Below are 55768 nucleotides of genomic sequence, written 5' to 3' on the forward strand. Positions count from 1 at the left end.
AGCACCGGCTTCGCCCGCGGCGTCCGCACCGCGAAGGAGGAGTCCAGCAGCGACGTCAGCAGCGGGTCGCGGGCCGTCAGCATGCCCCCGCCCAGCACCACCTCGGTCGGCGTCTCCAGCAGGCCGAGGCGGCGCAGGCACACCTCCGCCATCGCCGTCACCTCCTCCGCCTGCCGCTCCACCAGCGACCTGGCCACCGCGTCCCCGTCCCCGGCCGCCGCGAGCACGCCCGGCGACAGCTCGTGCAGGAGTTCCTCGCTCACGCGGCCGAAGTGCACCTCCAGCACGAGCTCCTCGACCGTCGCCGTGCCGAAGTGGGACGTGATCAGCCGGGTCAGCGTGGTCGGCACGCCGCGCCCGTCCTCGGCGCGGATCGCGTGCCACAGCGCCTCCTCCGCCAGGCCCTGGCCGCCGCCCCAGTCGCCGCTGATCCGCCCGAGGGCGGGGAAACGGGCCACCGCGCCCGTGGGGGAGACGCCGACCGCGTTGATGCCGGCCCCGCACACCACCGCCACCCCCCACGCGGCCGACGCCCCGGCCCGCAGGAGCGCGAACGTGTCGTTGCGCACCACCACGTCCCGGCCGAACCCCCTGGCCGCGAACTCCCGCGCCAGCGCCTCCTCCTCCACCGGCAGGTCCGCCCCCGCCAGGCAGGCCGACACGTGGTCGAACCCGCCCTCGGGCACCGCGTCCGGCTCCAGGGCGTCCAGCGCCCGCCGCACCACGGCCACCGCCGCCGCCACTCCGTCGCGCTGCGGCGCGAACGGCCCCGAGCGGCCCGTGGCGAGCACCTCGCCGTGCTCGGAGATCACCGCCACGTCCGTCTTGCTGTTGCCGCCGTCCACCGCCAGCACGAGCCGCGGGCGCCCCACTAGCCCACCGCCCATGTCAGGTGCGCGCGGTTCGCCTCGAGGAGCAGGCCCGTCAGCTCCTCGGCGATCTCGTCCTGCCCGACCAGCGGATGGGCGAGCAGGGCGTCCCGCACCCGGTCCGCGCCGCCGTGCAGCGCCGCGTCCAGGGCCAGGCTCTCGTACGCGGACACGTGCGCGATCAGCCCGGCGTACAGCGGCTCGACCGGCGGCACCGGCAGCGGCGCCGCGCCCCCGGCGCCGACGGCCGCGGGCACCTCGATCACCGCCGCGTCGTCGAGGAACGGCAGCGTGCCGCCGTTGCGCACGTTCACCACCTGGACGTCACCCCGGTCCCCGAGCAGCGACGCGATCAGCGCCACCGCCGCCTCCGAGTAGAACGCCCCGCCGCGCTCCGACAGCAGCTCCGGCTTGGTGACCACGGCCGGGTCGGCGTACATCTCCAGCAGCCGCCGCTCCAGCGCCGCCACCTCGGCCGCCCGCGACGGCTTGGCGCGCTGCTCGCGCACCACGGCGTCGTGGGCGTAGAAGTAGCGCAGGTAGTAGGAGGGGACCGAGCGCAGCCGCTCCAGCAGCCCGAGCCGCAGCCCGAGGCTGTCGGCGATCTCCTGCCCGTGCGAGCGCAGGAGGGCCGGCAGGACGTCCTCGCCGTCCAGGTGGACGGAGCGCTCCCAGGTCAGGTGGTTCAGCCCGACGTGGCCGAGCGAGATCCGCGCGGGATCCACCCCCAGCCATCCGGCGAAGGTTCGCTGGAAGCCGATCGCCACGTTGCACAGCCCGATCGCCCGGTGCCCGGCGTCCAGGAGGGCGCGGGTGACGATGCCGACGGGGTTGGTGAAGTCCACGATCCACGCCTCCGGGGCCAGCGCGCGCACCACCGAGGCGATCTCCAGCACGACCGGCACCGTGCGCAGCGCCTTGGCCAGCCCGCCGGCGCCCGTCGTCTCCTGCCCCACACACCCGCAGCGCAGCGGCAGCGTCTCGTCCACCTCCCGCGCCGCCTGCCCGCCCACCCTGAGCTGGAAGAGCACCACCTGCGCCCCCGCGACCCCCTCCTCCACCGAGGAGGTGGCCAGCACGCGCGCCGGGTGGCCCGCGTGCGCCAGCATCCGCCGCGACACGCCCGCCACCAGCTCCAGGCGCGCGGCATCGGGATCGATCAGGGCGATCTCCGTCACCGGCAGCTCGTCGCGCAACCGCGCGAAGCCGTCGACCAGCTCAGGCGTGTACGTCGAGCCGCCCCCGACCACGGCCAGTTTCAACCCTTCACTCCCGTCAAAGTCACGCCCTCGATGAACACTCGCTGGGCGAAGAAGAACACGATGATCACCGGTGCGGTCACCAGCAGCGTGGCGGCCATGGTGAGGTTCCACTGCACGCTGTGGAACGCCTTGAACGTGGCCAGGCCGAGCGACAGCGTCAGGTGGTCCTGCTCGACGCCGGCGTACAGCAGCGGCCCGTAGTAGTCGTTCCAGCAGTAGAAGAACTGGAACAGGGCGACCGCCGCGATGGCCGGGCGGGCCATCGGCAGGATCACCCTGACGAGGGTGGTGAAGTCGGAGCAGCCGTCCACCTTGGCCGCGTCGGTGTAGTCGCGCGGGATCGTGATCAGGAACTGCCGCAGCAGGAAGATCGAGAACGCGTCCCCGAACAGCATCGGCAGGATCAGCGGCCACAGGCTGTCGGTCAGCCCCAGCCGCGCCCACACCAGGTAGATCGGCACCGCGATGACCTGCGGCGGCAGCATCATCGCGGTGATCACCAGCAGGAACGCCAGCCGCCGCCCGCGAAAGCGGAACTTGGCCAGCGCGTACGCCACCGGCACCGACGACACCACCGTGAACACCGTCCCGAGCACCGCGTACAGGAGCGTGTTGGCCGCCCACCGCAGCAGCATCGACTTCTCGAACACCACGGCGAAGTTGTCCCAGTTCCAGCTGTGCGGCCACAGGTCGCTAGTCAGCGCCTGCTGGTCGGTCATCAGCGCGGTCAGCCCGATGAACACCACCGGCGCCAGGAACATCAGCGCCAGCGCCACGGCCAGGGCGTGCGTGGCGATCCACACCAGCACCCGCCGCCTGCGGGCCCGGACGCCGTCGCGCCGGGCGTGCGCGGCCGGCGGGCGGGGCGGCGCGGTGCCCGGGTCGACGATCGTGGCACTCATGACGCCTCCTCGGCCCTGCGGAACTGCCGCAGCAGGATCAGCGTGAAGATCATCGAGGTGGCGAACAGGAGCAGCGCGAGCACGCACGCGTACCCCATGGAGTAGTCGCGGAAGCCCACCTGGAACAGCCACTGCGGCAGCGTCAGCAGCGACTCGTCCGGGTAGCCCGGCGAGAACGAGCTGCCCGGCGAGTCGGTCTCGCCCGAGGCCACCCGGGAGGCGATCATCGCCTGGGTGAAGTACTGCAGGGCGTAGATGACGTTCGTGACCAGGGAGAACATCAGCACCGGCGCGATCGCGGGCAGCGTCACGCTGCGGAACTGCCGCCACGGGCCCGCCCCGTCGATGGCCGCGGCCTCGTACAGGTGCCTGGGCACGTCCAGCAGCGCCGCCATGAAGATCACGACGAGCTGGCCGCAGCTCCACAGCGACAGCAGCGTCAGGCTCGGCTTCGACCAGGCCGGATCGCCGAACCAGTCGGGCCCCCGGACGCCGAACAGGGCCAGGAACTGGTTCCACGGCCCGGTCGCCGGGTTCATCAGGAAGACGAACGTGATCGTGCCGGCCGCCAGCGGCACCAGCGACGGCAGGTAGAAGATCGTGCGGAACAGCCCCACGCCGGCCTTGAGCCGCACCACGAGCTGCGCCAGCGCCAGCGAGCACAGCACGGTCGCCGGCACCATGATGAGCACCAGCCACAGCGTGTTCTTCGCCGAGGTCAGCACCCTGGGGTCCTCGAACAGGTAGCGGTAGTTGTCCAGGCCGGCGAACTCGAGGGTGTACATGTCGTAGCGGTGGAAGGAGAAGTACACCGTGGACAGCAGCGGGTAGACGAAGAAGATCGACACCCCGGCGATCCACGGCGACAGCCACACGAGGGCCCGCAGGCCCTCGCGGCGCCGCCACACGTCAGCGAGCGCGGCCACCTCAGCCCCCGGACAGCTTCAGCTTGTCGTCGATCTGCTTGTCGACGCCCTTCAGCCCGGCGTCCAGATCGGGTACGCCGCCCTTCTCCCACTTGGTCATGAACGTGCCCATGACCTCCTGGTTGAAGACGCTGTTCACGCTGGCGGGGATGGTCGAGGTCTTCGGATGGGCGAAGATGTTGAGGAACGTCGTGAAATTGGCGTCCTTGGCCAGCTCTGGCGACTCCATCGCCGCCTTCGTCGTGGGCACGTTGCGCAGCGCGTTCGACAGCGTCACCAGCGAGGCGGTGTCGGTGGTGAGGTGCTTGACCAGCTCCCACGCCTGCTGCGGATGCTTGGCGCCCTTCGGCACGCCGATCACGGTGCCCGCGGTGAAGCCGCTGCCGTACAGGTCGGGCCGGTCGTCGGCGACGGGCAGGGGAGCGGTGCCGTAGTCGAGGTCCTTCGCCTCGTTGGCGATCATGGCGTTGCGCCACTCGCCGTCCAGGACCATGGCCACCTTGCCCTGGTAGAACGGGTGCTTGGCGCTCCACTCGTCGCCCAGGCTCTTGCGGAACTTCTCCAGGTTGGCGTAGCCGTACCAGTCGACGAGCTCCTTCTGCCAGGTCAGCAGCCGCTTCCAGGCCGGGTCGGCGCCGATGGCCGAGGTGCCGTCGTCGTTGTACCACTTGGCCCCCACCATGGGGGCCAGGTGGGAGGGGCTGTTCTCGTAGTACTGGACGCTCGGGATGAACCCGGCCACCTTGATCGTGCCGTCGGCGTCGCGCACGGTGAGCTTCTTGGCCAGCGCGGTCAGCTCGCTCAGCGTCCTGGGCGGCTGGCTGCCCTTCATCAGCGCCTTGTTGTAGTACAGCCCGTACGCGTCCGCCAGCAGCGGCAGCGTGCACTGTCTGCCCTCGAAGCCCGAGTACGAGCGCGCCACCTCGGGCAGCACCGACAGGTCGATCCCGTCCTGTTTGATCACCGGGGTGAGATCCTGGAACGCTCCCGACTTGCACCATTGGGCCACGCTGTCGGTGGTGAACGAGGCCGCCACGTCGGGCGCGTTCCCGCCCCGGATGGCCTGCGTGATCTGGTCATCCTGCACGTTCTTGACGGCCTTGACGGTGATCTGCGGGAACTTCTTGTTGAAGCCCGCGATGGCCTCCTCGAACGCCTTGACCTCGGCGTCCGTGTTGAACCCGTGCCACAGCTCCAGCGTGGCCGCCGGGAGCGCCTGCGAGGCCGGGCCCGAGGGCCTGGGCTGGGCGCCGAGCGACGGCCCTGCCTGTTTGTTCGCGGTGCACCCGGTCAGGGTGCAGGCGGTCAGCGCGAGAGCCGCGGCGACCGACAGAGGGACGAAGCGCACGGGGGGTGCCTCCTGCCGTGGTGGATCATGTCGGAACGGTTGAGCTGAAGACCTCTTCGCGTACGGTGGCAAGAGCCAGATCCAGGGCGCCGGCGAGGACGGGGTTGCCCTCGACGCTCGACAGCCGGACCCGGGGCTGCGGGATGGTGAGCGCGTGCAGCTCGTGTTCGACCAGCTCGCGCAGGGTCTCGCCGCCCGACAGCACGACGCCGCCGGTCAGCACGATCAGCCCGGGGTCCACGACGGACGTGATCGCGGCCAGGCCCACGGCCAACCGGGCGGCGATGTCGCGCAGCCCCGCCCTGGCGTCGTCGGCCTTCTGACCCTTCCCCTCGGCCGCCCGCACCGCGTTGGCGACCGCGTGCTGGAAGTCGCCGCCGCGCACGCCGTACGAGCGCAGCAGCTTCAGCACCGCCGGGCCGCCGGTGAGCGCCTGGTAGCCGTGGTTGGCGTAACGCCCCGCCTCGCGGGCGGTCTGCGCGCCCGGGGTCGGCATGTAGCCCACCTCGCCCGCGCCGCCCGTGGCGCCCCTGTGCATCTGTCCGCCCAGCACGATGGCCGAGCCGATGCCCTCGTCGGCCCACAGCAGCACGAAGTCCTGATGTCCCTGGGCCGCCCCGTGCGCCTGCTCGGCCACCGCGACCAGGTTGACGTTGTTCTCCACGTCCACCGGCACGCCCAGGCCCGCCGCGAGCGTCGGCACCAGGTCGGGGATCTGCCAGCCCGGCACGTCCTTGGCGGCCGCGTACCCGAGCCTGCCGGTGGACGGGTCGATCGCGGCCTGCACCCCGATCACGACCCGGCGCAGCTTGTCCGGCGGGCTCGCGCCCTCCAGGGCCGCGTTCAGGCGGTCCACCAGCTCGCCGGCGGGCCTGCGCGGCGTCGGGAGCGTGTGCTCGCCGACGATCGCGCCGGTGATGTCGGCCACCTTGGCCTCGATCCGGTCGGGCGTGACGTCCAGCGCGGCCACGTACGCCGCCGCCGGGTTGATCCGGTAGACCTCCGCCGTACGGCCCGGCAGGCCCTCCCTGATGCCGTCGAGCACGACCAGCCCGGCCTCCTGCAGCCGGGCGAGGAGCTGGGACGCCGTCGGTTTGGACAGCCCGGTGAGGGTGCCGATCTCGGGGCGGGTCAGCGGCCCGCGTTCGAGGAGTGCCTGCAGGGCGGCGCGATCATTGATGGCACGTAGCAGACTGGGGGTCCCCGGTACCGGACCACTCACGGATGGGCTCCTTGCGAGTTAGGAAACTTTCCTAACTCGGAACATAGGGAGTCCGGCCCCGTGGGTCAAGAGCCGGGTGCAGGTGAAACCAAGCCGTAACAAGGAAAGAGATCGGGGGAGAAAGCAGGTGGGAGTGCCTCAACAGGCGTGCTAATGTCGTCGTTTGTCGTAACAACAAGCAGAATGGCCCGGAGTGTCCCATTAACCACAATAACGGTCAGGCGGCAACTCGTCAAACAGAGCTCGCCAGGGAGCAGGCGTACGTCACCCGACTCTACGACCGCCTCGACGAGCTGCGCGAGCGTACCCAGCGGCAGCTCAAGGAGGTGCTGGCCACGGGTGCCGTCGGCACGATGCAGAACCGGTCGGAACGCGACACGTTCGCCGAGATGTACGCCTCCAGGCTCGCCCGGCTCTGGGCGGTCGAGCGCGGCCTGGTTTTCGGTCGCCTCGATCACGTCGACGAGGGCCGGCTGTACATCGGCAAGCTCGGCATGACCGACGACGAGCAGCTGCGCCTGCTCATCGACTGGCGCGCGCCGGTCGCGCAGCCGTTCTACCGCGCCACCCCGGCCGCTCCGATGGGCGTGACCAGGCGGCGCCACCTGCAGACCAAGGGCCGCGCCGTGATCGGCGTCGACGACGACCTGCTCGACCTCGACTCGCTCACCGACGACGACCGCGCCACGCTCAACGGCGAGGCGGCCCTGCTGGCCGCGCTCGACGAGCGGCGCACCGGCCGCATGCGCGACATCGTGGCGACCATCCAGGGCGAGCAGGACCGCGTCATCCGCAGCGACCTGAACGGCGTGCTGGTCGTGCAGGGCGGGCCCGGCACCGGCAAGACGGTCGTCGCGCTGCACCGCGCCGCGTACCTGCTCTACACCCACCGCGAACGGCTCGAGCGGCGCGGCGTGCTCATCCTCGGGCCCAACCTCACCTTCCTGCGCTACATCGAGCAGGTGCTGCCCTCGCTCGGCGAGACCGACGTGCTGCTGTCCACGGTCGGGGAGCTGTACCCGGGCGTGACCGCCACCGCCAGGGAGCGGCCCGAGGTGGCCGCGCTCAAGGGCGACGCGCGCATGGCCGAGGTGATCGCCAAGGCCGTGCGCGACCGGCAGCGGGTGCCGCGCAAGCCCGTCGAGCTCACCATCGGGCGTATCACGCTCACCATCGACCGTTCCATGCTCGACGCGGCGCGCAACAAGGCCACCCGCTCGCGCCGGCCGCACAACCAGGCGCGCGCCGTGTTCGTCCGGTCGCTGCTGAACGCCCTGGCCAGGCAGCAGGCCCGCAAGATCGGCAAGGGGCTCATCGACGACGACGAGCTGGCCGACCTGCGTGAGGAGCTGCGTACCGAGCCGGTGGTCAAGTCCGCGCTCAACCGGCTGTGGCCGTACCTGACGCCGCAGCGGCTGCTGCTCGGCCTGTACGGCTCGCCGGAGCGCCTCGGCTACGCCGCCTCCGAGCTGAGCCCGCAGGAACGCGCCCTGCTGCGGCGCGACGGCGGGGAGTGGACCGAGTCGGACGTGCCGCTGCTGGACGAGGCCGCCGAGCTGCTCGGCGAGATCGACGAGCAGGTGCTGCGGGCCAGCGCGATGCAGGCCGAGGAGGAACTGGCCGCCGCCAGGCAGGCCGAGGAGAGCGAGCGCGAGGCCGAGCTCGCCTACGCGCGCGAGGTGCTGGAGCTGACCGGGCTGTCCGACGTCATGGAGGCCGAGCGGCTGGCCGAGCGCCAGCGCGGCGACGGGCCCTACCTCACCACCGCCGAGCGCGCGGCGGCCGACCGCACCTGGGCCTACGGGCACGTGATCGTGGACGAGGCGCAGGAGCTGTCGCACATGGCGTGGCGGGCGGTCATGCGGCGGTGCCCGACGCGGTCGATGACGATCGTCGGGGACATCGCGCAGACCGGGTCGGCGGCGGGGGCGCGGTCGTGGGAGGAGGTCCTCGACCCGTACGTGGCCGGGCGGTGGCGGCAGGAGCGGCTCACCGTCAACTACCGCACGCCGGTGGAGCTGATGGCGGTGGCCGCCCGGGTGCTCGCCACCATCGACCCCGCCCTCCAAGCGCCCACGTCGGTGCGCGAGCTCGGCGTGGAGCCGTGGTCGGCGCCGCTGCCGGCGCTGGCGGAGCTGGTCAAGGCCGAGGTGGGGGAGGGCGGCAAGGTCGCCGTGGTGGTGCCGGACGCGCTGCTGGAGTCGCTGGGCGCGGAGGTGGCCGCCACGGTCACGGGCGCGGTGGTGGTGACGCCCGGCTCGGGCCGCGCCGGGAACCCGGGAGCCGGCTCCGGCCGGACTGGGAACCCGGGATCCGGGGCGGGACGTGCCGGGAACCCGGGATCCGGGGCGGGACGTGCGACGGCCCGGCCTGGCACGGACCCGGCCGGAGCCTCGGCGACGGGCGTGGGGCGGGCGGGGGCGGCGGCGGCTCTCGACGCGCCGGTGGCCGTGATGGGGGTGGCCGACGCGAAGGGGCTGGAGTTCGACTCGGTGATCGTGGCCGAGCCGGACCTCATCGCCGCCCAGTCGCCACGAGGCCCGAGCGACCTGTATGTTGCTCTCACCCGCGCCACGCAACGGCTCGGAGTGGTGCACGAGCGGCCGCTGTCGCAGGCTCTGAGGGGCTTGCCGAGCCGCTCCCCGGCGTCCGCAAATGACCTTTGACCCGGCTTACGCCCCATGTCCTACCTGCGAAAACTTGATGTTTCTGCTGATCGGGACACGGTTGACATCTGAGGTGGAGTCGGTAGTTTGCTGCGCAGTCCAGCACGGGACTTGGCCGGTTGGCCGTCTCTGACATCGTCGGATCCTGCGTCCGTGACGGAGTGTGACTCCGTCCACACAGCCAGGTGCAGGGCCGTCGGTCCGTCGAGTCGGGGCACCCCAACCGGGCGGGGGGTTGGACCCGGGACGGGTCCGGGAGCCCAGTAGACAACGGAATTCCGAGCTCGCCGCCGACGAGACGGGTCCGGTCCGAAGGGTTTCCGGGCCCTCTTCCCGCTCTCGTGCGCAGGACCGACGTGTGCGCCGGGTGGTCCCGTAGGTCGCGGGATCACCCTGTCGCCTTCCGGCGTGAAACGCCGATTCTTTCGATCTTCCGGTGCTGCGCTGGCTTCGAGCGCCCCTGCGGGGCGGTAGCGTTTTCGCAAGCAGGCGTGCGATTCGGCGGAGGAGACCCCGGAGTGGTTCAGGAGAGAACGAGCCTACCGCCCACCCCCGGGCGTGAGCCGGCTCGCGCCGACGCCCCGGACGCGGCCCTCGCCGACGCGGCACCTGCCGACGGACCCGAGCCCACGCCGCCGCCCACCGCCGCCGCCCCTGCCCGCGAAGGCACACCCTCGCCCAAAGGCGCACCCTCGCCTGAAACCGCATCGCCCGCTGACACCGCATCGCCCGCTGACACCGCCTCCACGACCGAGCCTGCATCGCCCACCGACGCCGCCTCCGCGACCGAGTCCGCTGGGCCGTCCGCCGCCTCTGCGGTTGAGCCCGCTGGGCCGTCCGCCGCCTCTGCGGTTGAGCCCGCTGGGCCGTCCGCCGCCTCTGCGGTTGAGCCCGCTGGGCCGTCCGCCGCCGCTGCCGTCGAGCCCGCCACCGCTCCCGTGACCGGGCCCGCTGGGCCGTCCGACGCCGCGCCTGAGCTCGACGCTGCACTTGCGTCCGAAGGGGCGTCCGTGTCCGACGCCACGCTTGCGTCCGGCCTTGCGCCTGCGGCTGAGGGGGCGCCCACGCCCCACGCGGCGTCGTCCACCCCCGCCGCGCCGGTGCCGGCGACCGGTCCCGCTTCGCCGGCTACCCCCGCTGCGCCTACTCCCGGCGTCGCGTCTGTGTCCCATGCCACGTCGCCCGCCGCCGGCCCTGTGGCGCCGAGCGCGCCCGACGCCGCGCCCGCGTCCGATGTGGCGTCGCCCGCCGCCGCCGGCCCCGTGCCGCCACTCGCGTCCCCTGCCGCCCCTGCCTCCCATGCTGCACCGGCGTCCGACGTTGCGCCGGCGTCCGACGTTGCGCCGGCGTCCGACGTTGCGCCGGCGTCCGACGTCGGGCCCGCGTCCGAGGGGGCCGCTGTGCCCGTTGCGGCTGCGGCCGAGACGGCGGGTCCGGGTGGCGTGGAGCGGGAGCCGGGGCGGGTGCTGTGGGCCCGGGTCGTGGCGGGTGTGGCCGGCGGGGTGGCGTTGTACACCGCGTTCCCGTCGCTCAACTGGTGGCCGGCCGCCCCGATCGGCGTCGGCCTGATCGTCGCGGCCCTCTACGGCACCCGGCCCAGGAGGGCCGCCTGGCTCGGCTATCTGATCGCCCTGGTGTTCCTGCTGCCCTCCCTCGCCTGGGTGCGCCCCATCGGCGACGACGTCTGGCTGATGCTGGTCGCCACGGAGAGCGTGTTCTACGCCGTCATGGCCGCCCTGGCCGCGCTGGTGTTCCGGCTGCGGGCGTGGCCGTTGTGGTTCGGCGGGCTGTGGGTGGCCATGGAATGGGCGCGCAGCCAGGTGCCCATCGGCGGGTTCCCGTGGGCTCGGCTGGCGTTCAGCCAGAGCGAGTCCCTGTTCACCCAGTACGCCGCGCTGGGCGGCGCGCCGCTGGTGTCGTTCGCCGTGGCCGTGTGCGGCGCCCTGCTGGCCTACGCGGCCCTGACCGGGCCCAAGGCCGAAGGTGTGTGGCGCAGGGCCGTGCCGGCCGTTCTGGCGCTCGCCGTGCCGGTGCTGACGCTGGTGCTCCCCAGGCCGGGCGACGAGGGGCGGACGGTCAACGTCGGCATCGTCCAGGGGAACGTCCCGGGAAGGGGCATGGGCTTCCTGGGGGACGAGCCCGCCGTTGTCCTGAAAAATCATGCCAATGAGACGAAGCGCCTGGCCCAGGCCGTACGCGAGGGAAAACTCCCCAAACCCGACGCGGTCGTCCTCCCCGAGAACTCCACCGACATCGACCCCTACCGAGACCCGTACGCCCGCGAGATCATCCAGGACTCGGTCCGCGACGTCGGCGTCCCCACGCTGATCGGGGCCGTGGTCGCCATCGGCGAGGAGTCCCGCGCCACCCGCAGCCTCGTCTGGGACCCGGTGACCGGCCCCGGCGCCTACTACGACAAGCAGCACCTGGTGCCGTTCGGGGAGTACACGCCGTTCAAGGAGATCGTCCTGGCCCTGTGGGAGCGGGCGAGCCTGGTCGGGCGGCAGTCGATCCCGGGGGACAGGCCGGGCGACCTGAAGCTGGGCCCGATCACGATCGGCGCGGTCAACTGCTACGAGGTGGCCTACGACGACACCGTGCGCGGCACCGTGCGCGCCGGAGGCACGGTCCTGGCGATGCAGGCCAACAACGCCTCGTACGCGCTGTCGAACCTGCCGACGCAGCAACTGGCCATGTACAAGCTGCGCGCCGTCGAGCACAACAGGGCGGTCGTGGCCGCCGCCACCACGGGGATCTCCGCCTACATCCGACCTGACGGTAAGGTCTCCTGGCAGACCCGCGAACTGGTCGCGGACATGAACGTGGTCAAGGTGCCCGTACGCACCCAGGAAACGATCGCCACTGCGGTGGGCGCCGTTCCTGAGTGGGCATTGATGGTGATGGGAGCGGCGGCGGCAGGAGCCGCCGCGTGGCGGGGCAGGCGGCGAGGCGATCGGATGAGGAACGACTGATGGTGGAGACTCTCGGCCGGGTGCTCGTCGTCGTACCGACCTACAACGAGCGCGACAACCTGCCCATGATCGTGGAGCGGATCCGGACGGCGCTGCCGGAGGTCCACGTGCTCGTGGCCGACGACAGCAGCCCCGACGGCACCGGCGAGGTGGCCGACGGGCTGGCCGACGGCGACGACCACGTCCACGTCCTGCACCGGGAGGCCAAGCAGGGCCTCGGCGCGGCCTACATCGCCGGGTTCCGCTGGGGGTTGCGGGAGGGCTACGACGTCCTGGTCGAGATGGACGCCGACGGCTCCCACCAGCCCGAGGAGCTGCCCAAGCTGCTCGAGGCGCTGGCCGACGGCGCCGACCTGGCGATCGGGTCGCGCTACGTGCCCGGCGGCAAGGTCGTCAACTGGCCGCACCGGCGCGAGCTGCTGTCCAAGGGCGCCAACCTCTACACCCGGGTGATGCTCGGCCTGCCCGTGCGCGACGCGACCGCCGGGTTCCGCGCCTACCGCGCCGCGACCCTGGAGAAGGTGGGCCTGTCCGGCGTGGAGTCGCAGGGCTACTGCTTCCAGGTCGACCTCACGCTGCGCACGTCCAGGAACGGGCTGCGGGTGGTGGAGGTGCCCATCACGTTCGTGGAGCGTACGGTGGGCAAGAGCAAGATGAGCGGCAAGGTCATGTCCGAGGCGCTGTGGCGCATCGGCCTGTGGGGCGTCACGGGCCTGCCCAAGCGGTTGCGCGGCGGTCACCACCACTAGCGGGGCGGAACGCTTTGCGGCCGTCGGTCGTTGTCCCTGGTGTAACGCGCTGGTGCGGAATCGAGGAAACGATGCGGCTGCTGCTCTTCCTGGCCTTCCTGGTCGTCCCCGTCCTGGAGATCTGGCTGCTCATCCAGGTGGGTTCGGTGATCGGCGGGCCCGCCACCGTGGCCCTGCTCATCGCCGACAGCCTGCTCGGCGCCTGGCTGGTACGCCGCGAGGGCCGCAGGGCCTGGCGGGCGCTCCAGGAGGCGATCGGGTCCGGCCGGATGCCCGAGCGCGAGCTGGCCGACGGCGGCCTGGTCCTGGTGGGCGGCGCGCTGCTGCTGACGCCGGGCTTCTTCACCGACATCTTCGGGTTCCTGTGCATCCTGCCGTTCACGCGGCCGCTGATGCGCCGCCTGGGCGCCTGGTTCTTCGACCGCCGGGTCAAGCGGATGGCCGCGCGTTCCCCGTACGCCAACCTCTTCCCGTCCCCTCAGGACGTGCGGGTGCCGGACGGCGGCCGCGTGGTGCACGGCGAGGTCATCCGCGAGGAGCGCGACTGATCCTGCTGGTACGGGGCATGCGTCCGGGATCCTACGACCCCCGGGAGGACGCATGCCGTACGTGGACAGGATCGCCGAGCCATGGGGGACGCGGACGCCGTACGGGCCGGGAGAGCCCTGGCCGGTCCGCGTCGACTCCTTTCTCGAGAGCGGGCTGCGCGCGCAGGACGTGGAGCGCTGGGTGCAGAGCGCGACGATCCTGCACAGCAACGGCGACGGCCTGGACATCGCGGTCAAGGACGGACGTGTCGTCGGGGTGCGCGGGCGCGCCCAGGACCGCGTCAACCACGGCCGCCTCGGTCCGAAGGACCTGTACGGCTGGCAGGCCGCCAACGCGCCCGACCGGCTCGTACGCCCCCTCGTCCGCGAGAACGGGCGGCTGGTCGAGACCGACTGGGACACCGCGATGGAGCGCGTGGCCGGCCGCGCCCGGCGGCTCCTCGACGAGCAGGGCCCCAGCGCGATCGGCTTCTACACCACCGGCCAGCTGTTCCTGGAGGAGTACTACACGCTCGCGCTGATCGCGCACGGGGGCGTCGGCACCAACCACCTGGACGGCAACACCCGGCTGTGCACGGCGACGGCGGCGGCCGCGCTCAAGGAGTCGTTCGGCTGCGACGGGCAGCCCGGCTCCTACACCGACGTCGACCACGCCGACGTCATCGCCCTTTACGGGCACAACGTCGCCGAGACGCAGACCGTCCTGTGGTCGCGGATCCTCGACCGGCTCGCCGGCCCCAACCCGCCCGCCCTCGTCTGCGTGGACCCGCGCGAGACCCCGGTGAGCCGGGCCGCCGCCGTGCACCTGGCCAACCGCCCCGGCACCAACGTCGCCCTGATGAACGGCCTGCTCCACGAGATCCTGGCCAACGGCTGGATCGACGAGCGGTACGTGCGCGATCACGTGGTCGGCTTCGAGGAACTGGAGAAGCGGGTGCGCGACTTCCCGGTGGAGAAGGCCGCGAGGATCTGCGACGTGCCCGTGGACGCGCTGCGCGAGGCCGCCCGCCTGATCGGCACGGCGCGGCGGCTGCTGTCCACCGTCCTGCAGGGCTTCTACCAGGCGCACCAGGCGACCGCCGCCGCCGTCCAGGTGAACAACGTCCATCTCGTACGCGGCATGCTCGGCCGGCCCGGCTGCGGCGTGCTGCAGATGAACGGCCAGCCCACCGCCCAGAACACCCGCGAATGCGGCGCCGACGGCGATCTGCCGGGTTTCCGAAACTGGTCGAACGACGCCCACGTGCGCGACCTCGCCCGCGTCTGGAACGTCGACCCCATGGACATCCCGCACTACGCGCCGCCGACCCACGCCATGCAGATGCTTCGTTACGCGGAGGAGGGCTCGATCCGCTTCCTGTACGTGACGGGGACGAACCCGGCGGTGTCGCTGCCCGAACTGGTGCGGATCCGGTCGATCCTCGGGCAGGAGCGGCTGTTCCTCGTCGTCCAGGACATCTTCCTGACCGAGACCGCGCAACTGGCCGACGTGGTGCTGCCCGCCGCGACCTGGGCGGAGAAGACCGGCACGTTCACGAACGCCGACCGCACCGTGCACCTGTCGGAAAAGGCGGTCGAACCGCCCGGCGAGGCCCGGCCCGACCTGGACATCTTCCTCGATTTCGCGCGCCGGCTGGACCTTCGCGACAAGGACGGCGCGCCGCTGGTGAAGTGGGGCGACGCCGAGGGGGCGTTCGAGGCCTGGAAGGAGTGCTCGCGCGGCCGTCCGTGCGACTACAGCGGCCTGTCCTACGCGCGGCTGCGGGGGAGCGGCGGCGTCCAGTGGCCGTGTGACGACGAGCATCCGGACGGGACCGAGCGCCTGTACGCCGACGGCCGGTTCTGGAGCGACCCCGGCCACTGCGAGGACTACGGACGCGATCTGGTCACGGGGGCGCCGCTGTCGGACATCGAGTACAAGGCGCTCAACCCCGACGGCAAGGCGATCATCAAGGCCGCCGAGTACGTGCCGCCGCACGAGGAGCCGGACGGCGACTTCCCGTTCTGGCTGACGACCGGGCGCACCATCTACCACTTCCACACCAGGACGAAGACCGCGCGGGCGCCCCAGCTCCAGCGGGCGGCCCCGGAGCCGTGGGTGGAGATGTCCCCGGCGGACGCCGCGCGCCTGGGCTTCACCGAGGGCGACCTCTTGGAGGTGGCCACGGCCAGGGGCGCGGTGCGGGCGCGGCTGCGGGTCACCTCGATGCGCGACGGGGTGATCTTCCTGCCGTTCCACTACGGCTACTGGGACCGCCCGGACGGGGCCGGGCCCGGGGAGTCGCCCGGGCGGGCCGCCAACGAGCTGACGATCACGCAGTGGGATCCGGCCTCCAAGCAGCCCGTCTTCAAGACCGCGGCGGCCCGGGTCTCGCTGGTGACGGCCTCCTCCGGCGCCCCGTCCCAGGCGCCGACCACCGCGGCCTCCCGCCCGGTCTCCGCCGACGTCCCCGCGACGGCCGGAGGCGCCGACGCGCAGGCCGAGGAGGTCATGCGATGAAGCTCGACCTGGTGATCCGCGAGTTGCACCGCTCGGAGGGCGAGCTGGCCCACCTGCTGCTGCGGATGTCGGAACGGCACAAGGGCGACCACGAGACGTACCACGTCGCCCGCGACCTGGCCGGGTGGTGCCACGACCACGTCCGCGAGCTGGCCGAGGCGGGCAAGGAGCACGGCCTGGACCTGGACCCCTCCCATGACGTCTCCGTGGCGGAACGCCTGCGCGAGAAGGCCGCGGAGCGGCTCGGCCGCCGCTCCGAGCCCGGCCTGCTCCTGCTGGCCGACCTGCGTCAGCTGTACCTGGCGGCGTCGGAGGTGTCCCTGGACTGGGAGATGCTGGCGCAGGCCGCCCAGGCGGCGAAACAGCGGGACCTGCTCGCGCTCACGCAACGCTGCCATCCCCAGACCCTCCGGCAACTACGGTGGGCGAACGCCCGCCTCAAGGAGTCGGCCCCCCAGGCGCTGCTGTCCTGACCCGGCACGCGGCGCGGGCATGAAGAAACCCCCGGGCGGGTAGCCCGGGGGTTTCACCGTGAGAGGAGGTCAGGCGCTCTTTCGACGCTGGGCCCGCAGAACCGCGAGCCGCTCGTTGAGCACCTCCTCAAGATCTTCGATCGACCGCCGCTCCAGGAGCATGTCCCAGTGTGTCCGCGGGGGCTTGACCTTCTTCGACTCCGGCTGCTCGCCGTCCACCCGCACCGCGGTCGCGCCGCACATGCGGCACTCCCAGGTCGCGGGGATCTCAGCCTCGGCTGCAAGCGGAACCTCGAAGCGATGGCCCTTAGGACAGGTGTAGGACACCTCCTGGCGCGGGGCCAGATCCGTGTTACGGTCGTTCTCGTAGCTGGTTGCCCCGAGCCGGGTGCCACGAAGCGCGCGCTCGCCCATGTCTAAATGCCTCCTACAGGGCCCCCTTGCGTGGGGGGGTCTGTCTCCCACGGTGTCTAACGCTTGGTACCGTGATGGGATTCCCACCCGCGGGGTGATCCAATCGCGCTTGTGGGCCTCGGTTCTTCACACAGTCGCCGATCGGGCCCGCGCCCCGCCCCTGACCAGGGCCGCCGCCAGCCAGAGCCCGCCAATCATGATCAGCGCGCCGTGCGCGATCCGCAGCGGGTACGGGCCGAAGAACTGCGGGATGAACAGCGCGAACCCCATCGCCAGGGCCGTCCCGCTCCACTTGGGCAGCGTTCCTGACCGCCAGACGGCGATCGCCGCCATCACCGCGCCGACGGCCAGGACGAGGAGCCCCACGGCGAACATCGTCATCGCGACAGGCCCGTACCTGAACTCCTCGGCCAGTTCCATCAGCGCGGGCGCCTGGTCGTGGAGGGAGCGCCGGGCGATCACGTTCAGCCCGAAGTCCTCGGCGCCGTAGTACGGGAGCGTCAGCCCCGCACCCACCCAGGTCACGGCGGCGGCGCGCAGGGAGAGGCGGTCGCCGAGCACCTGGTGCAGCCCGAGCACGGCCAGGCCGAGCAGCACGAAACCCAGCATGGCGGCCGCGTGCCCGGCGACCCACGCCGTGGAGGCCATGGCGGCGGCGTCGTCGCCGGAAGGGCGGATCGCGGGATAGACGAGGAAGAGGATGCCGGCGGCGGCGAAGGCCAGGGAGGTGAGCCTGGGGGCCATCAATGCTCCTTGAAGAGGGCGTTGCTCTTTAGTGAGAGCAATGCTCTCGCTTTGGGACGGTGATGTCAAGAGCAGTGCTCTCTCTTTGGATCGGTGAACCTCCAGAGTTGGTGGCGACGTCGGCTCTCGTGCGGCTTGGCGTGCTTCCCGGGGCGGGCGGGCCTCTCGTCCTTCTGGCCCTCCGCGCACGTCTCCGCCGCCGGTGGCGCGGGCGCGGTGGGGTCTCGCGGGAAGGGCGCCCGTGGGGCCCTGGCGCCGCTCTTGTGAGGCTCTAGCGGGGATGCCTGCGGGGGGTCAGGAGCGGGACCAGGGTCCTGTCGCCGAAGCGCGTCATCGCCGCCAGCGGCTTGACGGCGGCGGCGACGAGCCAGGGGAGGCCCGGCTTGCCGGTGGCGCGCGCCAGGCCGGGGCCGAGCGCGGCCATCATCGCCGTCAGTCCCGGCAGGGGCCGGATCCACATGGTGATCTCCTTGATCAGCCCGTCCTCGCCCACCTCGACCAGCGCCGCCTCGTGGATCTCCTGGCGTCCCAGCCGGGCGGTCGCGGTCAGGGCTCGCGTACGTTCGTCGCCGACGTCCTTGTGGTAGCGCAGGTCCGACAGCGCGCCGAACACGACCGAGAACAGCTCCCGTACCTGCTCCTTGCCGTGAAAGGCGGCATTGGCGGTGAGCGGCGAGCGGAAGACCACGTCGTCGGCGAGCGTGGCGACGAGGGCGTCGACGTCGTGTGCCTCGCCGGCCCGGCGGTAGGCCGCCGCAGGTGAGTCCTGAATGTGAACTGTCATGGGTTCACTTTATCAACCCACTATCCTGGGTCCATGAACAGGTTCGGTGAGATGCACTGCTCCATCGCCCAGGCCGTCGGCGTGGTCGCCGAACCGTGGACACCGCTGATCCTGCGCGACCTGTTCCTGGGCCTGCGCAGGTTCGACGACCTGGCGGAGGACCTGGGCATCTCGCGCAACCTCCTGACCCGCCGCCTGGAGCATCTGGTGGCGGCCGGCGTGGTGGAGAAACGGCCGTACCAGGAGCGTCCGGTGCGCCACGAGTACGTCCTCACCGAGGCGGGCCGCGACATCGTGCCGGCCCTGCTGACGTTGATGGCTTGGGGCGACCGCTGGTCCACGCCGCCGGGCGGCCCGCCCGCGCTCCTGGTGCACTCCTGCGGCGAGCGCTTCACCCCGGTCGTCACCTGCCCGCACTGCGGCGGCGAGGCCACCGCGGACACGGTCTCAGCCGTACGCGGCCCAGGCGCGGCCCAGGGCCCCGGCACCATGCTCCTCGCGGCACCGTCATGATCAGGCACGGTTGAAGTGATCAGAGCGACCGGGATCGGGTCGTCCTCCTGTAGATGAGAGCCCTCTCATCCGCCGCTAACGAAGGCGCCATCGTAGGCCCGCAGGCTGAGAACCGGCAGCGTACGGGACCACCGACGGGAGGCGCCGATGAGACGGGGACCCCGATGGCTCCTGCCGGCCGTCGCCGTCGTGCTCGTCCTGGGCGCCACGGCGGCGCTACCAGGGCGGCGGGAGGTCCGTGCGGCGACGCCACTCGGCACGGTCCAGGTCGCCGCCGCCTCCGCGGATGACGACCGGGGCGATGAGGATGACGGGGAGGGCGACGATGGGGACGGCAAGGCGGCGCGCACGGGTCCGGCGGGGGACCGCCCAGGCGTCGGATCAGGCGAGGGCTCGCAGCCTTCCTCCGGCAACGGGCGATCAAAGGGCGGCGCGGGGGTGCGGCCGCCCCCCTTCAACGGTTCGGGGGGCGGCGAGGGGCAGGGTGCCTCGCATGGCCCCGGTGATGGGACACGCACCTCCCGTGGCGCGGCGGGTCCGCCTGCACCGCGTACCGGAGACCCACAGGCACGCGACGGACGCTCAACGGCGCGAGGCGGGCCCGATTCACACCCCCGAGGCGGACCGGATTCGCAGGCATCGGACGGCGCCGCTTCACCACCCCGGAAAGGCGAAAGCGGACACGCCCTACACGGCGCCGGAGGCTCCCAGGCGCCGCACAATGGGATTCCGCTCGCCGGCGTGGACTCGCCGTCCCGAGACGCCGCCATGCTCCCCCAAGGGCCCCATTCCGACAGCTCGACAGCCCGGCCCGGCACAGCCCCGCCGCCTGCCGCCGCAGGCCGGTCACCGGGTGGCGCTGGTTCGCCGCCTGGCGGCGTGGGCCAGTCGCATGGTGGCACCGGTCCGCCGCCTGGGGGCGTGGGGCAGTCGCCTGGCGCTGCCGGTTCGCCGCCGGGCGCCGCAGGTCGGCCGCCCGAGGGGTCGAGCCCGCCGCCTGGTGCCGCAGGCTCGTTGCCTGGCAGCGTGGGTCGGTCGCCTGACGGCGGGAGCTGGTCGTCGGACGCTGGGGGCTGGGGGCCGCTTGAGGGCCATGGAAGCTGGTCGTCCCCCGATGGCGCCGCGGGTTGGCCGCCCTCGCACGACGTCGACGGCGCGGCGGCTCGACCCGGCGATGGTGGCTGGTCCGTTCTGCCTGATATCGGCGGCTCGCCAACCTCCCCTGGCGATGGTGGCTCGCCGACCCCGGGCGAGTCACCGCCGCTCGGCACGGGCGTGCCTGGTGGCACAGATATGCCAGGTGGTATAGGCGTGTCCGGCAGGCCCGGCAAGCCGGGTGCGCCCGGCGGACCCGGTGTGCCGGGTCCCGATGCCGGGCGTACAACCGGCGACTCGTACGGGAATGACCATCGGGGATGGTGGGTGCTGTTCGCCATCGTGGGCACGGCCGCCCTCGCGGGGATGGCGTTCTGGATCGCCCACAAGCTCGGCCCGCGCCCCGACGCTCCGGCCGACTCGAGTTCTGAACCCCTGCCTGACACGAGCCCCGATCCACCGCATGGCCCGAGCGACTGAAGCCTCCCGCCCGGCCGCCCGCCGGAAGCCGCCGAACGCGGGGTCAGATGCGGTCCGGGACCTCGTTGCCGGCCTGGCGGATCGCCTTGGGAAGGTTGGTCAGGGCCAGGAGGACGAAGCCGACGACGAAGAAGATGATCATCGACATGATGGCGATCCGGTAGCTGTTGGTCTGCTGGAGTGCGAACGTGACCGTCAGGGAGCCGATGAACGCCGAGCCCTTGTCGCTGATCTGCAGCAGGCCGAAATACTCGGCCTCCCGCCCCCTCGGGATCACCTGCGAGAACAGCGAGCGCGACAGCGCCTGCGTGCCCCCCAGCACGATCGCGATCGCGAACGCCATCAGGTAGAACTGCAGCGCCTGCCCCTCCTCCACGAACAGCGCCGCCGCCACGATCGCCGTCCACAGCACCAGGCTGGCCAGCACCGTGCGCTTGGTGCCGAAGCCGCGGGCCAGCCGGCCCAGCAGCAGCGCGCCGAAGAACGCCACGAACTGCACCATCAGGATGGCTGTGATCTGCACCGTCTTGTCCAGCTTGAGGGCCTCGGAGGCGAAGGCCGCGCTGTTGCCGATCACCGTCTGCACGCCGTCGTTGTAGACCAGGTACGCCACCAGGAACAGCAGCGTCAGCGGATAGCGGCGCAGCTCGGCCAGGGTGCGGCCGAGCTGGCGGAAGCTGCCGCCGACCGAGCGCAGCGCCGTGGTCTCGTGGACGGGCACGGGACGGTTGCGCAGCCGCAGCAGCGGGATGATCGTGAAGATCGCCCACCACAGACCGGCCGACATCATGCTGATGCGCACCGCCATGCCCTCGGCGACCCCGAGGCTCTCATGCTGCGTGTAGAGGACGAGGTTGAGGGCCAGCAGCAGGCCGCCGCCCAGGTAGCCGATGGCCCAGCCGCGCGAGGACACCTTGTCGCGCTCGGCGGCGGTGGAGATCTGCGGCAGGAACGAGTCGTAGACCACGACCGAGGAGCCGTAGGCCAGGTTGGCCAGGATGAACAGCACCCCGCCGAGCATGTAGCGGTCGCCCTCGACGAAGTACAGGGCCATCGTGGCCAGCGCCCCGACGTAGGCGAAGCCGCCGAGCATCTCCCGCTTGCGCCCGGTGTGGTCGGCCAGCGCGCCCACCACGGGCAGCACCACGATCTGCAGGAACACCGCGATCGTCAGCGTCAGCCCGAAGAACGCGGCCGGCCTGATGTCGGCGCCGAGCACGTCGACGAACCCCAGGCCCTTGTTGGTCTCGACCAGCCTGTCGAAGTCGGCCACGCACGTGTCGGAGGCGATGCTCGGGAAGTCCTTGGCGCAGGCCGCGGTCTTGGCGACCGGGATGAGGTACGGGCCGAGGAAGACCGAGATGATCGTGGTGTAGAAGGCGGAGTTGGCCCAGTCGTAGAAGTACCAGCCGCGCTGCTCGCGCTTGCGCGCGGCGGGGGAGTCGTCGAGGGCCGCGGGGGGTGCGGGTACGGGCATGGTGTCGAGTCGCTCCTATGCGGCCGGGCGGCCCGGCCTGCAGGCTTATGGGGCTTTCTTGGCTTCTTGAGGCTGGTACGCCGTGCGCTCGATGCTCGCTCGTGCCGCGGAGCCCAGCCGGTATGGCCGGGTTACGCGGCCAGACTGCCGGGATGCCATTGGCCGCGGCGCTCCAGGACGGTGCGCAGGCCGGAGACGTTGTCGGTCATGAGGCCGTCCACGCCGAGGTCGAGCAGGTGTTCCATGCGTACGGGGTCGTTGACGGTCCACACGTGCACCTGCATGCCGATGGCGTGCGCCGTACGTACGAGACTCCGGGTGGTCACCCGCAGCCCGCGGAAGCCCACCGGCACCTGCGCGCACGGGACGCCGGCGCGCGACAGGCGGGCCAGCAGGCGGCCGTAGCCGGAGGTGGACGCGGCGGCGCGCAGCGCGGCGACGCCGCGCGGGCCGAGCGCCGAGCACACCTCCCTGCCCATCGCCGCCCTGGCCAGCGTCAGCCGCTCGTCGGAGAAGGAGGTCAGGCAGATGCGGTCATAGGAGTTGGTACGCCGGATCGCCTCGGCCAGCGGCGCGATGGCGGCGGCCTCCTTGACGTCGATGTTGAAGCGGATCTCGGACCAGGTGCCCAGCAGCTCCTCCAGCAGCGGGATCTCGTGAACCCCGCCGATGCGGGCCTGCCTGACCGCCCGGTAGGGCAGCTCCGAGATGCGGCCCCGCTGGTCGGTCACCCGGTCGAGCGTGTGATCGTGGAAGGCGAGCAGCACGCCGTCGGAGGTGGCGTGCGCGTCGGTCTCCAGGTAGGTGTAGCCGAGCCCGACCGCCCGCTCGAAGGCCGCGACGGAGTTTTCCGCGCCCTCGGCGGCGCCTCCGCGATGCGCGAAGGCCAGCGGGCCCGGATGGTCGAGAAAGGCGAATCGACGGCTCAGCACGTCCTGAGTATGCCTTCCGTGGGTGAACGGTTCGGTTACGGTTCGAGGAGATTCTCCCACTCCTGGCGGCGGGCCTCGGACAGCGCGATGGCGGCGGCCACCGCCACGTTGAACGACCCGACCCGCCCGACCTGCGGGATGTAGCAGACGCCGTCCACGGCGTCGAGCAGCGCGGGGGAGCAGCCGTGGTCCTCGCTGCCGACCACCAGGCACACGTCGCGGCCCAGGCCGGCGCGGTGCAGCGGCAGGGCCTCGGCGGTCAGCTCGATGGCGTGCACGGTGTAGCCCTCCGCCTTGGCGGCCTTGACCGCCTCGGTGGCCGGGATCGGCTCGTGCCACTTGACCAGGCGTTCGGTGCCGAGCGCGGTCTTGCCCGCCTTGGGGTTGGTCGGCGGGGTGGCGTTGCCGGCGAGCCAGATCTCGTCCACGCCGAACGCGGCGGCGCTGCGGAAGATCGAGCCGATGTTGAACGGGCCGGTGACCGACTCGATGATCATGGCGAGGCGGTTCTGGGTGTTCCTGCGCCAGGTGCGGTTGAGCCGCTTGACGTCGGTGGGGCGCAGTTGCCTTCTCATCGGGTCACCTTCAGGATGCGGTAGGCGGCCCGGCTGGCCTCGCGGGAGGCCTGCCAGCCCTGCTCGCCGAGCCAGCGCTGCAGGGAGTCCGAGCCGAGGTGTTTCTGGACGACCAGGTAGGCGACGCCGTCGGGAGTGAGCCGCGTCAGCCACCTGGTGAGCATGTCGTGCAGGGCCTGCTTTCCAATGCGGATCGCAGGATTAGACCAGATTGCCCGAAATTTCACGTCATCTGGTACTTCATCGATATGTGCTGACCGTACTTTGTAAAGGCCTGCGGCTTTGGCATTCCTGGCGGTCAGGTCCACGCTGCGCCGGTTCACGTCGACGGCCCATACGGTCGCCTCGGGCGCCCGGGAGGCCATGGTCAGCGCGATCGGCCCGTACCCGCAGCCCAGGTCGAGCAGATCGCCCTCCTGCGGCGGCGGCGGGACGCTCTCCAGCAGGATGCGCGTGCCCACGTCGACCCGTTCCGGCGAGAACACGCCGCTGTCGGTCTCCAGCCGCAGGTGCAGATCGGGCAGGACCAGGTCGACGGAGCCCGGCTTGCTCGCCGCGTTCGGCTGTTCGGAGAAGTAGTGGGCCACGTCGCAAAACGTTACCGGACCGGCCCGGATCCCCGACCCGCGCGACCGGCCGCGCCGCTGGGCAGCCGAACGCGTCGCGGATGACCGCGGGGTGCGGAGCTCAGGGGAAAGCCCAAGCGCCGCCGTCCCGTCCGGTGGCCACAGGCGAGACGAGGGCCGGGACGGGCGAGGGACCGGAGTGCCAGGGCTTCGGGGGAGACGCGGGCGTAGCGGGCGAGGTTTGTGTCAGAGGGCTGCACTATCGTCACGATCATGGTGGAAGATCGCATCGACATAGAGACGTTGCTTCAACATCCCGGCTCACCGAACAGCCGTGATCTGCGACGTTACGTGTCACCTGACGGTCCCGACCTGCGATACGCCCGGGTCCTCATGGGGGAGATCGAGGCTCTGCGCGGGCAGCCCCGCGAAACCTGGCCCAGTCCCTACGCGCTGACTGAGCCGTTGCGTCACCTGGGCGCCGAGCTGGAGTACCCGGGCTGGTACGAGCTTGCGCGGCTGGTCTATCTCGAAGCGATCGACGTCTACCGAGCGGCCGGCACCGAGGCTCCCGCCGACGACTTCCTGGACGATTACCGCCGCACGCTGGGCTCTCTGGGCAGCGTTCTCGTGGAGCTGAAGCGCTACGAGGAAGTGTTGCCGATCAAGCAGGAGGAGCAGGCGGTGAGCCTGCGCCTGACGGCCGTGGACGCTTCCGCTCTCGACCTGGCGGACGATGCGCGAACCACGTCCATCGGCATCCTGGCGCGGCTCGGGCGGCACGACGAAGCGCTGGACTCGGCGGCCGAAGCGGTCCGCGAGATCCGGCAGCAACCAGACAACAGGCCCGGCCGGCCCAAAGGCCGAACCTTGGCGTACGCGCTCGCCCGATACGCCGACTGTCTCACCAGTGTCGGCCGTTTCGACGAAGCGGTCGACGCCGCAGCTGAGGCGGAGAACATCTGGCGCCGTTACGACGACGCCGGTGATGAGCCGGACTGGCTCGTCACGCGCCGGCTTGACGAAGCGTTGGGGCAGCTGGGCGGCGCCTTGGCACAGGTCGGGCGGTACGAGGAGGCGTACGCGGCCTTCGTCGAGCGCGTGGAGAGGGGCAGGCGGTCGATCGATTGGGACGATGACTTTGCCGGGTCGCGCAACCTGGCCATCACGCTGAACGGCGCCGCCATCGCCCTGAGACGGTTGGGCCGGTATCGCGAAGCGCTGGCCGCCGCCGAGGAAGCCGTACGTCTCGATCGCGCCCTCGCGGCGCGGGCGTTGGATCGCCAGCACCGGTTCGAGCGGCTGTTTCCCGCCTGGGAGGAGGTTCTCGACGGAGGCGATCAGCCGATGGGCAAGGAGCTTTTCGAGGACGGCGGGCTGAGTGAAGTCAAGGATCTGTTCGATGACGACGAACTCGACGAGGACTTCATCGAGGAGATCGAGTTCGATGAAGAGAGCCGGGACAACCACGCGGCCGAGTTCCGGGCGAAGGTCCGGGAGGCCGAGCTGAGCGTGTGCGTCAGCCTCTACAACCTGGGCGTTTACCTGCATGACCTGAATCGGGTCGAGGAGGCGCTGGCGGCGGATTCCGAGGCGGTGGAGATCGCCCGCCGCCACCAAGATGCCGCCCCGCAACTCGCGCTGGCGTTGAACAACACATCGTGCGTCCTGGCGGACCTGAACCGTCAGGAGGAGGCGGTCGAGGCCGCGCGGGAAGCCGTCACCCTGCTCACCACGCTCGCGACCGCCGACCCCGAAGCGCACGAGCCGGCGCTCGCGCTCGCGCTGCACACGTTGTCCGTGTCGGCGCCGGATCTCGAGGAGGCGCTGAGTGCCTCGCTGCGGTGCCTGGCCATCTACCAGCGCCTGTACCGGCTCGATCCGCATCGGCGGGCAGGAGATCTTGCCCATGCGATGACCGATCACGGCCTCGTACGATCACGGCGAGGCGAACACGCCGAGGCGCTGGCGGCCGCGGCGGAGTCGGTGGAGACGTACCGGCGGCTGGTCGCGCGGCATCCGGCTCGCTACAGCGGCGGGCACGCGCGCGCGTTGCTGAACCTCGCCGAGGTCCACTCGGCCGCCGACGGCGCGCATGCGCGAGCGCGCGCGCTGGCGGAAGAGGCGGTCGGGCTGTACGAGTTGCTGGCCGCGGACCTGCCCGAGGCTCATGAGCACCGTCTGGCCCACGCCCGCGCGGTCCTGCGCCGCCTGATGTAGGCAGCGTCCTCCGGCTGCTTTCAGGACGCTCTGCGCCGGCAAGGCGCACTGCGCGCACGGGATTTTGGACTTCGCGCAGTCAGCTTCGGGAAGTCGACAGCGGGCCAGGCGCCCGTGGTGCGGGCGGGGCTGGTCGGTGGCGGGTGCGGGTCAGGCGTCCGTGGTGCGGGTCTGGTCGCTCTCCCGGGCGGGTTCCGTCTGTTCGAGTGTGGAGGCCCAGCTGGCGAGGAGGGTGAGCGCGTCGTGGGCCGCGGTGCCGGGTTCGGCGCTGAAGGCGGTGAGGGTCAGGCCGGGGTCGGCGGGCAGGGGCATGGCCTCGAAGGGGAGGCTGAGGTCGCCGACGACGGGGTGGTGGAAGTTCTTGACGCCGGTGTGGTGCAGGCGGACGTTGTGGGCGGCCCACAGGGCGCGGAATTCCTCGCTGCGGGTGGCGAGCTCGCCGACGAGGTCGGTCAGCGCCCGGTCGTAGGGGTCGCGGCCTGCTTCCGTACGCAGGAGGGCCACGGTCGTCTGGGCGGATTCGTCCCAGTCAGGGTAGAAGTCGTGGGCGCGGGGGTTGAGGAAGCGGAACCGGGCGAGGTTGACGGGCCGGACCGGGTCGTCGAAGACGGGCGCGTAGAGGGCCCGGCCGAGCCGGTTGGCGGCCACGATGTCCAGGCGTCCGTTGCGGACGTAGGCGGCGGCGTCGGTCATGGAGTCCAGGAGGCGCTGGATGCCGGGCCGGATCTGCTGCTGGGTGGGGCGACGGCGGGTGCGGGGGCCGGCGTTGGCGGTCCGGGCCAGGTCGAACAGGTGGGCGCGTTCGGCTTCGTCGAGCTTCAGCGCGCGGGAGAGGGATTCCAGGACGCTTTCGGAGACGCCGCTCAGGTTGCCCCGCTCCAGGCGGGCGTAGTATTCGGCGCTGACGCCGGCGAGCATGGCGACCTCTTCGCGGCGCAGCCCCGGCACACGCCGGTGGCCGCCGTAGGCGGGCAGGCCGGCCTGCCGCGGGGTGATCTTGGCTCGCCGCGAGATCAGGAACTCGCGGACCTCACTGCGGTTGTCCATGTCTTCGCAGGGTAGGCCGGATCTCGGCGCTGTGGGGTGTTCTGCCAGTACAGGGAACGACAGGGACTCCCTCGCCACGCCCACCTGCGGTTTCCTGGTTGATGCCCAGGTCCTGAGTTGCGGCTGCCCGCCCTGGGCCGCCTTTGCGTCAGGCCGCGAGACGTACCGCGCCATGAACGTACGGCGCGCCCGTCACGATGCGGCCACATCCCAGAGCAGCCCGTCCGTCTGCCCGCTCCGCGTTGCGAAGAGACCACCGCTGATGCCCACCACCCGCACCGCCTGCCCGACCACCACCACGACCGGAGACGACCGGCCGAGTGCCTTCGCCGGTCGCGCGCTGGCCGCCGCCGTGCTCGGCTTCTTCGTCATCACCCTCGACGCGGTCATCGTCAACGTCGCCCTCCCCGCGATCCGGCACGACGTCGGCGGTGGCATCACCGGGCTGCAGTGGGTCGTCGACGGCTACACGCTGATGTTCGCCGCCCTGCTGCTGTCCTCCGGTTCGCTGGCCGACCGCGTCGGAGCGCGCCGCGCCTTCGGCATCGGGGTGGCGCTCTTCGCCCTCGCCTCGGCGGCCTGCGGTCTGGCGCCGAACCTGGGCGCGCTGGTGGCCGCCCGCCTCGTCCAGGGCGCGGCGGCCGCGGTGATGATGCCCTCCTCGATGGCGCTGATCGGCCACGCCTACCCGGACCCGGTCCGGCGGGGACGGGCGGTCGCGGTGTGGGCGATGGGCGGCGCCGTCGCCTCCTCCTGCGGCCCCGTCCTGGGCGGGCTGCTGACCATGCTCAGCTGGCGGCTGATCTTCTTCATCAACCTGCCCGTGGCCGCGGCGGCCCTGATCCTGCTCGCCCGCACGCGGCGCTCGCCCCACCGGCGCGTCCCCTTCGACTGGCCGGGCCAGGTCAGCGCGGTCCTGGCGATGGGCGGGCTGACCTACGGCGCGATCGAGGCCGGCGCCGCCGGGTTCGCCGCGCCCCGGGTGATCGCCGCGTTCGCGGTGGCGGGCGTAGCGCTCGCCGCCTTCCTCGCGGCCCAGGCGGTGCGCGCCCACCCGATGGTGCCGCTGGACCTGTTCGCCTCCCGCACCGCGACGGTCAGCGTCGTCGTCGGGTTCGCGTTCATCGTCGGCTATTACGGGCTCCCGTTCGTGATGAGCCTGTACCTCCAGCAGTTGCGGGGACTGTCCGCCCTGGCCGCCGGAGCGGCGTTCGTCCCGATGATGCTCATCGGCGCCATCCTGACCCCGTTCAGCGCGCGGATCGCCGAAAGGATCGGCACGCGGGCGCTCATCAGCACGGGCCTGGCCCTCATGACGGCGGGCCTGGCGATCCTCGCCCTCGTGCCCGCCTCGACACCGGTCTGGGTCCTGGCCGCCCTGATGGTGCCGATCGGACTGAGCGGTCCGCTCGTGATGCCGCCGATGACCGCCGCTCTGCTGAACGCCGTCCCGCCCCACCGCGCCGGGGTCGCCGGCGGCGTGTTCAACACCAGCCGGCAAGTCGGCGGCGCCCTGGCCGTCGCGGTCTTCGGCGCGCTGCTCGCCCAGCCGGCCGGCTTCCTGCACGGCCTGCGTACCAGCCTGCTCATCGCGGCCGCGGCCTCGCTGGCCGCCGCGGCCGCAAGCCTGCTGCTCCGGCCCGCCCCCACCGCGACGACAGGACGTACGCACGATCAGCCGTGAACGATCGACGAAGGAGCCCACCATGGACAAACGAACTCTCGGACGCGATCTCGAGGTCTCGGCGATCGGCCTCGGCTGCATGGGCATGAGCCAGAGCTACGGCCCCAACCCCGGCAGCCGGCAGGAGATGATCGCCCTCATCCGGGAAGCGGTGGAACGCGGTGTCACGTTCTTCGACACCGCCGAGGTCTACGGGCCGTTCCGCAACGAGCGACTGGTCGGCGAAGCCCTCGCCCCCGTCCGCGAGCAGGTGGTGATCGCCACCAAGTTCGGATTCGCGTTCGACGCCGAGGGCCGCCAGGCCGGGCTGTCCAGCCGGCCCGAGCACGTCCGGCAGGCCGTCGACGGCTCACTGCAGCGGCTCGGCGTCGACGTGATCGACCTGTACTACCAGCACCGCGTCGACCCGCAGGTGCCGATCGAGGACGTCGCCGGAGCGGTCAAAGGGCTCATCCAGGACGGCAAGGTCCGGCACTTCGGCATGTCCGAGGCGGCCGCCGGCACCATCCGCCGCGCCCACGCCGTCCAGCCCGTGACCGCCGTGCAGAGCGAGTACTCCCTGTGGTGGCGCAGGCCCGAACAGGAGGTCCTGCCGGTCCTGGCGGAGCTCGGCATCGGGTTCGTCCCCTACAGCCCGCTCGGGAAAGGGTTCCTCACCGGCACCGTCGATGAGGCCACCGCCTTCGACCGCACCGACATCCGCGCGAGCATCCCGCGCTTCACCGCCGAGGCCAGGAAGGCGAACCAGGCGCTCGTCGATCTCCTGGGCGCCATCGCCCGGCGCAAGGGCGCCACACCCGCGCAGATCGCCCTGGCCTGGCTGCTGGCCCGGCAGCCCTGGATCGTCCCGATCCCCGGCACCCGCCGGCCGGAGCGACTGGCGGAGAACCTCGCCGCCGCCCACGTCGAGCTCACCGCCGACGACCTCGAACACGTCGACGCCGCCGCCGCGAAGATCGACATCCAGGGCGCCCGCTATCCCGAACGCCTGGAACGCATGACCGGCCTGTGACCTGCCGCCATGATTCCCGGCACCATCACAAGGAAAGGACATCCGTCATGGCTTCATGGACCAGCGAGGAGCTCGCCCGGATCGGCACCGCGGAGGAGCTGGAGATCGCGCCCGTCCGCGACGACGGCACGCCGCGCGCACCGGTGCCCATCTGGGTCGTCCGCGACGGCGACGATCTTTACATCCGCTCCTACCGGGGCACCGACGGGGCCTGGTACCGGACCGCCCGGGCCGGCCACCGTGCCCACATCGCCGCCGGCGGCATCGACAAGGACGTCACCCTGGCCGAGGAGAACGATTCCGGCGTCAACGACCGGATCGATGAGGCGTACCGCGCCAAATACCACCGCTACGGCAGCACCTACGTCATCCCCATGGTCGCAGCCCAGGCCCGAGCCACCACCCTCAAGCTCCTGCCGCGACCATGACCGCCGTCGTGGCGGCGCGATTTGAGAAGCCCGAGCTGTGCCCGTGAAGGCGAGCCGCTCGCGCAGCAGGTCCAGCAGCGACGTGCGGTTGTCCACCGTCAGCCGGTGGCGCCGCCCGTTGACGTCACCGACGGCGCGCTGCTGTGACCGCCGGCCGCCACGGCCTGCCCGCTCGCCGCGCCGGCCGGTCAGCGCCTTCGATCAGCGCCTTCGATCAGCGCCGGAGAAGGGCGGCGACCGGCACGGGCGTGTCGCTCGAGCGAGCGCGCGCCGCCGCGGCGACGTTCAGGCGGGGCGGGACGCCGGGGCCCGGCGCATGAGCAGGAACGCGGTCAGGGCGAGGGCGGCGCAGCCGACCTCGACGGCGGCCATGGACACGGCGGTACGCGGGCCGCCCAGGCCGGCGAGGGGCGCGGTGAGGGCGCCGGTGAGGAACTGCGCGGCGCCGATCAGGGCGGAGGCGGATCCGGCGGCGTCGCCGCTGCTGCCCATGGCCAGCGCGGTGACGTTGGGGGCGATGACGCCGATGAAGAACATCATGGCGAACTGGCTGGCCGCCACGGCTGCCAGGCCGCCGCCGAGCAGGGGCGTGACCAGGGCCAGCAGGGCCAGCACGGTGGCCAGGACGCCGGTCAGGCCGACGGCGACCGCACGGTCCAGGGGGATGCGGCCGACGACGAGCCGGCTGTTGAGGTGGGCGGCCAGGATCAGCGCGGCGGCGTTGCAGCCGAAGATCAGGCTGAAGGTCTGGGCGGAGGCGCCGAAGGTGTCCTGGACGACGAAGGGGAAGCCCGCCACGTAGACGAACAGCGTGCCGGAGATCAGCCCGTACGCGATCAGAGCGCCGGCGAAGCGGCGGTCGCCCAGCAGGGCGCGCATGGGGCGCAGGGTGTCGGTGAGCCCGCCGGTGTGGCGGCGGTTCGCGGGCAAGGTCTCGGGGATGGCCCAGGCCGACAGGACGGCCAGGGCAAGACCGGCGGCGGCCAGGACGGCGAAGACGCCGCGCCAGTCGGTCAGGCGCAGCAACTGGCCGCCGAGGACCGGGCCGAGGACCGGCGCGACACCGCTGATCATCGCCAGGGTCGACAGGGCCCGCGCCAGCCGGCCGTCGCTGTGCAGGTCGGTCAGCACGGCGCGAGCGATGACGATCCCCGCGGCCGCGGCCAGCCCCTGGGCGAGGCGGGCGGCGATCAGCAGGGCGGCGGTGGGGGCCAGCGCGCACGCCAGCGTGGCCGCCGCGTAGCAGGCCAGGCCGGCCAGGAGCGGGCGGCGGCGGCCCCAGCGGTCGCTGAGCGGCCCGATCAGCAGCTGGCCCAGCGCCAGGCCGGCCAGGCAGGCGGTGACGCTGAGCTGGGTCACGGAAGCCCGCGCGCGCAGCTCGGCGGTCACCGCGGGCAGGGCGGGAAGGTACAGGTCCATCGACAGCGGGCCGAGGCCGGTCAGCGCGCTGAGCAGCAGCATGACGGCCCGCCGGGTGCGACGCGGCTGCGCGGGTACGGCCGTGCGGTTCGAGGCAGGGGTGGTGGAGCTCATCGTCATCTCAGGACGTCATCCGGCGGAGGTGGCGGTGGCAGGGGCCCTCCGGCGGCTCGCCGGGGCGGGCTGCCGGAGGAGGACGCCTCGGCTCACGGCCGCAGGAGGGTCTTGATGGCGCGGCGTTCGTCCATCGCCTTGTAACCTTCGGCCGCCTGCTCCAGGGGCAGGGTGAGGTCGAAGACCTTGCCGGGGTCGATGGCGCGGTCGTAGATCAGCCCGATCAGCTCGGGCAGGTACTGGCGCACCGGGGCCGGGCCGCCGTGCAGGTGCACGTGCGAGAAGAACAGCTCCTCGCCGGGCAGCGCGACGTCGTGGGCGACGCCGACGTAGCCGACGTGCCCGCCGGGGCGGGTGGAGCGGATGGCCTGCATCATCGACTCCTGGGTGCCGACCGCCTCGATCACCGAGTGCGCGCCCAGACCACCGGTCAGCTCCTTGACGCGGGCCACCCCCTCATCGCCACGCTCCGTGACCAGGTCCGTGGCGCCGAACTCCAGAGCCAGCTTCTGCCGGGGCTCGTGCCGGCTCATCGCGATGATCCGCTCCGCGCCGAGCTGCCTGGCGGCCAGTACGGCGAGCAGGCCCACCGCGCCGTCGCCGACCACGGCCACCGTCTTGCCCGGCCCCGCCTCGGCGGCCACGGCGCCGAACCAGCCGGTGCCCAGCACGTCGGAGGCGGCCAGCAGGCCCGGGATCAGGTCCGGGTCCGGCATGCCGGGGGTGGCCACGAGGGTGCCGTCGGCCAGTGCGATCCGCGCGTACTGGGCCTGCGCGCCGGTGGCGGCGGCGAACTCCCGGCGGACGCAGGACGTCTGGTATCCGGCGCGGCAGATCTCGCAGGTGTTGTCGGAGGCGAAGAACGAGCCGACCACGAACTGGCCCGGCCTGACCGTGCGGACCTCGCTGCCGACCTCCTCGACGATGCCGACGTACTCGTGGCCCATCGGGGTGGGCTGCTTCACCTCTTCGATGCCGCGGTAGGGCCACAGGTCCGAGCCGCACACGCAGGTGGCGGCCAGGCGGATGACCGCGTCGGTGGGCTGCTCGATCCTCGGGTCCGGGCGGTCCTCGACGCGGACGTCGCCCGGGGCGTACAGAACTGTTCCACGCATGGGTGGATCTCCTTGCTATGACGTGCTGCGCTTGCTCAGGTCGTGAGGTGGACGCCGTCGCCGGCTCGTGGCCGGGCGCCCCGTGCCCGAGCCGTCCCGGGCGTCGCCGGGGCGGGAAGCTCGCGTGATCACTCTCGTGCGGCTCAGGTGGGCACAGGCGTCCCCCATCGGGAACGGCGCAACGCCCCCTCGGGGAACGGCGGGACGCCCCCTCGGGGAACGGCGCAACGTCCCCTCGGGAACGACGGAATGCCATCACTTCTCATGGCAACGTCCAGGAAACCGGCTGTATGGCGCGGGCGGGAGGTCGCGTTTATCGGGGGGACAACCTCTACCCCCCTTCCGCCTCCGGCCGCTGCCTACAGTGAGAGACGTGCACGACAATCGAGACGAGATCCGCGCCTTCCTCGCCAGCCGGCGCGCCAGAATCACACCGGAGCAGGCCGGCTTGGCCCCCGGCGGGCGCCGCCGGGTGCCCGGCCTGCGCCGCGAGGAAGTCGCCGTCCTGGCCGGCGTGAGCACCGACTGGTACACCCGTCTCGAAAAAGGCCACATCAGCGGCGTCTCCGACGACGTCCTGAACGCCGTCGCCCGAGCCCTGCAGCTCGACGAGGCCGAACGTGCCCACCTGTTCGACCTGGCCCGCGCCGCCGGCCCTGGGCACCGCCCCCGCCGCCCAGCCCGCAAGGTCCGGCCCGGGCTGCAGCGGATGCTGGACGCCATGAGCGACGCCCCCGCGATCATCCGCAACGGCCGCATGGACATCCTGGCGGCCAATCACCTCGGCCGCGCCATGTACTGGCCGGTCTACCAGAGCCCGCGCCCCGCAGCCGCCTCCGCCCAGCCGCCCAACATCGCCCGCTTCCAGTTCCTCGATCCCGCCGGGCCCGACTTCTTCCCCGACTGGGAGACCTCCGCCGACATCACCGTCGCCCTGCTGCGCACCGAGGCCGGCCGCGACCCCTTCGACAAGGGCCTCACCGACCTGATCGGCGAGCTGTGCACCCGCAGCGCCGACTTCCGCACCCGCTGGGCCCAGCACAACGTCCGCCTGCACCACACCGGCGCCAAGACCTTCCACCACCCCGCCGTCGGCGACCTCACCCTCGACTACGAGTCCATGGACCTGCACGCCGACCCCGGCCTGAGCCTGACCGTCTACACCGCCGCCCCCGACACGCCCTCCCATGACGCCCTGCGCCTCCTGGCGAGCTGGGCCGCCACCCTCGCCGACCACACCGAGCACCCGCAGGACACCGGCCCTCCGCCCATCAACCGCAGCTGACGCGTAGTTCCTCGAAGACCCCGCACTACCCTGCCGCGCCGCCACCGGCTTTGCTGCGCCGCCAATGGTCCCGCCGCGCCGCCACTGACCTTGGCCCCTGCTTCAGGCTCCGGCTCTCGGCCCCGCTCCCGCAAACCGCCCTCGGCCCCGCTCCCGCAAACCGCCCTCGGCCCCGCTCCCGCAAACCGCCCTCGGCCCCGCTCCCGCTGCGCGGCCACCGGCTTTGTCGTGCGGCCACCGGCTTTGTCGTGCGGCCACCCGCCTCGCCGCGCCGTCACCGGACTTGGCCCCTGCTTCAGGCTCCGGCTCCCGGTCCCGGTCCCGCAAACCGCTCCCGGTCCCGCAAGCCGCCCCTGGCGCTGCTTTCTGCACCGGCCCCCGCGACCGGCCCCGGCCCCCGCTTATGGCCCCCGACCCCGGCCCCCGCGACCGGCCCCGGGCCCGCTCCCGGCTGGGGACCCCGCGGTCCCGGCTCCCGCCTTTGGCTTTCGGTTCCTGGCTGGGGCGTCCGCGGCGGGGGCGGGGCCCGCGGGGCGGGGTTAGCGGGCGGGGGCCAGGGTGCGCTTTCTGGAGGCGAAGATGTCGTCCACCAGCCTGTACGTGCGCGCCTGCTCGGCCGTGAAGATCCGATCCCGCTCGATGTCCTTCCTGATCTCCAGGATCCCCCGCCCCGTGTGCCGGGACAGGATCTCCTCCTGCTGGTCGCGCATGCGAAGGATCTCCCTGGCGTGGATCTCCAGGTCGCTGCCCTGCCCGCGGCCGCCCTCCGTGTGGGGCTGGTGCAGCAGGACGCGGGCGTGCGGCAGGGCGGCGCGTTTGCCGGGCGAGCCCGCCGCCAGCAGGACCGCCGCCGCCGAGGCCGCCTCGCCGATGCAGACGGTCTGGATCTCCGGCCGGATGAACTGCATGGTGTCGTAGATGGCCGTCATGGCGGTGAACGAGCCGCCGGGGGAGTTGATGTAGAGGCTGACGTCCTGGTCCGGATCGAGGGACTCGAGGGTGAGCAGCTGAGCCATCACGTCGTTGGCCACGGTGTCGTCGATGGGGGCGCCGATGAAGACGATCCGGTCCTCGAAGAGCTTGTTGTACGGATTCATCTCCTTGATGCCGTACGACGTGCGCTCGGTGAACGAGGGCAGCACATAGCGGCCGCTCATATCAGTTCATCCCTTCTGCGATGTGGTCGACGATGCCGTAGTCCAGCGCCTCCTGGGCGGTGAACCAGCGGTCGCGGTCGGAGTCGGCCTGGATGCGCTCCAGCGGCTGGCCCGTGTGATGGGCGATGATCTCGGCCATCCGGCGCTTGGTGTAGAGCATGTTGTCGGCCTGGATCTGGATGTCGCTGGCCGAGCCGCCGATGCCGCCGAGCGGCTGGTGCATGACGACGCGGGAGTTGGGCAGGGCGTAGCGCTTGCCCTTGGCGCCCGCCGTCAGCAGCACCTGCCCCATGGACGCGGCGAACCCCATCGCCACCGTCGCCACGTCGCACGGAATGAACTGCATCATGTCGTAGAGCGCCATCCCGGCGGTCACGGACCCGCCCGGCGAATTGATGTAAAGCGTTATGTCGCGGTGTGGGTCTTCGGCCGCCAGCAATAGGAGCTCCCCGCAGAGCCGGTTGCAAATCTCGTCGTCGACCTCCTGGCCGAGGACGACGATCCGCTCTTTCAGCAGGCGCTGGCTGAGCTGGTCTGGCCAGGCCGCACGCTGGGTCTCCGTCATGACCGGTCGCCTTTCTGTGCTGGGTATTCCGAGAAAAACGCTAGACCCGGCGGGTGTGAATTCTGGAATTATTTCGCTGGCGGCGCATTTCTCTAAGGGCGCATTCCACCGAGAGCGAATAACCATCGACATACAATCGCGGATGTGAGAAGGAACCTGCCCCGCCGATGGGCGTGCCTCATCCTGGGCGGCGCGCTGCTGATGCCGTACATGATGGCCGGGGTCCTGATCGCGGCCCAGTGGCAGGGCCAGAGCGCCAACCTGCTGCTGCCCATCCAGATCGGCGTGTTCGTGGCGGTGCTGCCGGTGGTGGCCGTCACGGGGCTGTTCCTGCCGATCAGGGCGCTGGAGGTGAACGCGGCGCAGGGGCTGCTCGGGGCGCACGTCGAGACCCCGCCCAGGCAGGCGGGCCGCACCTGGCAGGAGCGGCGCCGCACCGCCGCCTGGTTCACCCTGCACCTGGCGATCGGCGGGCTGCTCAGCGGCTCCACGCTGGCCATCGTGCCGTTCACTCTGGTCACCCTCGCGCTGCCGTTCGCGGGGCGGGCGACCCCGGTCATCGGCGTCGTCGTGGAGCCGGGATGGGCCGCGGTGCTGTGGCCGCTGGGCGGGCTGGCGCTGCTGGGGGTGCTGGTGGCGACGGTGGCGGGCGCGGGGGAGCTGCTGGCCAGGCTGGCTCCCGTCCTGCTCGGCCCCACCCCGTCCGAACGCCTGGCCGCCGCCGAAGACCATGCCCGTACGCTCGCCGAACGCAACCGGCTGGCCCGCGAGCTGCACGACTCGGTCGGGCACGCGCTCAGCGTCGTCACCCTGCAGGCCGCCGCCGCGGGGCGGGTCCTCGACCGCGACCCGGAGACCGCCAGAAAGGCCCTGGCCGCGATCGAGCAGTCGGCCCGCACCGCCCTGGAGGACCTCGACCACGTCCTGGGCGTGCTCCGCGAAGACGACCGGGCTGATGCCCAGACTGATGCCCGGATCGATGCCCGGACCGATGCCCCGGCCGATGACCGCGCGGATGACCGAGCCGATGGCGGAGCCGATGACCGCGCGGATCACTGGGCCGATGCCTGGGCCGATGACCGGGCGGGTGGCTCTCGGAATGGTGTCGGCCCTGAGAACGTTGGCGGTCCGGCCGGGCGGAGCAGGGCGCCGCAGGCCACGCTGGCCGACCTCGACGAGCTCGTCGCCGCCTCGGGCGCTCAGGTGCGGCAGGAGGTGGGCGACCTGTCCGCCGTGCCCGCCGTGGTCTCCCGGGAGGCGTACCGCATCCTCCAGGAGGCGCTCACCAACGCCATCAAGCACGGCCACGGCCCCGTACGCCTGGCCGCCGCCGTACAGGACGACGACCTGAGGCTCGAGGTCACCAACCCGGGACGGGGGGACGGTGGCCGTCCTGGAGGCAGGGGCGTGACGGGGATGCGCGAGCGCGTCCGGCTGCTGCGCGGCGAACTGGACGCGGGCCCCACGGAGGCCGGATGGAGAGTCACGGTGCGTCTGCCGCTACGGTCGAGCCCATGACGCTCAGAGTCGTGATCGCCGACGACGAGGACCTCATCCGCGCCGGACTGCGGATCATCATCGACGCCGAGCCGGACCTTACCGTGGTCGGGGAGGCCGCGGACGGTGCCGCCGTCCTGCCCCTGGTCCGCCGTGAGCGGCCTGACGTCGTCCTCATGGACGTACGCATGCCCGCGCTCGACGGCATCCAGGCCACCGAGCGCCTGCTGGCCCTGGACGCGCCGCCGAAGGTGCTGGTGGTGACCACGTTCGAGAACGACGATTACGTCTATGACGCGCTGCGGGCCGGGGCCAGCGGGTTCCTGCTCAAGCGCACCAGGCCGGACGATCTGATCAAGGCGGTCAAGCTGGTCGCGGCGGGGGAGTCGCTGCTGTTCCCGGCCGCGATCCGGGCGCTGGCCGGGCGGCGGCCCCAGGGCTCGGGACGGGTGGCCGGGATCGACCGGTTGACCGGCCGCGAGGGTGATGTGCTGCGGCTGATGACCAAGGGGCTGTCCAACCACGAGATCGCCGCCGAGCTGGTCGTCAGCCAGGAGACGGTCAAGACGCACGTGGGGAACGTGCTGGCCAAGCTGGGCGCCCGGGACCGGACCCAGGCCGTGATCGCCGCCTACGAGTCGGGCTTCGTCTCACCGCGCTGAGAGGGCGTCCCCCGGAGGGCCCCGCCTCTCGGGCGGTGACGTCGCTCTCCCGCCGTCAGAGGCGGGGGTCCTTCGGCGTGAGGGGTGGTGTGCGGCGGCTGGTTGCTCTCCCGCCGTCAGCGGCTGGGGTCCTTCGGGGTGAGGGGTGGTGTGCGGCGGCTGGTTGCTCTCCCGCCGTCAGCGGCTGGGGTCCTTCGGGGTGAGGGGTGGTGTGCGGCGACTGGTTGCTCTCCCGCCGTCAGGGGCTGGGGTCCTTCGGGTGGGGGGCAGGGTGCGGTGGGCTGGCCGCTCTCCCGCCGCGAGGGGCTGGGGTTCTCCGGGGGAGACGGGGCGGCGCGAAGCGGGGCGGCGGGTCAGGGGTGAGAAGGGGCGGGGTGGGTGGGGCAGGGGCGAAGCGGGGGGCGGCGGGTCAGGGGTGGATGGCGGCGCGGCGCAGGAGTTCGGCCGCGGGCAGCACGGTCGCCTCCGCGGCCGTGAGGCCGGTGGCGGCCAGGGCCTGGTCGACCAGGTGCAGTCCCACCGCGTACCCCGCCATGTCGGGGATGCCACGCGGCTCCTGCCCGAACATGCGCGCCACGCTGTCCCCGATCACGTACGCCGACGTGTGCTGCATCCCGGCCAGCCAGAAGTCCGCCATGATCAGCTCGTACGCCCGCTCATAAGCCTCCCCCTCCACCATGGACGACCACGGCCCCATGGCCTCGGCCCCCGACAGCTCCCGTACGAACGCCTCGGCCAGCCCCTCGGCCACCACGTGCTCGCCCACGGTCACGGTCATCGGGTTCCACTCGACGTTGGTGTAGCGGACGTTGTGGTGGAACTCGTGCACCGCCAGGTGCCCGATCCGGCCGATCACCTCGTCCGACGGCCAGGCCAGCAGGTAGAGCAGGCCGGGCGAGCCCCCCATGCCGTAGTAGCCGCCGCCCACCTTCATCAGGTGCTCGTTGTCCGGATTGCCCAGCATGAACATGACCTGCACCGACTCCCGCTGCTTGGCGTCACACAGCCGGTCGGAGGCGCGCTCCAGCTCCCGCCGCACCTGCCCGAGCACGTCGGCGTCGATCATGCGCTGGACGGCGGGCAGGTAGCGCGGGTCGTCGGCGTCGACGCGGAAGCCGCCGCCCTGGTGGTGGATGTCGACGATGTCGCCGGGCATCGGGATGGCCGGCATCGGCGCCAGGATGTCCCGCAGCGCGCCGGGCCGCCGCTCGACCGGCTCGCGCAGCAGGTCGGCCATCGCCGTGAGGGTGTCGTGAACGATGAATTCCATGCCGGGGAAGCTAAAGCCTCCTGTTACGTCAGGCTCAAACTAGTGGAACAGCGGGGACTCCTCGCCCATCTCCTCGCCCGGTGTCTGACCGGGCGTGACCTGCCCGCTCTCCGACGGGGAGGGCGACGTCGACGGCGAGGGCCGCGGCTCGGGGCTGGCCGGCGTCGGCGGCGGCGTCGGCACGAACACCGTCGGCGGCAGCTGCCGGGGCTGCGGCTCGCTGTCGCGCCGGCCCAGCAACAGCAGCAGCAGGATCGCCGTCACCAGCATCAGCAGCAGCACCAGCGCCAGCGCGGCCATCATGACCCGCTTGCGGGTCTCGGTGAGCGGCCGGCGCTGCCGTGCCGGCCCCGCCAGTGCCGGCGCGCGGTCGGTCAGCCAGTACGGCACGAAGTCGGGCCCGTGCGCCTCGCCGATGAACGTCCCGCCCACCATGACGGGATCGAGGAACCGCTCGGCCCCGGGCCGGCCGGGCACGTACGGGACCGCCGCCCAGGGCGCGTGCCCGCCGTCGAAGGCGAGCACCTCGGGCGTGTCGTCCAGCACCGCGCCCCGCGACCGCCCGGAACGTCCGAGCCAGCCGCGCAATCCGGACCGTTCGCCCCTGGCCTCCCTGACCGCGGTCACGAACCGGTCACGGGCGGCGGCGTCGAGCGCGGCTCCTCGGGTGAGCACGGCGAGCGACACCGCGCGCCCGTCGGGTCCCTGCCCGAGGTACACGAAGCCGGCCGGGGCAGTGTGCAGGCGGGCCTGGACCACGAAGGGTCCCAGCCGGGGTGGATCGCCGTACTGCAGGGGACTTGCCACGTTTGCCATGAAAGCACAGACGTGGCGTCGTGCACGTTTGCGGCGCGTTTGGTGGAATGGCGTCATGAGCGTCGCCGAAGAGTTGCCAGGCGGAAACGACGCGGCACTGCTGCGTCAAAGTCTCGACGAGGTCCGGCGTGTCATCGTCGGCCAGGACCACATGGTCGAAAGACTGATCGTGGCCCTGCTGGCCCGAGGGCACTGCCTGCTCGAAGGAGTCCCAGGCGTCGCCAAGACCCTCGCCGCCTCCACCCTGGCCACTGTCGTGGGCGGCACGTTCGCCCGGATCCAGTTCACCCCCGACCTCGTGCCGAGCGACATCGTCGGCACCCGCGTCTTCCACCCCTCCAACGAGAAGTTCGATGTCGAGCTCGGCCCCGTGTTCGTCAACTTCCTGCTGGCCGACGAGATCAACCGCGCCCCCGCCAAGGTCCAGTCCGCGCTGCTGGAGGTGATGGCCGAGCGGCAGGTCACCCTCGCCGGCGTCACCCACCCGCTGCCCAGGCCGTTCATCGTGCTCGCCACCCAGAACCCGATCGAGTCCGAGGGCGTCTATCCGCTGCCGGAGGTGCAGCGCGACCGGTTCCTGTTCCGGGTGCGGGTGCCGCACCCCAGCGCGCACGAGGAGCTGGAGATCCTCCACCGGATGAGCGTCAAGCCGCCGGTCCCCGAGCGGGTGCTCGACCCCGACAAGCTGCTGGCCCTGCAGGAGGCGGCCGAGCAGGTCTCGGTGCACCAGCTCGTCGCCGACTACGTGGTGCGGCTGGTCATGTCCACCCGCAGCCCCGCCGACTACGGCCTGTCCGACCTGATCGACACCATCGAGATCGGCGTCAGCCCCCGGGCCACGCTGGGCCTGGTCTCGGCCGGGCGGGCGCTCGCCCTGCTGCGCGGCCGCGACTACCTGCTGCCCGACGACGTACGCGACGTGGCGGTGGACGTCATGTCGCACCGGCTCATGCTCACCTTCGACGCCCTGGCCGACGGCGTCGACCCGGAGCAGGTCGTCAAACAGATCCTGCAGGCCGTGCCCCCGCCCCTCGTCGTCTGGAACCAGAACCGGTGAGCGGCCTGTGAACACGGCGGAACAGGCGCTCAGGCGGCTGGAGCTGACGGTCACCCGCCGGCTGGACGGGCTGCTGCACGGCGCCCACCAGGGGCTGCTGCCGGGCCCGGGCAGCGAGGCCGGCGACAGCCGCGTGTACGTGCCAGGCGAGGACGACGTGCGCCGCATGGACTGGGCGGTCACCGCGCGCACGACAGTCCCGCACGTACGCGATCTGATCGCCGACCGCGAGCTGGAGACCTGGGCGCTGGCCGACCTGTCGCCCAGCATGGACTTCGGCACCGCCGACACCGACAAACGCGACCTGGTCGTCGCGGCGGTAGGGGCGATCGGGTTCCTGTCGAGCAGGATGGGCGACAGGTTCGGCGCGCTGGTGCTGCACGACGAGTACGTGCACCGCATGCCCGCGCGCACCGGACGCCCGGCACTCTACGGGCTGCTGCACTCGCTCATGGACGCCCCGCGCGGCCGGATCGTGCCCGACGCGCCCGATCTGGCCGAGGGCATCGAGGTGCTGTCGGCCAGCCGGCGGCGGCGCGGCGTGCGGCTGATCGTCTCCGACTTCCTCGACGCCCGCCCCAGCCTCGACCCCGACGCCGAACGCCCCTGGGAGCGCCCCATCAGGCGGCTGGCGGCCCGTCACCAGGTGCTGGCGGTCGAGGTGATCGACCCGCGCGAGCTGGAACTGCCCGACGTGGGGCGGGTCGCGTTCACCGACCCCGAGAGCGGGAAAGTACGCGAGGTGCATCTTTCACCCAAGGTTCGGCAAGCGTACGCGGAGGCGGCCGCCCTGCAGCGCGAGGGCACCCGCGTGGCGCTGCGCCGCGCCGGCATCGCGCACCTCGTGCTGCGCACCGACCGGGACTGGGTGTTCGACATCGCGCAGTTCGTCCTCCGCCAGCGCCGCATGAGCCATCTCGCCCACAGGAGACCTACGTGACTTTTCTGGCCCCCGGCTGGCTGTGGCTGTTCCTGCTGGTGGGGCTGCTGGTGGCCGGGTACATCGCCTCGATGTTCGCCCGGCGCCGCTACACCGTGCGCTTCACGAACCTGGCCCTGCTCGACCTCGTCGCCCCCGCCGGCCCCGGCTGGCGCCGCCACGTCGGCCCCGCGCTGTTCCTCCTCATGATGGCGCTCCTGGTCGTCGGCGCCGCCAAACCCGCCGACCAGGTACGCGTGCCGCGCGACCGCGCCACCATCATGATCGCGCTGGACGTGTCGCTGTCCATGGACGCCGACGACGTCCAGCCCGACCGGATCAACGCCGCCAAGGCCGCGGCGCAGGCGTTCGTCAGGGAGCTGCCGGACCGCTTCAACGTCGGCGTGGTGTCCTTCGCCCGCTCCGCCAACGTCGTCATCTCGCCCACCACCGACCACCAGGCCGTGGTCACCGCCATCGGCACCCTCACCACCCGGCCGGGCACCGCGATCGGCGAGGCGGTCTTCAACTCGCTCGACTCGCTGCGCTCGTTCGACCAGCAGGCCGCCACCGACCCGCCGCCGGCCGCGGTCGTGCTGCTGTCCGACGGCGACAACACCTCGGGCAGGTCCGTGAACGAGGCCATCGACGCCGCCCAGCAGGCCCGCGTGCCGGTCTCCACGATCGCGTACGGCACCCAGGAGGGCACCGTCAACATCGACGGCCGCCCGGTGAACGTGCCGGTCAACAAGCAGACCCTGCAGTCGCTGTCCGACGGGACCAGCGGCCGGGCCTACACGGCCGAGTCCGGCAGCGAGCTGCGCGAGGTCTACGAGCAGATCGGCACCTCGCTCGGCTACAAGCTGGTCAACCAGGAGATCACCCAGTGGTTCATCGTGGCCGCGATCCTGGCCGGGCTGCTGGTGGCGGGCGCGGCGGTGCTGTTCGGCTCCCGGATCCCCTGACGTCACCCCTGCCTCGAGGCCGCCTGCTGTGCGACTTGTACACTCTTGAGGTTTCTTGGGGGAAATCGGGGGAGTGGCGTGCCGCTGGAGCAGGTCCTGGTGTTGCTGGTCGCGGCGGCAGCGGCGGGGTGGGTCGACGCCGTCGTGGGCGGGGGCGGGCTGGTGCAGCTCCCCGCGATCTTGATGACCGGGCTGCCCACGGTCGAGGCGATGGCCACCAACAAGCTGTCGTCGGTCTTCGGCACCACCTCCGCGGCCGTCGCGTACGCGCGCTCCACCAAGATCGACCGGCAGGTGGCGCTCCCCGGCGCCGGGCTGGCCGTGCTGAGCGCCGGGCTCGGGGCGTCGGCGGCGGCGGCGATCTCGGCCGAGGTGCTGCGGCCCGTCGTCATGGTGGTGCTGCTCGGGGTGGCCGCGTTCGTGACGCTGCGGCCCGCGCTCGGGGCCGTGCCGGTGCCGCACCTGCGGACCCGCGGCCGGGTGCTGGCCGCGGTGGCGGTGGCCGGGGTGGGGATCGCCTTCTACGACGGCATCATGGGGCCGGGCACGGGGACGTTCCTCATCGTCGCCTTCACCACCATCCTCGGGCTGGACTTCGTCTCGGCCTCCGCGTCCGCCAAGATCATCAACGTGGGGACGAACCTCGGGGCGCTGCTGGTCTTCGGGTTCCAGGGGCACCTGAACTGGGGCCTCGGGCTCGGCATGGCCGTGTGCAACGTGGCCGGCGCCCAGCTCGGCGCGCGGATGGCGCTCAAGCGGGGCACCGGCTTCGTGCGGATCGTGCTGCTGTGCGTGGTGGTGGCCCTGGTGGCCAGGCTGGCGTGGCAGCAGTTCGCCGCCTGACGGGTCAGGCCAGGAGGGAGCGGACGTACTCGCCGATCGGCTGGGTGGGGCGGCCGATGAGGTCGCGCAGCGTGCCGGGGGTCTGGGAGAGCCAGCCGCGGGCGATGTTGACGTCCACGTCCGCCATGATCTCCGCGAACGGCGCCGGCAGGCCCGCCCCGGCCAGCACGACCGCGTACTCGTCCTTCGGCAGGTCCTGGTAGACGACCTCCTTGCCGGTGACCGCGGCGATCTCGGCGGCCAGGTCGGCCCGGGTCCAGCTCGTGTCGCCGGACAGCTCGTACACCTTGCCGTCGTGGCCCTCGCCGGTCAGCACGGCGGCCGCGGCGGCGGCGTAGTCGGCGCGGGAGGCGGAGGCGACCCGGCCGTCGCCGGCGGCGCCGTGCACGGCGCCGAGCTGCGGGGCGGCCGTGATCGCCGGCGCGTAGACCTCGTTGTACCAGTTGTTGCGCAGGATCGTGTACGTCACCCCGGACGCCTTGATGTACTCCTCGGTCGCCCGGTGGTCGGCGGCGAGGAGGGCCTCGGTGGTGTCGGCGGCGGGCGCGCTGGTGTAGACGAGCGTGGCGCCGGCCTCCTTGGCGGCGTCCACGACGGTCGAGTGCTGCTGCAGGCGGTTGGGGTCCAGGCCGGAGATGAGCAGCACCTTGGTGGCGCCCCGCAGCGCGCTCCTGACGGTCTCGGGCCGGTCGTAGTCGGCCTGGCGCACCTCGACGCCGAGGTCGGCGCCCTTCTCCGGGGTGCGCGCGGCGGCGACGATCCGCTCGGCGGGGACGCGCTTCCTGAGCTCCTCGACCACCAGCCGGCCCAGCTGCCCGGTGGCCCCGGTCACCACGATCATGATTTCTCCCATTCAGTACCAGCGCTTTGGTTAGTACTTTCTATCAGGAAGTACCCGCGAACGCGTACGCTGGTTTCCATGGAGGAGTTCGAAGAGCTGGTGGCCGATGTCTTCTCGCGCCGGTGCACCTCGCGCTCGGTGCTGGAGACGATCACCGGCCGCTGGGCGATCCTGGCGCTGGTGGCCCTGTACGAGGGGCCCTACCGCTTCAACGCGCTGCGCCGCCGGGTCGACGGGGTGAGCGAGAAGATGTTGTCCCAGACCCTCCACGCGCTCGAACGCGACGGCATGGTGCTGCGCGTGGCCGAGACCTCGATCCCGCCCAAGGTCGAGTACAGCCTGACCGAGCTGGGCCGGGAGGCCGCCGAGCGGCTCGTCCCCCTCCTGGAGTGGGTGGAGGAGCGCATGCCCCAGGTGGTGTCCTCCCGGGAGGAGTACGCCGCCCGCTGAACGCCCGCTCGCCCGCGGGCGGCTTTCCTACGGCTTTCCTACAATGGGGCCATGCGTGCCAGCCGCCTGCTCTCGCTGCTCCTGCTCCTGCAGTCGCGCGGCCGCATGACCGCGCCGGAGCTGGCCGAGGAGCTGGAGGTGTCGGTCCGCACGGTCTACCGCGACGTGGAGGCGCTGTCGGCGGCCGGCGTGCCGGTCTACGCGGACCGGGGGCCCGCGGGCGGCTACCAGCTGCTCGACGGCTACCGCACCCGGCTCAACGGGCTGACCAGCGAGGAGGCCTCCTCGCTGTTCCTGGCGGGGCTGCCCGGCCCGGCGGCCGAGCTGGGGCTGGCCGAGGTGGCCGCCACCGCGGAGCTGAAGCTGCTGGCCGCGCTGCCGCCCGAGCCGCGCTCGCACGCCTCGCGGATGCGCGAGCGGTTCCTGCTCGACGTGCCGAGCTGGTACCGCTCGGCCGACGACGTGCCACATCTGAGCGAGGTGGCCGAGGCGGTGTGGGACCAGCGGCCGCTGCACATGACCTACCGGCGCTGGGGGCAGCAGGAGGTCGACCGGGTGATCCACCCGTACGGGCTGGTGCTCAAGGGCGGCTCGTGGTACATGGTGGCCGCGCCGCCGGGCGGCAGCGCCCGCACCTACAGGGTGGCGCGGATCCTGACCGTGGAGACGCTGCCCGGCCGCTTCGCCTGGCCCGAGGGGTTCGACCTGGGCGAGTTCTGGCAGGGCTACGCCAAGGAGTTCCGCGAGCGGATGTACACCGCCGAGGCCGTCATCAGGCTCGCCCCCGGCCGGGAGGAGCTGCTGGCGTACACGATGGGGTCCGACGTGGTGGGCGCCGCGCTGGCCGCGGCCGGCGAGCCCGATCCGGAGGGCTGGCTGACGCTGACGGTGCCGATCGAGTCGATCACGCACGCGCGCTGGCTGCTGCTGCGGATGGGGGCGGACGTCGAGGTGCTGGGGCCGCCGGAGCTGCGGGCGCTGATGGGCGAGGCGGTCGCCGAGCTGCGCAAGCTGTACGAGTAGGCCGATAACCAGGCGACTTCCCGGCGCGGTTCTGGGAACATGCCGCGCATGTATCTTCTCGCTTTCGTGGGCGCGTGCGTCCTGGTGGCCATGGCGCCAGGGGTCAGCACGGCCATCATCCTGCGCCAGACGCTGCGCGCGGGCCGCGGCTCCGGCATGGCCGCCACGCTGGGCAACGAGACCGGCATCCTGCTGTGGGGGCTGGCGGCCGCCTTCGGCCTGTCGGCGCTGCTGGTGGCCTCGCAGCTGGCCTATGACGTGATGCGCGTGGCCGGCGCCGTGGTGCTGGTCGTGATGGGCGCCCAGGCGCTGTGGCAGGCCCGCAAGGGCGCCCCCGCGACTGGCATGGAGGCCGAGGAGGCGGTGGTGCCGGGCCGGCGCGGACCGTACCTGGCGGGCCTCGGGACCTGCCTGGCCAACCCGAAGGCGGCGGTGTTCGCGATGTCGTTCCTGCCGCAGTTCGTCAGGCCCGGTCAGAACGTGCCGGTCACGCTCGCGACGCTGGCCGTCGTGTGGGTGCTGGTCGACCTGGCCTGGTACGGGCTGCTCATCTGGACGGTGGCCAGGGCCAAGGCGGTGCTGGGGCGGCCCGCGGTGCGCCGGCGGCTGGAGCAGATCTCCGGCGTGGTGCTGATCGGGCTGGGCGTGCGGCTGGCGGTGGAGTCACGATGACGATCTGGCACGCCGAGCGGGGCACGGGCGAGCCCGTCGTGCTGCTGCATTCGACGGCGACCGACTCGCGCATGTGGGACGCGCAGGTGGAGGCGCTGTCCGAGCGCTTCCGGGTGATCACGGTGGACTTCCGGGGGTACGGGCGCAGCCCCTACCGGTCGGACGGCCCGTACAGCGACAGTGACGACGTGGCGCGGCTGCTGGCCGCGCTGGAGGTGAGCCGGGCGGCGCTGGTCGGCTCGTCGGGCGGGGGCCGGGTCGCGCTGGAGCTGGCGGCGGCCGGGCTCGCCGGCCGGCTGGTGCTGCTCAACCCTCTCTCCGACCTGGCGCCCACACCGGACCTGCGGGCCTACTGGGACGAGGAAGGGCGCCTGCTGGAGGCGGGCGACGTCGAGGGCGCGGCGGAGCTGAACGCGCGCACCCTGCTCGGGCCCGAGGCGTCGCGGGAGGCGTTCGGGCGCGTGGTGGAGATGCAGCGGCACGCGTTCGAGGTGCAGCTGGCCGCCGATCCGGAGCCGTCGCAGGTCGAGAAGGAGTTCTCGCCGGCGGAGATCGACGTGCCGGCGCTGGTCGTGGCCGGCGCGCGCGACCTGCCCTACTTCCAGGAGAGCGCCCGCCACCTGGCCGGCGAGCTGCCCCGGGCGCGGCTGGTCGAGCTGGAGTGGGCCGGGCACCTGCCCGCCCTCGAACGTCCCGAGGAGATCAACCGGCTGCTCCTGGACTACCTTTAGGGCATGACGAACGACCTGGCGACCCTCCTTCGGCAGGCGCAGGACGACGACCCGCTGCTGGCCCTGCACGCCACGACCGCCCTGCGCCGCGAGATCGAGCGTCTGGAGGCGGTCCAGGTGCGGCGGGCCAGGGTGGCGGGGCTGGCCTGGGCGCAGATCGCCGACGCGATCGGGGTGAGCAAGCAGGCCGTGCACAAGAAGTACGGCCGCCGCTAGCCCGCCCACCTGTCCGCGAACCAGCCCAGCACGATGTTCCAGGAGTAGCCGCGCCGGATGCGCCCGGCCACGTCCGGGGGCAGCGTGTCCAGGCCGCGGTGCTCCAGCAGCACCTCGGTGCCGCCCTCGACCGGGCTGAAGGCCACCTCGATCTCCATCCGGCCGCCCTCGTTGAGCAGGTCGGCCCAGACGAGGCGGCGCGGCGGCTCCCAGGCGAGGATCCTGCCGGTGTCGACGTGGCCGCCGTCGGACCACAGCTCGCGCAGGAAGCCGTCCTCGAAGCGGATGGCGACCGCGCGGGCCGGGTCGACCCAGCTGTGGCGGCCGCGCACGTACCAGCTGTCGATCTCGTCGGTGAAGATCCGGAACGCGGTCGCCGGGTCGACGGGGACGGTGACGCTGGCCTGGACGGAGTTCACCGGCCGCGCTCCACGTGGTCCTTGAACGAGCCGAGCTGCTCGGCCCAGAACGCCTGCACCTGGTCCAGCCAGCCCTGCAGCGCCGCGAACGGCTCCTGGCGCAGCGTGTAGAGGCGCAGGCGGGCGTCGGCGCCGCCCGCCTCCGCCTGTACGAGACCGCCCGCCCGCAGCACGCGCAGGTGCCTGCTGAGGGCGGGGGCGCTCATCTGGACGGCCTGCGCCAGCTCGCCGGCCGGTCGCGGGCCCTCGCGCAGCAGGTCGATGACCTTGCGCCGGGTGGGATCGGCGAGCGCGGCCAGCGTCGCGTCGATTTCGTTAACGTTGGTGTTAATTGTTGCCTGCTTCCGTTAGGCTGTTAACCCTTAACGCTAGAGGCAATTATTGCGGAGGTCTGCACATGAGTGTCGAGCTGGGTTACTACACGCTGTCCGTGGCGGACCTGGACCGGGCGGCCGTCTTCTACGGGGCGCTGTTCGGCTGGGAGTTCAGGCGCGAGCACGAGACGTACCTGCACGTCACGAACACGGCCGTGGCGATGGGCCTCGTCGCGCGCGGGCCCTCCTCGCAGCCGAACCTCTACTACCACGTCACCGACATCGACGCGGCCGTCAAGCGGGTGCGGGAGCTGGGCGGCGACACCGGCGAGCTGTACGACAGCAAGTCGGGGCGCGGCTGCACGTTCACCGACGACCAGGGCACGGAGATCAGCCTCTGGCAGCCGGCCCCCGGGTTCGAGTAGGCCGGGTCTCCTAGTCGGGGGCCTTGACGGTGGCGATGCCGAGGGTGCTGGTCATCGGCAGCAGCCCGGCCTCGAAGACCGCGCCGAGGAACGGCGAGGCCAGCCGGGCCAGCCGCTCGGCGCGCTCCTCGCCGAGCAGCCGCCACGGCTCCGCGGCCAGCCGGTCGGTCATCCGCTCGACCTGGTCGCGCAGCTCCCGCCCCCGCTCGGTGGCCTGCCCGTCCGGGCCGACCAGCCCGCGGGCGGCCAGCCGCTCCTGGGCCGCGTCCCACTCCTGCTCGCTCCAGCCGCGCCCGGCGAAGTTCGCCGCGGGGGCGGCGCCGATCGCGGCGAACGACACCAGCGCCTCGCACCCGTCCAGCTCCGCGGCCTGCAGCGCCGCCAGGTGACCGTCGCCGCGGTGCTCGCGCAGCACGGTGGCGGCCTGCCAGAGCACCAGGTGCGGCTCATCGGGCCAGGGCAGGTCCAGGTTGGCCGCGGCGAGGGGCCGCCCGGCCACGCCCACGCTCTCGGCGGCCCGCCTGGCCAGCTCCGCCGCCTCCACCGCCGCGTCCGCCGTCACCTTGTCGCCCAGCAGGGCGCGGTACGTGCGGTCAACGGCGGTCATCCGGGCCTCGAGTACCCGCTCGGGCGAGGCGACCTCCCACACGGCGGGCACGTGCTCGGCGATCATCCGCGGGCTGAAGCTGTAGTACGCGGCCGTGGCCAGCCTGCTGCCGGCCCGCCCGAGCGGGGCCGTGCGGTAGGCGAAATAGCTCGGCCAGCGCGACTCCACGTCATGACCGAGCGCGCCCGCCTCCTCGAACCCCTGGGGCGAGAAGTACAGCACCGCGTGGATCGGCTCAAGCTGGTGCCACATGCGGCGGGCAAGTCTGGACGCTGCGCTCATCACAATCCCTCACTGTCTAGCTAAACTATGCCAGTGACGATAGAGGCTTGGCGCATCACTGGTCAATCGCAAATAGACAGTTATGTTGGGAGGTGGGCGGAGCTGGCCGTCCTCCTGGTGAACGAGCTGGCCGTCACCCAGGCCCGCGGCCGTCCCGCGGACCCGCCCGCCGACCGCCGGGCCGCGCTGGAGGCGGCGTTCGCCCAGCAGGGCTGGACCCCCGGCCGCGCGCTGACCGGCGCGGACGCCGACCGGCTCGCGGACGTCGCCGCCGAGCTCCACCCGGCCTTCAGCGGCGACGTCGCCGCACTCAACGCGGCCCTGGTGCGCCACGCGGCCGTGCCCAACCTGCACGGCGACCCGCCCGCCCTGGCCTTCCACGGCCCCGGGGCGGACCTGGTCGACGCCTGGGCCGCCGACGCCGGCACGGCCCTGGCCATGGTGATCGGCGTCGGCCAGGGCCGGCGGCTGCGGACCTGCGAGGCGGGCGGGTGCGAGCTGGTCTTCTTCGACGTCACCAGGAACGCCTCGCGCAGGTTCTGCGGCCTGCCCTGCCAGAACCGCGCCAAGGCCAGCGCCTACCGCGCCCGCCGCCGCACCTGATCCCGGACCCCGGGCACGCGCTCCGCGTTCTGCCGGTGCCGGGTTCTGTCGGTGCCCGCGGGCATGATGGCGGCCATGGCTTCTTGGCAGGAGTTCGAGCATCAGGCGGCGGGGCTGGCGGGGGTGGCGCGGCCGCTGATGGAGGCGTACCGGCACAAGGTGCTGGCCACGTTGCGCAAGGACGGCTCGCCCCGGGTCAGCGGCATCGAGACCAGCTTCCGGGACGGCGAGCTGTGGACCGGGTCGATGCCGGGGGCGGTCAAGGCGTCCGACCTGCGCCGCGACCCGCGGATGGCGATCCACGTCACCACCAGCGCCCCCGAGGGGGACGACCCGTCGTCGTGGGAGGGCGACGTGAAGCTGGCCGGGCGGGCTGTGGAGATCACCGATCGGGAGGTGCTGGCGTCGTTCGGGCCGCCGGGCGAGGAGTCGCACCTGTTCCGGATCGAGCTGACGGAGGTGGTGTGGACGCGGGTCGAGGGCGACGAGCTCGTCATGGACTCCTGGCGCGAAGGGGTCGGGCTGCGCCAGATCCGCCGCAAGTGAAGACCCCGGAGGCACCTCAGCCGCCCTGAGCGGTTGCCCGGGCGGCCCGCACGGGACCGTCCCCGGGCGGGGCTAGTGGACGGAGAAGCCGCCGTCCACGAAGAGCATCTGCCCGGTGACGAACGCGGAGGCGTCCCCGGCCAGGAAGACGGCCGCGCCCGCGAAGTCCGCGGGCACGCCGTTGCGGCCGACCATGTGGCGGGCGGCGAGCGCCTCGACGCGGCCCGGGATGGCCTGGGCGGGTTCGGTCAGCGGGGTCAGCACGAAGCCGGGGATGATCGTGTTGACGCACACCCCGCGGCCCGACCACGCCTCGGCCTGGGAGCGGGTCAGGCCGGCGATGGCGGCCTTGGCCGTGCCGTACGCGCCGCTGTCGCCGAAGGCGCTGATGGACTGCTGGGAGCCGAGGTTGATGATGCGGCCCCAGCCGCGCGCGGCCATCCTCGGGCCGAAGTGCTGGCCGAGGAGGTAGGGGGCGGTGAGGTTGACGGCGATGGTGCGCTCGTAGTCCTCGACGGTGAGCTCGGCCATGGGCTTGCGGATGTTGTTGCCGGCGTCGTTGACGAGGATGTCGACCTCGCCCGCCGTGGCGTACACGCGCTGGACGTCCTCCCGGACGGCGAGGTCGGCGCTGATCCGGGAGGCGGTGACGCCGTGCTCGCGCAGGCGCGTGACGGCCTGGTCGAGCTCGCTCTCCCTGCGGGCGACCAGCACGACCTCGGCTCCGGCCCGGCCGATCGCCTCGGCGATGGCGTACCCGATGCCGGAGCTGCCGCCGGTCACCAGGGCGCGCCGGCCGTCGAGGGAGAACAGCTCCCGCAGATAGTCAGACATGGTCGGACAAGCTAGCACCCCGAGGCGGGCGGGACGTCGCCTGAGGTCAGCGTGGCGGGTGTCAGGACGGGCTAAGGTTCCGATCATGCTCAGTCGCGAGAGCGGGGCGGTGGCGGGGTACCACAAGAAGCAGTACACCGCCAACGGGCGGCCGCGTGAGCGCGGCGTCGAGAGGGTCGAGGCGGGGCGTGCTGCGGGGCCTGGCCCGTCCGGTGCGGCCAAGGCTGAGCCGGCCGATTGGCGGGCGGGGCGGGATGGGGGAGAATGTGAGGTCGTTCACTGATCGGGAAGAGCCCTCGGGTGCGTCATGAGCCTGGATCCGACCCGCGCGTCCGCCGCAGCCCCGCTGAGCGCCGCGATCGGGGCCGCGCGGTGGATCAGGACGGCGGCCGCGGGTGACGCGCGGGCGCGGCACTGGGTCGCCAACCCTGACCCGCGGGGCCGCTCCGCGCTGACGCCCGAGCCCGCCTCCCTGTACGGCGGCGCGGCCGGCATCGTGCTGTTCTTCCTGGAGCTGGCCGGCGCGACCGGGCGGGAGGAGTACCTGGAGGATGCCCGGGCGGGCGTGCGCTACCTGGTCGAGGCCGCGCCCGGCGTCGGCGACGTGACGTTCCACCACGGGCTGGGCGGGATCGCGGTCGCGCTGTGCGAGGCCGGGTGGGTGCTCGGCGACGGCGTGGCCGAGGAGGCGGCCGTGGCGGCGCTGGACCGGGTGGCGCGGGCGGCGCGGCCGATGGACGGCGGTCCCGGCTGGTCGGGGGACCCGGCGCAGCGGGGTGACGGCGGTGTCGTGCTGGCGCTGCTGCACGGCGCCGCGATGCTGAGGGTGCCGTCGTACGCGGAGCTGGCGGCCGAGGCGGGGCTGCGGGCGGCGGGGCTGGCGGTGCCGGGGCACCGCTTCGGCGACTGCGAGGGCCTGCCGGCGGACGCGGTCACGCCGGGGTTCCTGGCCGGTACGGCGGGGACGGCGTTCCTGCTGGCCCGCCTGTACGGGGTGAGCGGGGATGCCCGGTTCCTGGAGGCGGCGCGAAGAGGCGCGGACTTCGTGCGTTCGGTCAGCGCGCTGAGCGGCCGGCGCGCGCTGGTGCCGCACCATCTGCCGCAGGGGCGGGGGCTGCACTATCTGGGGTTCTGCTCCGGCTCGGCGGGGGTGGCGCGGATGTTCGTGGAGCTGTACCGGGCCGGAGGGGATCCGGCCGACCTGGAGTGGGCCGAGCGGCTGGCCACGGGGATCGTGACGAGCGGCGTGCCGGGCCGGCGGGTGCCCGGGCTGTGGGACACGGCCTGCCAGTGCTGCGGGCTGGCGGGGCTGGTGGAGCTGTTCGTCGGGTTGTGGGCGGTGACGGGGCGGGAGGCGTACCTGAGCTTCGCCCGGACGCTGGGCCGGCACCTGGCGGGCAGGGCGAGCGGCGACGGCGGGGGGCTGCGGTGGTATCAGGCCTTCGAGCGGGTACGCCCCGGCGTGGTGAGCGCGGACACCGGGTACATGGCGGGCGCGGCCGGCATCGGCGCGGCGCTGCTGCACCTGGAGGCGGCGGGGCGGGGGCGGCGGGTGATCCTGCTGCCGGACAACCCGTTCCCGGCGATCCTGGCACCTTCCGGCATGCTGCCGGAATAACGCGATAAGGAGATTGCGCGCACGCGCGCGCGGCGTTAAGCTCGATTGCCCAATTCAGGCAAAGGCTTCACAATCCTCCATTCAGGAGTATATCAGCGAATGGCTAATCGTCAAGATGGTCTTGCGGAAGCCCTTGACAGCGAACAGCGCACTGTGTCGTGGCTGTACGGCATGCTCGACGTCGCCAGGGAGCGGGCCCAGGCGGCGCTGCGGGAGGTGTACGCCAGGGCCGGCGGCACCCGCCAGGCGATGGTCGAACGCGAGGCGATGGCCTCGGAGCAGGCCAGGAGGCTGGCCCAGCTGAACGCGGTCGAGCGGGGCCTGTGCTTCGGCCGCATCGACGACGGCGCGGGGCGGAGCACGTACGTCGGCAGGATCGGGCTGCGCGACGAGGAGCACGAGTCGGTCCTCATCGACTGGCGGGCGCCGGCGGCGCGGCCGTTCTACGTGGCCACGGCCACCGACCCGGGCGGGCTGGTGCGCCGCAGGCACCTGCACCTGAAGGACCGCACGGTGGTCGGCATCGACGACGAGGTGTTCGACCTGGAGGGGATGAGCGACGGCGACCGGCGCACGCTCGTCGGCGAGGCGGCCCTGCTGGCGGCGCTGCGCCGGGGCAGGACGGGCCGGATGGGCGACGTGGTGGCCACCATCCAGACCGAGCAGGACCGGGTGATCCGCGCCTCGCTGCAGGGCGCGCTGGTCGTGCAGGGCGGCCCGGGCACCGGCAAGACCGTGGCGGCGCTGCACCGGGCGGCGTACCTGCTCTACACCCACCGCTCCACGCTCGAGCGGCGCGGCGTGCTGGTGGTGGGCCCCAACTCGATGTTCCTGCGCTACATCAGCCAGGTGCTGCCGGCGCTGGGGGAGACGCAGGTGGTGATGACCACGGTCGGGGAGATGTTCCCGGGGGTGCGGGCGAGCGCGGCCGACGGGCCGGCGACGGCGGTGGTCAAGGGCGACCCGCGGATGGCCGACGTGGTCGCCCGCGCGCTGGAGCTGCGCCAGCGCGCGCCCGAGGGCGACCTGGTGGTGGAGCTGGACGGGCTCAACCTGCGGGTGCCGCACGCGACGTGCGTGCGGCTGCGCGACCGGGCGCGGGCGGTGCGGCTGCCGCACAACATGGCGCGCAAGCTGTACGTCACCGAGCTGCTCAAGGAGCTGGCCAAGGCCGAGGCGCGGGCGCTGGAGGAGTCGCTGCACATCGAGGAGCTGGTCATCGAGGGCGAACCGGAGCTCGCGCAGCCGCTCGACCTGGAGGGCGACCTGGACGAGCTGGACCTGGAGCTGGCCTCGCGGCGGCTGTGGGGCGAGCCGGGGATCAGGCGGGCGGTGGACGACCTGTGGCCGGAGCTGACGCCGCAGCGGCTGATCTCGGAGATGCTGGCCTCGCCGGAGACGCTGTGGTCGGTGGCGCCGTCGGGGCTGGACTGGCAGGAGCTGGTCCGTCCGGTGGACGCGCCGTGGACGGACGGGGACGTGCCGCTGCTGGACGAGGCGGCCGAGCTGCTGGGCGAGGACGACTCGGAGCGCCGGGTGGCCTCCAGGCGGGCGTCGCAGGAGCGGGCGTCGGAGGAGCTGTACGCGCTGGAGGTGCTGCAGACCACGGGGGTGCTGGAGGAGGGCATCTTCGACCGGGCCGACGTACTGGCCGGGCGGCACGCCGACGACGGACTCGGGCTGACGACGGCCGACCGGGCCGCGGTGGACCGGACGTGGGCGTACGGGCACGTGATCGTGGACGAGGCGCAGGAGCTGTCGGCGATGGCCTGGCGGATGATCATGCGCCGGGTGCCGGCGAAGTCGCTGACCGTCGTCGGCGACCTGGCCCAGACGGGGTCGGCGGCCGGGGCGCGGTCGTGGGGCGAGGTGCTGGACCCGTACCTCGAGGGGCGCTGGCGCGAGGAGCGGCTGCTGGTCAACTACCGTACGCCGGTGGAGATCATGACGGTGGCGGCGGACGTGCTGCGGGCCTTCGCGCCCGAGCAGGAGCCGCCCGAGTCGGTGCGCGAGGGCGGCTCACGGCCGCGCGCGGTGCGCCTGCCGGTGGCCGGGCTGCCCGCGCTGGTGGACGGGGAGCTGGCCTCGATCGGCG

Annotated in this window: 53 protein-coding genes (2 of these 53 cut by a window edge); 28 read left to right on the forward strand and 25 right to left on the reverse strand. The window is 72.4% G+C overall.

Annotated features, from left to right (window positions below; translation table 11 throughout):
• The 6 genes in view from H4W80_RS01020 to H4W80_RS01045 are tightly spaced (at most 25 nt apart) and all read right to left on the reverse strand, a layout consistent with a single transcriptional unit that may run on beyond the window.
• Positions 1-872, reverse strand: partial view of an N-acetylglucosamine kinase gene (locus H4W80_RS01020; protein WP_318786651.1) — the 5' portion only. 115 nt of this gene lie to the left of the window's left edge; only the first 872 of its 987 coding nucleotides appear in the window; it begins with the start codon at positions 870-872; the stop codon falls past the left edge of the window.
• Positions 872-2131 (reverse strand): family 4 glycosyl hydrolase, encoded by a 1260-nt coding sequence (locus H4W80_RS01025; RefSeq protein WP_192783314.1) that lies wholly within the window; start codon positions 2129-2131, stop codon positions 872-874. Before H4W80_RS01025 ends, H4W80_RS01020 begins: the two co-directional genes overlap by 1 nt.
• Positions 2128-3033 (reverse strand): carbohydrate ABC transporter permease, encoded by a 906-nt coding sequence (locus H4W80_RS01030; RefSeq protein ID WP_192783315.1) that lies wholly within the window; start codon positions 3031-3033, stop codon positions 2128-2130. The genes H4W80_RS01025 and H4W80_RS01030 overlap by 4 nt, the downstream gene beginning before the upstream one ends.
• Entirely contained in the window at positions 3030-3959 is a 930-nt protein-coding gene (locus H4W80_RS01035; protein ID WP_192783316.1) for a carbohydrate ABC transporter permease, read from the reverse strand. Before H4W80_RS01035 ends, H4W80_RS01030 begins: the two co-directional genes overlap by 4 nt.
• Before the next feature lies 1 nt (position 3960).
• On the reverse strand, positions 3961-5307 hold the full coding sequence (locus tag H4W80_RS01040) for an ABC transporter substrate-binding protein (RefSeq protein WP_192783317.1): 1347 nt from the start codon (positions 5305-5307) through the stop codon (positions 3961-3963).
• A gap of 25 nt (positions 5308-5332) precedes the next feature.
• Positions 5333-6529 carry an ROK family transcriptional regulator gene (locus H4W80_RS01045; protein ID WP_192783318.1) on the reverse strand — a complete coding sequence of 399 codons (1197 nt, stop codon included), beginning with the start codon at positions 6527-6529 and terminating at the stop codon, positions 5333-5335.
• A 326-nt stretch (positions 6530-6855) separates the two neighbouring features.
• Here H4W80_RS01045 and H4W80_RS01050 point away from each other — a divergent pair, with 326 nt between their 5' ends.
• The 6 genes from H4W80_RS01050 (at position 6856) to H4W80_RS01080 (ending at position 16437) form a co-directional block, all read left to right on the forward strand.
• Positions 6856-9195, forward strand: a complete 2340-nt coding sequence (locus H4W80_RS01050; protein ID WP_318786652.1) for a HelD family protein — start codon at positions 6856-6858, stop codon at positions 9193-9195.
• Positions 9196-10595: 1400 nt separating this feature from the next.
• Positions 10596-12167, forward strand: coding sequence for an apolipoprotein N-acyltransferase (gene lnt / locus H4W80_RS01060; protein ID WP_318786653.1), 1572 nt, complete (start codon positions 10596-10598; stop codon positions 12165-12167).
• Positions 12167-12916 (forward strand): polyprenol monophosphomannose synthase, encoded by a 750-nt coding sequence (locus H4W80_RS01065; protein ID WP_192783319.1) that lies wholly within the window; start codon positions 12167-12169, stop codon positions 12914-12916. Before lnt ends, H4W80_RS01065 begins: the two co-directional genes overlap by 1 nt.
• A 71-nt stretch (positions 12917-12987) precedes the next feature.
• Positions 12988-13464 (forward strand): FxsA family protein, encoded by a 477-nt coding sequence (locus tag H4W80_RS01070; RefSeq protein WP_192783320.1) that lies wholly within the window; start codon positions 12988-12990, stop codon positions 13462-13464.
• A 52-nt stretch (positions 13465-13516) separates the two neighbouring features.
• The gene (locus H4W80_RS01075) at positions 13517-15964 is read left to right on the forward strand and encodes a molybdopterin oxidoreductase family protein (RefSeq protein WP_192783321.1); all 2448 of its coding nucleotides are present in this window, start codon (positions 13517-13519) and stop codon (positions 15962-15964) included.
• Entirely contained in the window at positions 15961-16437 is a 477-nt protein-coding gene (locus tag H4W80_RS01080) for a hypothetical protein (protein WP_192783322.1), read from the forward strand. Before H4W80_RS01075 ends, H4W80_RS01080 begins: the two co-directional genes overlap by 4 nt.
• Positions 16438-16506: 69 nt before the next feature.
• Here H4W80_RS01080 and H4W80_RS01085 read toward each other — a convergent pair whose 3' ends face one another.
• From H4W80_RS01085 to H4W80_RS01095, 3 genes are all read right to left on the reverse strand, one after another.
• Positions 16507-16851, reverse strand: coding sequence for an RNA polymerase-binding protein RbpA (locus tag H4W80_RS01085; RefSeq protein WP_185074387.1), 345 nt, complete (start codon positions 16849-16851; stop codon positions 16507-16509).
• Positions 16852-16977: 126 nt separating this feature from the next.
• Positions 16978-17595 carry a hypothetical protein gene (locus tag H4W80_RS01090; RefSeq protein WP_192783323.1) on the reverse strand — a complete coding sequence of 206 codons (618 nt, stop codon included), beginning with the start codon at positions 17593-17595 and terminating at the stop codon, positions 16978-16980.
• Positions 17596-17866: 271 nt separating this feature from the next.
• A complete protein-coding gene (locus H4W80_RS01095; protein WP_192783324.1) occupies positions 17867-18379 on the reverse strand; it encodes a nuclear transport factor 2 family protein in 513 nt (170 codons plus the stop codon).
• A 33-nt stretch (positions 18380-18412) separates the two neighbouring features.
• Here H4W80_RS01095 and H4W80_RS01100 point away from each other — a divergent pair, with 33 nt between their 5' ends.
• Entirely contained in the window at positions 18413-18892 is a 480-nt protein-coding gene (locus H4W80_RS01100) for a winged helix-turn-helix transcriptional regulator (protein ID WP_225963174.1), read from the forward strand.
• Positions 18893-20510: 1618 nt separating this feature from the next.
• Here the strand turns inward: H4W80_RS01100 and H4W80_RS01105 are convergent.
• The 4 genes from H4W80_RS01105 to H4W80_RS01120 all read right to left on the reverse strand — a co-directional run bounded on the left by H4W80_RS01105 (position 20511) and on the right by H4W80_RS01120 (position 24038).
• The gene (locus tag H4W80_RS01105) at positions 20511-21944 is read right to left on the reverse strand and encodes an MFS transporter (protein WP_192783325.1); all 1434 of its coding nucleotides are present in this window, start codon (positions 21942-21944) and stop codon (positions 20511-20513) included.
• Positions 21945-22075: 131 nt separating this feature from the next.
• Positions 22076-22873: a glycerophosphodiester phosphodiesterase family protein gene (locus H4W80_RS01110; protein ID WP_225964363.1), complete on the reverse strand. Its 798-nt coding sequence runs from the start codon at positions 22871-22873 to the stop codon at positions 22076-22078.
• 38 nt (positions 22874-22911) lie between these two features.
• On the reverse strand, positions 22912-23451 hold the full coding sequence (locus tag H4W80_RS01115; RefSeq protein WP_192783327.1) for a TrmH family RNA methyltransferase: 540 nt from the start codon (positions 23449-23451) through the stop codon (positions 22912-22914).
• Complete coding sequence (locus H4W80_RS01120) at positions 23448-24038, reverse strand: class I SAM-dependent methyltransferase (protein ID WP_192783328.1); 591 nt, start codon at positions 24036-24038, stop codon at positions 23448-23450. Before H4W80_RS01120 ends, H4W80_RS01115 begins: the two co-directional genes overlap by 4 nt.
• A gap of 252 nt (positions 24039-24290) precedes the next feature.
• Here H4W80_RS01120 and H4W80_RS01125 point away from each other — a divergent pair, with 252 nt between their 5' ends.
• On the forward strand, positions 24291-26237 hold the full coding sequence (locus H4W80_RS01125) for a tetratricopeptide repeat protein (RefSeq protein WP_192783329.1): 1947 nt from the start codon (positions 24291-24293) through the stop codon (positions 26235-26237).
• 150 nt (positions 26238-26387) lie between these two features.
• Here the strand turns inward: H4W80_RS01125 and H4W80_RS01130 are convergent, their stop codons facing one another.
• The gene (locus tag H4W80_RS01130; protein ID WP_192783330.1) at positions 26388-27284 is read right to left on the reverse strand and encodes a helix-turn-helix transcriptional regulator; all 897 of its coding nucleotides are present in this window, start codon (positions 27282-27284) and stop codon (positions 26388-26390) included.
• Positions 27285-27546: 262 nt separating this feature from the next.
• On the opposite strand from H4W80_RS01130, the gene H4W80_RS01135 reads away from it, so the two are divergent.
• From H4W80_RS01135 to H4W80_RS01145, 3 genes are read left to right on the forward strand one after another with little or no spacing between them, the layout of a single operon-like run.
• The gene (locus H4W80_RS01135) at positions 27547-28968 is read left to right on the forward strand and encodes an MFS transporter (RefSeq protein WP_192783331.1); all 1422 of its coding nucleotides are present in this window, start codon (positions 27547-27549) and stop codon (positions 28966-28968) included.
• Between the two features lie 22 nt (positions 28969-28990).
• Entirely contained in the window at positions 28991-29980 is a 990-nt protein-coding gene (locus H4W80_RS01140) for an aldo/keto reductase (RefSeq protein ID WP_192783332.1), read from the forward strand.
• A gap of 47 nt (positions 29981-30027) precedes the next feature.
• Positions 30028-30408, forward strand: a complete 381-nt coding sequence (locus tag H4W80_RS01145; RefSeq protein ID WP_192783333.1) for a DUF2255 family protein — start codon at positions 30028-30030, stop codon at positions 30406-30408.
• Positions 30409-30693: 285 nt separating this feature from the next.
• On the opposite strand, the gene H4W80_RS01150 is transcribed toward H4W80_RS01145, so the two are convergent.
• Both H4W80_RS01150 and H4W80_RS01155 read right to left on the reverse strand, forming a co-directional pair.
• Positions 30694-31947, reverse strand: a complete 1254-nt coding sequence (locus H4W80_RS01150; RefSeq protein ID WP_192783334.1) for a Bcr/CflA family efflux MFS transporter — start codon at positions 31945-31947, stop codon at positions 30694-30696.
• A gap of 86 nt (positions 31948-32033) precedes the next feature.
• Positions 32034-33056 carry a zinc-dependent alcohol dehydrogenase family protein gene (locus H4W80_RS01155; RefSeq protein ID WP_192783335.1) on the reverse strand — a complete coding sequence of 341 codons (1023 nt, stop codon included), beginning with the start codon at positions 33054-33056 and terminating at the stop codon, positions 32034-32036.
• A gap of 373 nt (positions 33057-33429) precedes the next feature.
• Here H4W80_RS01155 and H4W80_RS01160 point away from each other — a divergent pair, with 373 nt between their 5' ends.
• Entirely contained in the window at positions 33430-34341 is a 912-nt protein-coding gene (locus H4W80_RS01160) for a helix-turn-helix transcriptional regulator (RefSeq protein ID WP_192783336.1), read from the forward strand.
• A gap of 539 nt (positions 34342-34880) precedes the next feature.
• On the opposite strand, the gene H4W80_RS01165 is transcribed toward H4W80_RS01160, so the two are convergent.
• Both H4W80_RS01165 and H4W80_RS01170 read right to left on the reverse strand, forming a co-directional pair.
• Complete coding sequence (locus tag H4W80_RS01165) at positions 34881-35498, reverse strand: ATP-dependent Clp protease proteolytic subunit (RefSeq protein WP_192783337.1); 618 nt, start codon at positions 35496-35498, stop codon at positions 34881-34883.
• A 1-nt stretch (position 35499) separates the two neighbouring features.
• On the reverse strand, positions 35500-36063 hold the full coding sequence (locus H4W80_RS01170) for a ClpP family protease (protein ID WP_192783338.1): 564 nt from the start codon (positions 36061-36063) through the stop codon (positions 35500-35502).
• A gap of 144 nt (positions 36064-36207) precedes the next feature.
• Between H4W80_RS01170 and H4W80_RS01175 the strand changes: the two genes are divergently transcribed.
• Positions 36208-37581 carry a sensor histidine kinase gene (locus H4W80_RS01175; RefSeq protein WP_192783339.1) on the forward strand — a complete coding sequence of 458 codons (1374 nt, stop codon included), beginning with the start codon at positions 36208-36210 and terminating at the stop codon, positions 37579-37581.
• Entirely contained in the window at positions 37578-38222 is a 645-nt protein-coding gene (locus H4W80_RS01180; RefSeq protein WP_192783340.1) for a response regulator transcription factor, read from the forward strand. The genes H4W80_RS01175 and H4W80_RS01180 overlap by 4 nt, the downstream gene beginning before the upstream one ends.
• Positions 38223-38631: 409 nt before the next feature.
• On the opposite strand, the gene H4W80_RS01185 is transcribed toward H4W80_RS01180, so the two are convergent.
• Positions 38632-39492: a DUF2268 domain-containing putative Zn-dependent protease gene (locus H4W80_RS01185; RefSeq protein WP_192783341.1), complete on the reverse strand. Its 861-nt coding sequence runs from the start codon at positions 39490-39492 to the stop codon at positions 38632-38634.
• A gap of 39 nt (positions 39493-39531) precedes the next feature.
• Positions 39532-40308, reverse strand: coding sequence for a hypothetical protein (locus H4W80_RS01190; protein ID WP_192783342.1), 777 nt, complete (start codon positions 40306-40308; stop codon positions 39532-39534).
• 55 nt (positions 40309-40363) lie between these two features.
• Here H4W80_RS01190 and H4W80_RS01195 point away from each other — a divergent pair, with 55 nt between their 5' ends.
• From H4W80_RS01195 to H4W80_RS01210, 4 genes are all read left to right on the forward strand, one after another.
• Complete coding sequence (locus H4W80_RS01195) at positions 40364-41365, forward strand: AAA family ATPase (protein WP_192783343.1); 1002 nt, start codon at positions 40364-40366, stop codon at positions 41363-41365.
• 7 nt (positions 41366-41372) lie between these two features.
• Positions 41373-42305: a DUF58 domain-containing protein gene (locus tag H4W80_RS01200; RefSeq protein WP_192783344.1), complete on the forward strand. Its 933-nt coding sequence runs from the start codon at positions 41373-41375 to the stop codon at positions 42303-42305.
• Positions 42302-43249 (forward strand): VWA domain-containing protein, encoded by a 948-nt coding sequence (locus tag H4W80_RS01205; protein ID WP_192783345.1) that lies wholly within the window; start codon positions 42302-42304, stop codon positions 43247-43249. Before H4W80_RS01200 ends, H4W80_RS01205 begins: the two co-directional genes overlap by 4 nt.
• Before the next feature lie 78 nt (positions 43250-43327).
• Entirely contained in the window at positions 43328-44092 is a 765-nt protein-coding gene (locus H4W80_RS01210) for a sulfite exporter TauE/SafE family protein (RefSeq protein ID WP_192783346.1), read from the forward strand.
• Between the two features lie 4 nt (positions 44093-44096).
• Here the strand turns inward: H4W80_RS01210 and H4W80_RS01215 are convergent, their stop codons facing one another.
• A complete protein-coding gene (locus H4W80_RS01215) occupies positions 44097-44933 on the reverse strand; it encodes an SDR family oxidoreductase (protein ID WP_192783347.1) in 837 nt (278 codons plus the stop codon).
• 78 nt (positions 44934-45011) lie between these two features.
• Between H4W80_RS01215 and H4W80_RS01220 the strand changes: the two genes are divergently transcribed.
• From H4W80_RS01220 to H4W80_RS01240, 5 genes are read left to right on the forward strand one after another with little or no spacing between them, the layout of a single operon-like run.
• Positions 45012-45383 carry a winged helix-turn-helix transcriptional regulator gene (locus tag H4W80_RS01220; protein WP_192783348.1) on the forward strand — a complete coding sequence of 124 codons (372 nt, stop codon included), beginning with the start codon at positions 45012-45014 and terminating at the stop codon, positions 45381-45383.
• Between the two features lie 51 nt (positions 45384-45434).
• Positions 45435-46406: a helix-turn-helix transcriptional regulator gene (locus H4W80_RS01225; protein WP_192783349.1), complete on the forward strand. Its 972-nt coding sequence runs from the start codon at positions 45435-45437 to the stop codon at positions 46404-46406.
• A gap of 48 nt (positions 46407-46454) precedes the next feature.
• The gene (locus H4W80_RS01230; protein ID WP_225963175.1) at positions 46455-47078 is read left to right on the forward strand and encodes a LysE family translocator; all 624 of its coding nucleotides are present in this window, start codon (positions 46455-46457) and stop codon (positions 47076-47078) included.
• Positions 47075-47809 (forward strand): alpha/beta fold hydrolase, encoded by a 735-nt coding sequence (locus H4W80_RS01235; RefSeq protein WP_192783351.1) that lies wholly within the window; start codon positions 47075-47077, stop codon positions 47807-47809. The genes H4W80_RS01230 and H4W80_RS01235 overlap by 4 nt, the downstream gene beginning before the upstream one ends.
• Positions 47810-47812: 3 nt before the next feature.
• Entirely contained in the window at positions 47813-48025 is a 213-nt protein-coding gene (locus H4W80_RS01240; RefSeq protein ID WP_185074419.1) for a hypothetical protein, read from the forward strand.
• On the opposite strand, the gene H4W80_RS01245 is transcribed toward H4W80_RS01240, so the two are convergent.
• Both H4W80_RS01245 and H4W80_RS01250 read right to left on the reverse strand, forming a co-directional pair.
• Positions 48022-48444, reverse strand: coding sequence for an SRPBCC domain-containing protein (locus H4W80_RS01245; protein WP_192783352.1), 423 nt, complete (start codon positions 48442-48444; stop codon positions 48022-48024). The genes H4W80_RS01240 and H4W80_RS01245 overlap by 4 nt on opposite strands.
• On the reverse strand, positions 48441-48776 hold the full coding sequence (locus H4W80_RS01250) for an ArsR/SmtB family transcription factor (RefSeq protein WP_192793204.1): 336 nt from the start codon (positions 48774-48776) through the stop codon (positions 48441-48443). Before H4W80_RS01250 ends, H4W80_RS01245 begins: the two co-directional genes overlap by 4 nt.
• A 65-nt stretch (positions 48777-48841) precedes the next feature.
• Here H4W80_RS01250 and H4W80_RS01255 point away from each other — a divergent pair, with 65 nt between their 5' ends.
• Positions 48842-49183, forward strand: coding sequence for a VOC family protein (locus H4W80_RS01255; protein WP_192783353.1), 342 nt, complete (start codon positions 48842-48844; stop codon positions 49181-49183).
• Positions 49184-49193: 10 nt separating this feature from the next.
• On the opposite strand, the gene H4W80_RS01260 is transcribed toward H4W80_RS01255, so the two are convergent.
• The gene (locus H4W80_RS01260) at positions 49194-50072 is read right to left on the reverse strand and encodes an SCO6745 family protein (protein ID WP_192783354.1); all 879 of its coding nucleotides are present in this window, start codon (positions 50070-50072) and stop codon (positions 49194-49196) included.
• Between the two features lie 33 nt (positions 50073-50105).
• Here H4W80_RS01260 and H4W80_RS01265 point away from each other — a divergent pair, with 33 nt between their 5' ends.
• Both H4W80_RS01265 and H4W80_RS01270 read left to right on the forward strand, forming a co-directional pair.
• A complete protein-coding gene (locus tag H4W80_RS01265) occupies positions 50106-50675 on the forward strand; it encodes a CGNR zinc finger domain-containing protein (RefSeq protein ID WP_318786654.1) in 570 nt (189 codons plus the stop codon).
• 75 nt (positions 50676-50750) lie between these two features.
• Entirely contained in the window at positions 50751-51221 is a 471-nt protein-coding gene (locus H4W80_RS01270; RefSeq protein WP_192783355.1) for a pyridoxamine 5'-phosphate oxidase family protein, read from the forward strand.
• 72 nt (positions 51222-51293) lie between these two features.
• Here the strand turns inward: H4W80_RS01270 and H4W80_RS01275 are convergent, their stop codons facing one another.
• The gene (locus tag H4W80_RS01275; protein WP_192783356.1) at positions 51294-52055 is read right to left on the reverse strand and encodes an SDR family NAD(P)-dependent oxidoreductase; all 762 of its coding nucleotides are present in this window, start codon (positions 52053-52055) and stop codon (positions 51294-51296) included.
• A 307-nt stretch (positions 52056-52362) separates the two neighbouring features.
• On the opposite strand from H4W80_RS01275, the gene H4W80_RS01280 reads away from it, so the two are divergent.
• A complete protein-coding gene (locus H4W80_RS01280; RefSeq protein WP_192783357.1) occupies positions 52363-53673 on the forward strand; it encodes a lanthionine synthetase LanC family protein in 1311 nt (436 codons plus the stop codon).
• Positions 53674-53772: 99 nt separating this feature from the next.
• A protein-coding gene (locus H4W80_RS01285) for a HelD family protein (RefSeq protein WP_192783358.1) crosses the window boundary here: on the forward strand, positions 53773-55768 show its 5' portion. It continues 290 nt past the right edge of the window; only the first 1996 of its 2286 coding nucleotides appear in the window; the start codon lies at positions 53773-53775; its stop codon lies beyond the right edge, outside the window.

The organism is Nonomuraea angiospora (genome assembly GCF_014873145.1).
Taxonomy (GTDB): Bacteria; Actinomycetota; Actinomycetes; order Streptosporangiales; family Streptosporangiaceae; genus Nonomuraea; species Nonomuraea angiospora.

Bases quoted from the DNA above. Each gene is read 5' to 3' on its own strand.
- H4W80_RS01085 (WP_185074387.1), bottom strand. From the start codon at position 16,851: ATGGGCGAGCGCGCGCTTCGTGGCACCCGGCTCGGGGCAACCAGCTAC.
- H4W80_RS01135 (WP_192783331.1), top strand. From the start codon at position 27,547: ATGCCCACCACCCGCACCGCCTGCCCGACCACCACCACGACCGGAGAC.
- H4W80_RS01185 (WP_192783341.1), bottom strand. From the start codon at position 39,492: ATGGAATTCATCGTTCACGACACCCTCACGGCGATGGCCGACCTGCTG.
- H4W80_RS01130 (WP_192783330.1), bottom strand. From the start codon at position 27,284: ATGGACAACCGCAGTGAGGTCCGCGAGTTCCTGATCTCGCGGCGAGCC.
- H4W80_RS01195 (WP_192783343.1), top strand. From the start codon at position 40,364: ATGAGCGTCGCCGAAGAGTTGCCAGGCGGAAACGACGCGGCACTGCTG.
- H4W80_RS01240 (WP_185074419.1), top strand. From the start codon at position 47,813: ATGACGAACGACCTGGCGACCCTCCTTCGGCAGGCGCAGGACGACGAC.
- H4W80_RS01225 (WP_192783349.1), top strand. From the start codon at position 45,435: ATGCGTGCCAGCCGCCTGCTCTCGCTGCTCCTGCTCCTGCAGTCGCGC.
- H4W80_RS01075 (WP_192783321.1), top strand. From the start codon at position 13,517: ATGCCGTACGTGGACAGGATCGCCGAGCCATGGGGGACGCGGACGCCG.
- H4W80_RS01100 (WP_225963174.1), top strand. From the start codon at position 18,413: ATGAACAGGTTCGGTGAGATGCACTGCTCCATCGCCCAGGCCGTCGGC.
- H4W80_RS01220 (WP_192783348.1), top strand. From the start codon at position 45,012: ATGGAGGAGTTCGAAGAGCTGGTGGCCGATGTCTTCTCGCGCCGGTGC.
- H4W80_RS01155 (WP_192783335.1), bottom strand. From the start codon at position 33,056: ATGCGTGGAACAGTTCTGTACGCCCCGGGCGACGTCCGCGTCGAGGAC.
- H4W80_RS01065 (WP_192783319.1), top strand. From the start codon at position 12,167: ATGGTGGAGACTCTCGGCCGGGTGCTCGTCGTCGTACCGACCTACAAC.
- H4W80_RS01180 (WP_192783340.1), top strand. From the start codon at position 37,578: ATGACGCTCAGAGTCGTGATCGCCGACGACGAGGACCTCATCCGCGCC.
- H4W80_RS01260 (WP_192783354.1), bottom strand. From the start codon at position 50,072: ATGAGCGCAGCGTCCAGACTTGCCCGCCGCATGTGGCACCAGCTTGAG.
- H4W80_RS01125 (WP_192783329.1), top strand. From the start codon at position 24,291: ATGGTGGAAGATCGCATCGACATAGAGACGTTGCTTCAACATCCCGGC.
- H4W80_RS01170 (WP_192783338.1), bottom strand. From the start codon at position 36,063: ATGACGGAGACCCAGCGTGCGGCCTGGCCAGACCAGCTCAGCCAGCGC.
- H4W80_RS01230 (WP_225963175.1), top strand. From the start codon at position 46,455: ATGTATCTTCTCGCTTTCGTGGGCGCGTGCGTCCTGGTGGCCATGGCG.
- H4W80_RS01280 (WP_192783357.1), top strand. From the start codon at position 52,363: ATGAGCCTGGATCCGACCCGCGCGTCCGCCGCAGCCCCGCTGAGCGCC.
- H4W80_RS01030 (WP_192783315.1), bottom strand. From the start codon at position 3,033: ATGAGTGCCACGATCGTCGACCCGGGCACCGCGCCGCCCCGCCCGCCG.
- H4W80_RS01150 (WP_192783334.1), bottom strand. From the start codon at position 31,947: ATGACGATGAGCTCCACCACCCCTGCCTCGAACCGCACGGCCGTACCC.
- H4W80_RS01255 (WP_192783353.1), top strand. From the start codon at position 48,842: ATGAGTGTCGAGCTGGGTTACTACACGCTGTCCGTGGCGGACCTGGAC.
- H4W80_RS01165 (WP_192783337.1), bottom strand. From the start codon at position 35,498: ATGAGCGGCCGCTATGTGCTGCCCTCGTTCACCGAGCGCACGTCGTAC.
- H4W80_RS01235 (WP_192783351.1), top strand. From the start codon at position 47,075: ATGACGATCTGGCACGCCGAGCGGGGCACGGGCGAGCCCGTCGTGCTG.
- H4W80_RS01090 (WP_192783323.1), bottom strand. From the start codon at position 17,595: ATGGCCCCCAGGCTCACCTCCCTGGCCTTCGCCGCCGCCGGCATCCTC.
- H4W80_RS01215 (WP_192783347.1), bottom strand. From the start codon at position 44,933: ATGATCGTGGTGACCGGGGCCACCGGGCAGCTGGGCCGGCTGGTGGTC.
- H4W80_RS01070 (WP_192783320.1), top strand. From the start codon at position 12,988: ATGCGGCTGCTGCTCTTCCTGGCCTTCCTGGTCGTCCCCGTCCTGGAG.
- H4W80_RS01080 (WP_192783322.1), top strand. From the start codon at position 15,961: ATGAAGCTCGACCTGGTGATCCGCGAGTTGCACCGCTCGGAGGGCGAG.
- H4W80_RS01190 (WP_192783342.1), bottom strand. From the start codon at position 40,308: ATGGCAAACGTGGCAAGTCCCCTGCAGTACGGCGATCCACCCCGGCTG.
- H4W80_RS01145 (WP_192783333.1), top strand. From the start codon at position 30,028: ATGGCTTCATGGACCAGCGAGGAGCTCGCCCGGATCGGCACCGCGGAG.
- H4W80_RS01270 (WP_192783355.1), top strand. From the start codon at position 50,751: ATGGCTTCTTGGCAGGAGTTCGAGCATCAGGCGGCGGGGCTGGCGGGG.
- H4W80_RS01105 (WP_192783325.1), bottom strand. From the start codon at position 21,944: ATGCCCGTACCCGCACCCCCCGCGGCCCTCGACGACTCCCCCGCCGCG.
- H4W80_RS01140 (WP_192783332.1), top strand. From the start codon at position 28,991: ATGGACAAACGAACTCTCGGACGCGATCTCGAGGTCTCGGCGATCGGC.
- H4W80_RS01095 (WP_192783324.1), bottom strand. From the start codon at position 18,379: ATGACAGTTCACATTCAGGACTCACCTGCGGCGGCCTACCGCCGGGCC.
- H4W80_RS01115 (WP_192783327.1), bottom strand. From the start codon at position 23,451: ATGAGAAGGCAACTGCGCCCCACCGACGTCAAGCGGCTCAACCGCACC.
- H4W80_RS01275 (WP_192783356.1), bottom strand. From the start codon at position 52,055: ATGTCTGACTATCTGCGGGAGCTGTTCTCCCTCGACGGCCGGCGCGCC.